Annotated in this window: 51 protein-coding genes and 1 pseudogene (2 of these 52 cut by a window edge); 19 read left to right on the top strand and 33 right to left on the bottom strand. The window is 39.2% G+C overall.

What is annotated here, in order from left to right; translation table 11 throughout:
- Both PVK62_RS02295 and PVK62_RS02290 read right to left on the bottom strand, forming a co-directional pair.
- Positions 1-101, bottom strand: the 5' portion of a protein-coding gene (locus tag PVK62_RS02295) for a transglycosylase SLT domain-containing protein (RefSeq protein WP_274443161.1). 1822 nt of this gene lie to the left of the window's left edge; the window shows 101 of its 1923 coding nt (coding positions 1-101); it begins with the start codon at positions 99-101; its stop codon lies off the left edge, out of view.
- Between the two features lie 80 nt (positions 102-181).
- Positions 182-727 (bottom strand): VRR-NUC domain-containing protein, encoded by a 546-nt coding sequence (locus PVK62_RS02290; RefSeq protein ID WP_274443263.1) that lies wholly within the window; start codon positions 725-727, stop codon positions 182-184.
- Between the two features lie 281 nt (positions 728-1008).
- On the opposite strand from PVK62_RS02290, the gene PVK62_RS02285 reads away from it, so the two are divergent.
- Positions 1009-2619: an NAD(P)/FAD-dependent oxidoreductase gene (locus PVK62_RS02285; RefSeq protein ID WP_274443162.1), complete on the top strand. Its 1611-nt coding sequence runs from the start codon at positions 1009-1011 to the stop codon at positions 2617-2619.
- 89 nt (positions 2620-2708) lie between these two features.
- On the opposite strand, the gene PVK62_RS02280 is transcribed toward PVK62_RS02285, so the two are convergent.
- The 7 genes from PVK62_RS02280 to PVK62_RS02250 all read right to left on the bottom strand — a co-directional run bounded on the left by PVK62_RS02280 (position 2709) and on the right by PVK62_RS02250 (position 6039).
- Positions 2709-2972, bottom strand: coding sequence for a hypothetical protein (locus PVK62_RS02280; RefSeq protein WP_274443163.1), 264 nt, complete (start codon positions 2970-2972; stop codon positions 2709-2711).
- A 148-nt stretch (positions 2973-3120) separates the two neighbouring features.
- Positions 3121-3468, bottom strand: coding sequence for a RidA family protein (locus PVK62_RS02275; RefSeq protein WP_122034711.1), 348 nt, complete (start codon positions 3466-3468; stop codon positions 3121-3123).
- 270 nt (positions 3469-3738) lie between these two features.
- The gene (locus PVK62_RS02270; RefSeq protein ID WP_274443165.1) at positions 3739-4092 is read right to left on the bottom strand and encodes a YkgJ family cysteine cluster protein; all 354 of its coding nucleotides are present in this window, start codon (positions 4090-4092) and stop codon (positions 3739-3741) included.
- Between the two features lie 5 nt (positions 4093-4097).
- Complete coding sequence (locus tag PVK62_RS02265) at positions 4098-4433, bottom strand: zinc ribbon domain-containing protein YjdM (protein ID WP_274443166.1); 336 nt, start codon at positions 4431-4433, stop codon at positions 4098-4100.
- Positions 4434-4543: 110 nt separating this feature from the next.
- The gene (locus PVK62_RS02260; RefSeq protein WP_274443168.1) at positions 4544-4675 is read right to left on the bottom strand and encodes a hypothetical protein; all 132 of its coding nucleotides are present in this window, start codon (positions 4673-4675) and stop codon (positions 4544-4546) included.
- Between the two features lie 39 nt (positions 4676-4714).
- Complete coding sequence (locus PVK62_RS02255; protein WP_274443169.1) at positions 4715-5188, bottom strand: GNAT family N-acetyltransferase; 474 nt, start codon at positions 5186-5188, stop codon at positions 4715-4717.
- Positions 5189-5277: 89 nt separating this feature from the next.
- On the bottom strand, positions 5278-6039 hold the full coding sequence (locus PVK62_RS02250; protein ID WP_274443170.1) for a ribonuclease H family protein: 762 nt from the start codon (positions 6037-6039) through the stop codon (positions 5278-5280).
- Between the two features lie 208 nt (positions 6040-6247).
- On the opposite strand from PVK62_RS02250, the gene PVK62_RS02245 reads away from it, so the two are divergent.
- The gene (locus PVK62_RS02245; protein WP_274443171.1) at positions 6248-8281 is read left to right on the top strand and encodes a tetratricopeptide repeat-containing diguanylate cyclase; all 2034 of its coding nucleotides are present in this window, start codon (positions 6248-6250) and stop codon (positions 8279-8281) included.
- A 33-nt stretch (positions 8282-8314) separates the two neighbouring features.
- Here the strand turns inward: PVK62_RS02245 and PVK62_RS02240 are convergent, their stop codons facing one another.
- The 9 genes from PVK62_RS02240 to PVK62_RS02200 all read right to left on the bottom strand — a co-directional run bounded on the left by PVK62_RS02240 (position 8315) and on the right by PVK62_RS02200 (position 17134).
- Entirely contained in the window at positions 8315-8671 is a 357-nt protein-coding gene (locus PVK62_RS02240) for a cupin domain-containing protein (protein WP_274443264.1), read from the bottom strand.
- Between the two features lie 170 nt (positions 8672-8841).
- Positions 8842-9864, bottom strand: a complete 1023-nt coding sequence (locus tag PVK62_RS02235; protein ID WP_274443172.1) for a formate dehydrogenase subunit gamma — start codon at positions 9862-9864, stop codon at positions 8842-8844.
- Positions 9865-9880: 16 nt separating this feature from the next.
- Entirely contained in the window at positions 9881-10489 is a 609-nt protein-coding gene (fdh3B, locus tag PVK62_RS02230) for a formate dehydrogenase FDH3 subunit beta (protein ID WP_274443173.1), read from the bottom strand.
- Between the two features lie 12 nt (positions 10490-10501).
- The gene (locus tag PVK62_RS02225) at positions 10502-13357 is read right to left on the bottom strand and encodes a formate dehydrogenase subunit alpha (RefSeq protein WP_274443174.1); all 2856 of its coding nucleotides are present in this window, start codon (positions 13355-13357) and stop codon (positions 10502-10504) included.
- Between the two features lie 12 nt (positions 13358-13369).
- On the bottom strand, positions 13370-13567 hold the full coding sequence (locus PVK62_RS02220; RefSeq protein WP_130044540.1) for a twin-arginine translocation signal domain-containing protein: 198 nt from the start codon (positions 13565-13567) through the stop codon (positions 13370-13372).
- Between the two features lie 79 nt (positions 13568-13646).
- Positions 13647-14246 carry a TorD/DmsD family molecular chaperone gene (locus PVK62_RS02215; RefSeq protein ID WP_274443175.1) on the bottom strand — a complete coding sequence of 200 codons (600 nt, stop codon included), beginning with the start codon at positions 14244-14246 and terminating at the stop codon, positions 13647-13649.
- A 5-nt stretch (positions 14247-14251) separates the two neighbouring features.
- Positions 14252-15928 (bottom strand): 4Fe-4S dicluster domain-containing protein, encoded by a 1677-nt coding sequence (locus PVK62_RS02210; protein ID WP_274443176.1) that lies wholly within the window; start codon positions 15926-15928, stop codon positions 14252-14254.
- Between the two features lie 203 nt (positions 15929-16131).
- Positions 16132-16692: a DUF3306 domain-containing protein gene (locus PVK62_RS02205; RefSeq protein ID WP_274443177.1), complete on the bottom strand. Its 561-nt coding sequence runs from the start codon at positions 16690-16692 to the stop codon at positions 16132-16134.
- Complete coding sequence (locus PVK62_RS02200; RefSeq protein WP_274443179.1) at positions 16673-17134, bottom strand: DUF3305 domain-containing protein; 462 nt, start codon at positions 17132-17134, stop codon at positions 16673-16675. The genes PVK62_RS02205 and PVK62_RS02200 overlap by 20 nt, the downstream gene beginning before the upstream one ends.
- A 183-nt stretch (positions 17135-17317) precedes the next feature.
- Here PVK62_RS02200 and PVK62_RS02195 point away from each other — a divergent pair, with 183 nt between their 5' ends.
- Entirely contained in the window at positions 17318-18157 is an 840-nt protein-coding gene (locus tag PVK62_RS02195; protein ID WP_274443180.1) for a formate dehydrogenase accessory sulfurtransferase FdhD, read from the top strand.
- 34 nt (positions 18158-18191) lie between these two features.
- Here the strand turns inward: PVK62_RS02195 and PVK62_RS02190 are convergent, their stop codons facing one another.
- From PVK62_RS02190 to PVK62_RS02160, 7 genes and pseudogenes are all read right to left on the bottom strand, one after another.
- Positions 18192-20249, bottom strand: coding sequence for an HD domain-containing phosphohydrolase (locus PVK62_RS02190; protein ID WP_274443181.1), 2058 nt, complete (start codon positions 20247-20249; stop codon positions 18192-18194).
- A 173-nt stretch (positions 20250-20422) separates the two neighbouring features.
- Positions 20423-21577: a membrane-bound lytic murein transglycosylase MltC gene (mltC, locus tag PVK62_RS02185; RefSeq protein WP_274443182.1), complete on the bottom strand. Its 1155-nt coding sequence runs from the start codon at positions 21575-21577 to the stop codon at positions 20423-20425.
- Positions 21578-21815: 238 nt separating this feature from the next.
- A pseudogene (locus PVK62_RS02180) lies at positions 21816-23708 on the bottom strand (methyl-accepting chemotaxis protein).
- 285 nt (positions 23709-23993) lie between these two features.
- The gene (locus tag PVK62_RS02175; RefSeq protein WP_443111752.1) at positions 23994-26828 is read right to left on the bottom strand and encodes an alkaline phosphatase family protein; all 2835 of its coding nucleotides are present in this window, start codon (positions 26826-26828) and stop codon (positions 23994-23996) included.
- 390 nt (positions 26829-27218) lie between these two features.
- Entirely contained in the window at positions 27219-27569 is a 351-nt protein-coding gene (locus tag PVK62_RS02170) for a hypothetical protein (RefSeq protein WP_274443184.1), read from the bottom strand.
- A 63-nt stretch (positions 27570-27632) separates the two neighbouring features.
- On the bottom strand, positions 27633-28163 hold the full coding sequence (locus PVK62_RS02165) for a GNAT family N-acetyltransferase (RefSeq protein ID WP_274443185.1): 531 nt from the start codon (positions 28161-28163) through the stop codon (positions 27633-27635).
- Between the two features lie 132 nt (positions 28164-28295).
- Entirely contained in the window at positions 28296-30548 is a 2253-nt protein-coding gene (locus PVK62_RS02160; protein ID WP_274443186.1) for a peptidase U32 family protein, read from the bottom strand.
- A 181-nt stretch (positions 30549-30729) separates the two neighbouring features.
- Here PVK62_RS02160 and PVK62_RS02155 point away from each other — a divergent pair, with 181 nt between their 5' ends.
- Positions 30730-31380, top strand: a complete 651-nt coding sequence (locus PVK62_RS02155) for a glutathione S-transferase (RefSeq protein ID WP_274443187.1) — start codon at positions 30730-30732, stop codon at positions 31378-31380.
- A gap of 30 nt (positions 31381-31410) precedes the next feature.
- Here the strand turns inward: PVK62_RS02155 and PVK62_RS02150 are convergent, their stop codons facing one another.
- From PVK62_RS02150 to PVK62_RS02135, 4 genes are read right to left on the bottom strand one after another with little or no spacing between them, the layout of a single operon-like run.
- Complete coding sequence (locus tag PVK62_RS02150; protein WP_274443188.1) at positions 31411-32256, bottom strand: sulfurtransferase; 846 nt, start codon at positions 32254-32256, stop codon at positions 31411-31413.
- Positions 32257-32280: 24 nt separating this feature from the next.
- Complete coding sequence (locus PVK62_RS02145; protein ID WP_274443189.1) at positions 32281-33069, bottom strand: SDR family oxidoreductase; 789 nt, start codon at positions 33067-33069, stop codon at positions 32281-32283.
- Between the two features lie 9 nt (positions 33070-33078).
- On the bottom strand, positions 33079-33498 hold the full coding sequence (locus tag PVK62_RS02140) for a GNAT family N-acetyltransferase (protein ID WP_274443190.1): 420 nt from the start codon (positions 33496-33498) through the stop codon (positions 33079-33081).
- Between the two features lie 55 nt (positions 33499-33553).
- Positions 33554-34000, bottom strand: a complete 447-nt coding sequence (locus PVK62_RS02135) for a GNAT family N-acetyltransferase (protein WP_274443191.1) — start codon at positions 33998-34000, stop codon at positions 33554-33556.
- Between the two features lie 185 nt (positions 34001-34185).
- Here PVK62_RS02135 and PVK62_RS02130 point away from each other — a divergent pair, with 185 nt between their 5' ends.
- The gene (locus PVK62_RS02130) at positions 34186-35886 is read left to right on the top strand and encodes a chitinase (protein ID WP_274443192.1); all 1701 of its coding nucleotides are present in this window, start codon (positions 34186-34188) and stop codon (positions 35884-35886) included.
- Between the two features lie 88 nt (positions 35887-35974).
- Here the strand turns inward: PVK62_RS02130 and PVK62_RS02125 are convergent, their stop codons facing one another.
- Entirely contained in the window at positions 35975-37531 is a 1557-nt protein-coding gene (locus PVK62_RS02125; protein ID WP_274443193.1) for a BCCT family transporter, read from the bottom strand.
- A gap of 329 nt (positions 37532-37860) precedes the next feature.
- Between PVK62_RS02125 and PVK62_RS02120 the strand changes: the two genes are divergently transcribed.
- Genes PVK62_RS02120 through PVK62_RS02110 form a run of 3 tightly spaced genes read left to right on the top strand, consistent with a single transcriptional unit; the run spans position 37861 to position 40319 of the window.
- Positions 37861-38250, top strand: a complete 390-nt coding sequence (locus PVK62_RS02120; protein WP_274443194.1) for a PepSY domain-containing protein — start codon at positions 37861-37863, stop codon at positions 38248-38250.
- 33 nt (positions 38251-38283) lie between these two features.
- Positions 38284-38940, top strand: coding sequence for a response regulator transcription factor (locus tag PVK62_RS02115; RefSeq protein WP_274443196.1), 657 nt, complete (start codon positions 38284-38286; stop codon positions 38938-38940).
- A gap of 17 nt (positions 38941-38957) precedes the next feature.
- A complete protein-coding gene (locus PVK62_RS02110; RefSeq protein WP_274443198.1) occupies positions 38958-40319 on the top strand; it encodes an ATP-binding protein in 1362 nt (453 codons plus the stop codon).
- Between the two features lie 307 nt (positions 40320-40626).
- On the opposite strand, the gene PVK62_RS02105 is transcribed toward PVK62_RS02110, so the two are convergent.
- Positions 40627-42669: a sensor histidine kinase gene (locus PVK62_RS02105; protein WP_274443200.1), complete on the bottom strand. Its 2043-nt coding sequence runs from the start codon at positions 42667-42669 to the stop codon at positions 40627-40629.
- Positions 42666-44084, bottom strand: a complete 1419-nt coding sequence (locus PVK62_RS02100) for a sigma-54-dependent transcriptional regulator (protein ID WP_274443201.1) — start codon at positions 44082-44084, stop codon at positions 42666-42668. Before PVK62_RS02100 ends, PVK62_RS02105 begins: the two co-directional genes overlap by 4 nt.
- 281 nt (positions 44085-44365) lie before the next feature.
- On the opposite strand from PVK62_RS02100, the gene PVK62_RS02095 reads away from it, so the two are divergent.
- The 11 genes from PVK62_RS02095 to PVK62_RS02045 all read left to right on the top strand — a co-directional run bounded on the left by PVK62_RS02095 (position 44366) and on the right by PVK62_RS02045 (position 57329).
- Positions 44366-45187, top strand: coding sequence for a substrate-binding domain-containing protein (locus tag PVK62_RS02095; protein WP_274443202.1), 822 nt, complete (start codon positions 44366-44368; stop codon positions 45185-45187).
- Between the two features lie 3 nt (positions 45188-45190).
- Positions 45191-45889, top strand: a complete 699-nt coding sequence (locus PVK62_RS02090) for an ABC transporter permease (RefSeq protein ID WP_274443204.1) — start codon at positions 45191-45193, stop codon at positions 45887-45889.
- Positions 45890-45901: 12 nt separating this feature from the next.
- Positions 45902-46609, top strand: coding sequence for an energy-coupling factor ABC transporter ATP-binding protein (locus tag PVK62_RS02085; protein WP_274443206.1), 708 nt, complete (start codon positions 45902-45904; stop codon positions 46607-46609).
- On the top strand, positions 46587-47171 hold the full coding sequence (gene mobA, locus PVK62_RS02080; protein ID WP_274443207.1) for a molybdenum cofactor guanylyltransferase MobA: 585 nt from the start codon (positions 46587-46589) through the stop codon (positions 47169-47171). The genes PVK62_RS02085 and mobA overlap by 23 nt, the downstream gene beginning before the upstream one ends.
- The gene (locus PVK62_RS02075) at positions 47168-48949 is read left to right on the top strand and encodes a bifunctional molybdopterin-guanine dinucleotide biosynthesis adaptor protein MobB/molybdopterin molybdotransferase MoeA (RefSeq protein ID WP_274443208.1); all 1782 of its coding nucleotides are present in this window, start codon (positions 47168-47170) and stop codon (positions 48947-48949) included. The genes mobA and PVK62_RS02075 overlap by 4 nt, the downstream gene beginning before the upstream one ends.
- 168 nt (positions 48950-49117) lie before the next feature.
- Entirely contained in the window at positions 49118-50650 is a 1533-nt protein-coding gene (locus PVK62_RS02070; protein WP_274443209.1) for a type I restriction-modification system subunit M, read from the top strand.
- Entirely contained in the window at positions 50640-51806 is a 1167-nt protein-coding gene (locus PVK62_RS02065) for a restriction endonuclease subunit S (protein WP_274443210.1), read from the top strand. The genes PVK62_RS02070 and PVK62_RS02065 overlap by 11 nt, the downstream gene beginning before the upstream one ends.
- Positions 51806-52858, top strand: a complete 1053-nt coding sequence (locus PVK62_RS02060; RefSeq protein ID WP_274443211.1) for a PDDEXK nuclease domain-containing protein — start codon at positions 51806-51808, stop codon at positions 52856-52858. The genes PVK62_RS02065 and PVK62_RS02060 overlap by 1 nt, the downstream gene beginning before the upstream one ends.
- Positions 52848-56126 carry a type I restriction endonuclease subunit R gene (locus PVK62_RS02055; protein WP_274443265.1) on the top strand — a complete coding sequence of 1093 codons (3279 nt, stop codon included), beginning with the start codon at positions 52848-52850 and terminating at the stop codon, positions 56124-56126. Before PVK62_RS02060 ends, PVK62_RS02055 begins: the two co-directional genes overlap by 11 nt.
- Positions 56126-56902, top strand: coding sequence for a M48 family metallopeptidase (locus PVK62_RS02050; protein ID WP_274443212.1), 777 nt, complete (start codon positions 56126-56128; stop codon positions 56900-56902). The genes PVK62_RS02055 and PVK62_RS02050 overlap by 1 nt, the downstream gene beginning before the upstream one ends.
- Positions 56903-56996: 94 nt before the next feature.
- Positions 56997-57329 carry a PBPRA1643 family SWIM/SEC-C metal-binding motif protein gene (locus tag PVK62_RS02045; RefSeq protein WP_274443213.1) on the top strand — a complete coding sequence of 111 codons (333 nt, stop codon included), beginning with the start codon at positions 56997-56999 and terminating at the stop codon, positions 57327-57329.
- A gap of 135 nt (positions 57330-57464) precedes the next feature.
- Here PVK62_RS02045 and nagK read toward each other — a convergent pair whose 3' ends face one another.
- Positions 57465-57671, bottom strand: partial view of an N-acetylglucosamine kinase gene (gene nagK, locus PVK62_RS02040; protein ID WP_274443214.1) — the final stretch only. It continues 705 nt past the right edge of the window; 207 of the gene's 912 nt are visible here — the last part of the coding sequence; its start codon lies beyond the right edge, outside the window — the gene reads right to left on this strand; its stop codon occupies positions 57465-57467.

Genomic DNA, 57671 nt, shown 5'->3' with positions numbered 1-57671 from the left:
TAAGCATAGCGATTTAGCCATAATTCAGATACAGCAACAGAGTTTGAGGAGCTAAACATCCCTATAAAAATAACAAACCAATTCACGTTAACTAACCGCATTGAAAATCCTTTTCCATAAATGCATTGGTCCATGTGGTTTATTTACATTACATGCTCTAGTACTTTGTGGCTAAAAAACATTAAACACCTAATGGATTTGGAAATTGAACAACTTTAATATCATAACTTTTCGGAGTGTAGCTACTGCCTTCTTCTGCAAGATAAGCCACCTCTACATCACATTCCAATACTGATTTAATGTTTGATAAACAAATTAGCTCAGCATCGGAAAGAAGTTCATTCTCTTTTTTTACCACTACAAACAATATAGAACCATCTGTTTTATATAAGAACAAATCAGGCTCTCCAGAGGTTATTCCTGTTCGTAACCCTTTAAAGAGAGATAGCTTATTTGGATTAATGTATTGAGCAAGTAAGATCCGACCTTCTGTATATAGTGGATTATCAAGCTCCCAATTACCCAGTGCATAAAATGGCGTACCTAACCACCCTTGTTTCATATATTGAGATAATCCAAAATACGCTCCAAAATACTCATTTGGTTGCTCATCAATCACCAGAGGAGTTAATAAACTCGAAGGTAACCACTCTTTCTTCCCTTTTATCCAATCATCAAGTAACCGTTGAGGATAGCTAAATACCGTTTCTTTAATCGTGTGGATCATCATAAATTCCTTGTATAGGTACAACAATAAACCTGAGCAGCATCAATACGATAGCGCAAGATAAATTACCATGAATTTAGGATACAATTTGTGATGCTATTTAAATATCTAGAATGAAACAACCGATTTTATTCCTCCCTTCGAGAAGAGTTTATGGCCCCTATGTATGGTGTGATATAAAATGAATACTTTTGCCGTTTTTAAGCGCTAATATTGATTACATTTTTGAGATAGATCACGTAAACTACGCGCTTATTTTCATGCCAACTATCAGGTGAATTATGATACGTATCAACCAAGTTAAATTACCGCTGGATCACAGTGAAGACGAACTGAAAAATGCCGTTTTAAACACACTGTCTATTACTGAAGAACAGCTGGTTGATATCCATGTATTTAAACGTGGCTATGACGCACGTAAAAAGAATCAAATTTTCTTAATCTACACACTAGATATTACCCTGCAAGACGTGAATGAAGAGCAGCTATTAAGCAACTTTGAAGACAACCATAACATTCGTGTTTCACCTGACACAGAATACAAATACGTTGCCACTGCCCCTGCTGATTTAACTGAGCGCCCTATTGTTATTGGTATGGGTCCATGTGGTTTATTTGTTGCTCTTATCTTAGCGCAAATGGGATTCAAACCAATCGTATTAGAACGTGGTAAATCAGTACACGAACGTGCAAAAGATACTTTCCGTTTTTGGCGTACCAGTGAATTAAATACAGAATCAAACGTTCAGTTTGGTGAAGGCGGTGCAGGCACTTTCTCTGATGGTAAGCTATATAGCCAAGTGAAAGATCCAGGTTTCCTAGGACTTAAAGTAAAAACAGAATTTGTTGCAGCCGGCGCTCCTGCTGAAATCATCTACGTAAGTAAACCTCATATCGGTACTTATAAGTTAGTGACGATGGTTTCACAAATGCGCAGTAAAATCATTGAACTAGGCGGTGATATTCGTTTTGAAACTCGCGTTGATGAAATCAACATCGAAGACGGACAAGTGACAGGTGTGACACTAAACGGTGGCGAAGTCATTAATAGTAAACATGTTGTTGCTGCGATTGGTCATAGTGCGCGTGATACGTTCCAAATGCTACACGACAAAGGTGTTCATATGGACGCTCAATCATTCTCAATTGGTTTCCGTGTTGAACACAAACAAGAGATGATTGACAAAGCTCGCTTTGGTAAAAATGCAGGCCACCCACTTCTAGGTGCCGCCGATTATAAACTCGTGCATCACTGTAAAAATGGTCGCTCTGTATACAGCTTCTGTATGTGTCCAGGTGGTGTTGTTGTTGCCGCTACGTCAGAAGAACATGCGGTAGTAACCAACGGCATGAGCCAATATTCACGTAGTGAGCGTAATGCAAACAGTGCAATCGTGGTTGGTATTTCTCCTGAAGACTTCAATAACGATCCTCTACAAGGTATCGCTCTACAACGTAAACTAGAACGCAATGCTTATGTTATGGGCGGCAGCAACTATGACGCACCTGCACAAATGGTTGGGGATTTCTTAGCCGCTGGTAAAGGTAAGCCGTTTGAAAACGTTGAGCCATCTTATAAGCCTAACGTTAAAATGACTGATCTTAGTGATGCATTACCAGATTTCGCAATTGAAGCAATTCGTGAAGCTCTGCCTGCATTTGCTAAGAAAATCCGTGGTTTTGACAGTAAGGACGCGATGCTAACAGGCGTTGAAACTCGCACCTCATCTCCAGTACAAATCAAACGTGGCCCAGACTTTCAAAGTATAAACACGAAAGGATTATATCCAGGTGGTGAAGGCGCAGGTTATGCGGGTGGTATTTTATCTGCAGGTATTGATGGAATTAAAATCGCTGAGGCGGTTGCTCTAGATATGCTAAAAAACGCGTAATTATCTCAATAAAAAAGCAGTATAGTAATATACTGCTTTTATTCTTCTCTATTATACTTCTGATTCTAATTACATTAAAAATACACGCATCACTTAGTACGAAACAGGCAATGCGATAATTTAGCACCCAACATAAAGAAAACACTCGCGACAATAAAAAACAAAACACAAGTTACGGTGTAACTAATAATTACGGGTAACCCGAGTCCAAAAGACAAAGAAAAAGCAATACCTTGAAATACTTGGTAAGGCCACTGATGTATTGGGAAATGAGAACCAATGGACATCGCAGTAATAAAACCAATTAAACCTAAAAATGAAATGATCATTCCCATAATGGTTGCTTTATTCATATAATTCACGCTTAACCTTAATCACACAAGGTCCCCTTCACAGCACAAAAAAATTGTGGCGACATTGATGTTAAGAGCATATCTAAATCCGTCATCCCTGACATCTTAACTCCTACTTATCTATCTTAAAATCGAATGAAACCGAACATTACTTAACGGCTGCTACGAATGCAATTTCAACTAAGTATGCAGGGTCTGCCAACTCAACTTTTAGACACGCTCGACTTGGTGCGCACCCTTCTGGTAACCAGTTGATCCACGCTTCGTTTAAAATACTTAGGTTTGCAAAATCCGTTACATAGATAGTCACAGACACAAGGCGTGACTTGTCACTATTCACACTTGCTAGCATCTCTTCAGCTTGAGCAAATACTTGTTCTACTTGACCTAACATATCTGCCGTTTCATCAAATGGCACTTCAACAAAGTGTGCCATCTTATTAAAAACAGTTACATCAGACCATTTAGCGCTTGGATTAATACGTTGGATATCCATTGTTCAATAACACTCAGTTATAAATTATCGAGCCGCATTTTGCTCAACATTTGATCTTTTGTCACCATAATTTTATAAAAATAATTACTCATGTGATCTTAGCTTGGGATAATTAAGGTGTCGTAATATAAAGTGGAACAATAATAAAATACTCCACAATCTACAAATACCGCGAGATATTATCAAAACAAAAAAAGCCCGTATAAATACAGGCTTAAATATTAGATTTATTTCTTTATTACTTATCAAGTGTTATCGAATAATTATCTATCAGACTAGCACTTGTCGAGTATTTTTAATGAAATAATGTATTCCTCGCTCAGTTTCTATATCAACCATTTCCTCTGGTCGACAGCCGTTTGGACACGCCATTCGTGGTGTCGTACCAAATAAGCGACAAATTAGTGGGCGCTCTTCATACACTGTGCAACCATTAGGCCCCAAATGAACACAGTTATATTCTTCTAAGGCAGCGTCATGCTCAGCATCTGTTTTTACAGGCAGACGGCGCATTTCTTCCGCAGACGCAGTGACTGGCCCACAACAATCGTGACACCCTTTTGTGCATTCAAATGATGGAATACGACGACGTAAGATTTCGATGACCTCTCCGTTATTATTCATAACCGTTAGGCCTTTTTGACAAACTGAGCGGTAACCATCATTTCACCAACGCCATCAACCTTGCAGTCTAATTGATGATCTTTTCCATCGACGATGCGTTTAACAATCGCTTTTGTACCCACTTTAATCACTAAAGAACTGCCTTTTACTTTTAGATCTTTCGCTACCGTAACTTTATCACCTTCTTCTAATAAGATCCCATTCGCGTCTTTTACGATGACTCTTGCCTCCATTAACACTTCTTCAGGGTTCCATTCATGAGCACATTCTGGGCAGATAAGGTTATTTTGATCTTGGTACACGAATTCTGAGTTACATACGGGACAAGGAGGAAGAGACATGTTCATTACTTCTTATTGATTAAACTTATCCCTATAGTAATAGGTCTATTTTATCATTGCGAGTAGATTCGAGTGTTTTAAATAAACGTACTCACATATATAAAATGCGCTTAGTCGTGGTTTTTACTATCTAAATGATCTTGATATTTTTTAGTAATCCATTGGTGTAAATGCAGTCCGGTGTTCTTTTTTACTAAGAATGCAATTAGTGCCAAAACACCTATTCCGATAACTGTACCCATGACACACTCCTTGTTAATTACTAAAAATCTATCCGTAATTTAGTTACCTTTCGTATGACTAAAACGCTGCCTTGTGACTAATCCCCATTTTTCATCAAGATACTTATCCTCAATATAAGAATTCACTGTATAGTCGCTAACTACATTCTGCCAAAATTTAACGGCATGATCAGCCCCTTCAACTTGCTTTATTTCCCAAGCGCCTCCAAGAAGCTCAAAAATTTCAATGATAAAATGCTTACCAATTTTGTTTTTTCGAAAACATGGTAATACATAAAAATCGCAAATTTCATATTCCTTTGCTGATTTTTCCATAATAGCAGTAAGAGCCGCTGGTCTATCATCTACATACAATAAGTAACCTGAAACATTGCCTTCAACTTTAGGGTATATGTCGAATAACCCATTTTCATCTGGCTTATCTTCAATAATCTTAGAAAATTCGGCGGCATAACCTTGATACAAGTTAGCGTATACATGTTTGTTATTATTATTCACTCTGACTATTTTCATAAAGAAGCCTTTATATAAATGTAGGAATTATGCATCCTTAGGGGACAAAGTACAGTAGACTGTGTTGTGTCTATTATTATGTACATTCCTTAACCTGCACGAAGCGCTAAAATTTTCGCTATGTCCGTCGTTTCTTGATAAAGAGTTAACGACTTATTTTTAGACTCAATAGCAATAATCGACATTCTATCTGCCAATTCATTACCTTCAATGCCAACGTGACCGTTAACATGATAAATCTCTATCTTACTCACGATCTCTTGGTACAAAGCATACATTGGTTTAATGATATCTAAGTTTTTGATTTCTCCACTTGCTTTCGTCCAGCCTTTCTTTGACCACCCTTCAGCCCATTGAGTTATACTTTGTATCGCATAAGTAGAATCACAATAGATAGCAACTGAATGTCCTTTCGCAATTTTATCTTTTGCCAACATAAAAGCCTGATGCAATCCATTTAGCTCAGCAGTATTGTTTGTACCTACTGTTTGATAAATGCCATACCACAATTCACTTATCTTATTATTTTCATAGACCGCAATACCTGCACCCGCTTCACCAGGGTTAGGAACACTTGCCCCATCCGTGAATATTTTAATATCAAATAACATATCCGTTATTTGTTTTTGAGTAAGAGGCGTCTTTTTTAACTTACTTGCCGTTTTCACCGCCTTAACAGCAGATGATTGAATACTCGATTTGTTACCAAAAGCTGATTCAGCCTCAACTAATGAAGGAAATGATTTATACTTCGCTCCAGCAAATTTATCAACTTGAGCTTTACATTGAGCCCATGTTGTAAATATTCCCGTTTCGCGACCTTTCCAGACTACGTAGTATTTTTGAGCCAATCTATTTCCCCTACTTAAAATATCCAATTAAGCCTAAATTTACCACTTAATACGATAAACCCAAAACCAATCTAGAATATCGAATCAAGTAAACCGTATTGATATGATCATTAGCACAATCACTATCTTACCCGTGAGAATGATTGCTATATTTATGCTGTAACTATTGATATTATTGATATAACTTTGGACGATAACTAATGATTGCATGAAACTAAGACTTTTTATTTCTTTACTGGCTTTGATAAGCTTAGTCATTCTATTTTTTGCAAAGCTATTATCTCTCAATACCGAGAGTGATTTATCAAAACAATCACCCCAAATTCAACAAGCTATTGGTTTTATTCTTAATGCGCAATCTGCACGACGCGGTGAACATATTGATTATTTAATATCATCCGTTTCACACCATAGCTCTCAAGTTCCGTCTTTTTATACTGAGTTTATTAAGGGCTATATTGATTCAGCCAATAATCAGTATGATGATGCAACAGAGCATTTCAACAGAGCAAAGCAATTCATTTACCCTGAACTTGCTTCTCATGTGTTATCTCGATTATTTTACGAGATAAGCCATATAGAACTAGAACAAAAACAATATGACCTATCTGAAAATACGTATCGTCACGCTGAAGAGTTATTTAATGATAATGATGATTATAGTAATGCTTTTATTTTAATTTCATTAGGACGAACTTACGATCTTGCTGATGTAGAAGGTGGAAGCACGCTGACTATTAAACAAGCTAATAAAGCATTAGAATTCGCACAGAACATAAAATATTCAGAAATAGAACGTGTTTATTACACACTTGGTCTTTCTTATTGGAACAATAATCAAACCATTACGGGGATCAATTTTAAATTAAAAGCGTTAAATATCTATTTAGAGAAAGAACAATACAGTGATATCGTCTTTTCATTGACAGACATTGGTATCGACTATCTTTTTTTAAAAAACTACAACGAAGCAATACGTCAGTTAAAACAAGCACTTCAATATCAATTAAAGATAAATAACACCAAACCTGAAGAGGCATATTACGTTGTATATAAATTGTACAATGCGTATATTCAACTTAATGATTTAGATAATGCTAAGTACTACTTAAATGAAGCTCAGCGATTCTTAGCATCATTACAAGATTCAATCGTTAAAGACAACTTTCAAACTAACCAACTTTTACTCGAAGCAGATTATCTTACTACTGTCGGTCGTTCAAAGGAAGCGCTAGCCCTTCTCAACCAAGCAACTGAACGACATAAAAATGGATTATCAAACGGTTTTTATCACTTTGATGTTGCTTTATACAATGCTTATGGGAAAGCTTATAACCGTTTAGAGCTATACGACAAATCTATTCAGCAACACCAACTTGCTCTAGATTCTATTAAAAAACGAGAATTATTTTATTTAGAAGATGACACCTACTTTTACTTATATGAAGCTTACCTAAAACAAAATAACCCTCTAGACGCTATTTATTACCTAGAAAAAAGCCATGCTATAAAAACAAAGCAACTAAATGATAACAATCAATCTCAAACTCAATTCCTATTACATTCATTTGATAATAAAAAGAAAGAAAGCAGAATTTTAGAGCTTGAAAAAAATGCCAATAAGATAATGTTCTTTTCTGGTTTTCTACTTTGTATTCTAGTTGTTATTGTTGTATTTATTCGTATCTTAATAGGAAAAAATAAAGAAATCAGCACACTAAATATTAAACTGCATAAACTCAGCATTACTGATGTATTAACGACGATACCAAACCGAAGAGCATTAGAATTGCATTTTTTAAACAATAAGCAGGATTTAACTGTTCGCTCTATCATGATGATAGACATTGATTATTTTAAAAATTACAACGATACCTATGGTCATAAAAAAGGTGATGAAGCATTAATCGCTGTCGCTAAAGCGTTAAAAGACAGCTGTAGAGAAAATGATTTTCTCGCTCGATGTGGCGGTGAGGAGTTTATTTTCGTGATGAACAATACCAATCAAGCGGAATCAATACAGATGGCTGAAAAGATTCAAGCCAACATTACCTCTTTATGTATTTCTCACGAAAACTCTGATGTATCTTCTTTTATCACCTTAAGTATTGGTATTACTACCTACTCTATTAATAAAGAAGATGACGCAAATAATGAGAAAGCGATCATCGAAGCAGATAAAGCGTTGTACTATTCTAAAAGCAATGGTAGAAACCAAAATAACCACTTTAATGCGATTTAAAGCCTGTAATTGCACAGGCTTTAAATTCATACATTATTTTGCAGGAGCAAAGTCTTCTGCTGCTTGACGATGCGCTGTGTAAATCGCTTCGCCGTCACTTTCAGCATCAAAGATTACAGTTACATCAGGAGAGAAAAGGATAACATCGCCTACTTCTGCAACGTACTTGTTACCTTCAACGTCACGAACTACGATTTTACCTTTTGTTACTACTTTGTATTCAACTGAATCGTAAAAATATTCAAACTCAACACCTGGAGACATAGTAAAGTGTCCCATCGTTAGTGCGTTTGTGTTATTTGTTACTGCCACTTCTGCCATGTCACTTTTTAGGCCCGGCTCATTTAATAATTGACTCAGATCATTCAGTTTAAAGCTGCCTGATTTAATTGTACAAAGAAGTCACCCTTTCATGCAAAACACCGCAATAAGCCCACTTTCAGGTAAAACACTATTACAAAAACAGAAGTAATGCATGTGATGACATTTAAATATAAAAAAGCCGAGCAAGTTACCCTGCTCGGCTTTTGAATTTATGACAATAAAAGTAATGAACTAACTTAATCTACTTTCTTATCTTGTGGTTGGTTTTCAGGAAGGTCTTTCACTTCGTGATACCATAAGTCATGGTGCTCTTTTGCCCATGTTTCATCAACATCACCCGTTACCATGCCATCTAGACCTGCTTCCATACCGAACAAGCCGATATAGATGTGGAAGATGAAACCACAGATCAGAATAAGTGCTGATAGCATATGCACAAGGTTAGATAGTTCCATGTCACGGCGTAGTTGGCCGAAAATTGGGAAATCTAATACAAAACCACTGAAAGCAACAACAGTACCAAATATAATTAATAACCAGTAAATTGCTTTTTCACCACCATTTGAAAAACCAGCTGATGGGTGCGAACCTTTGTGTTTACCTACCATGCCGCCCATTTTCATGAACCATTGAATGTCTGTCTTGTTGAAGATAGATTTTCTCCACCATTTCAAAAGTACACACATTAGTAGGATAAAGAAGATAGGCCCTATGTAGTTGTGGTATTGCTTCGCAGCATAAATAATCATGCCCCAGATTTCACTTGGTAAAATCGGTTTTAAAAAGTGTTTACCATAAACTAAACATAAACCACTAAATGCCAGCGTTAAAAATGTAAATGCCATGCTCCAGTGTAAGGCGCGATCCAGACGAGACCAGCGTTTTATCTTACGGCCTGTTTTTGGTTTACTTAGTTTTAATGGGCCTACAACGAAATACGCCAGTGTTACCATTACTAAACTACCAAAAATAGCAAGTGCACCTAATGGTGACATCCATTTTTCTTTTAGTACAAACCACGTTTCGCCTGCGGTACTAATAAGTACACCATGCTCAGGCGATTGAGACGTTGTATAGCCTTCTTGACCTGCCTTTACTTCACGCCAAAAATCAGCGCCTGCAAGTTGGGTCATTTCTTTCTCTGCACTCTTATTCGTTGCGCTTTCATTTGCCATACTAGGTGCAGCAAATGAAAGCGTTAATGCTGCCAATAATGGCAGCAATAACGAAAGAGAAAGACGTTTTAATTGTGTAAACATCACTCTCTCCACTGGATTAGCTCTTAGTCGCATCAAACGAAAGATCTTCACCATCTGTCCAACCAGCGGCTTCTGCACCACGTTCTACAACACGTTGACGGAAGATGTCAGATACTTTCTCTGCATCACCGGCAAGCAGCGCTTTAGTCGAACATAAAGAAGCACACATTGGTAATTTGCCTTCTGCAATACGGTTTGCGCCGTATTTTTCACGCTCTTCTTGTGACCCTGGTTCTACACCCGGACCACCAGCACAGAACGTACATTTGTCCATTTTTCCACGCTCAGCAAATGCACCCTGTTTAGGGAACTGCGGCGCACCAAATGGGCAAGCAAATAGGCAGTAGCCACAACCGATACAAAGATCTTTGTTGTGACGTACGATGCCATCTTCTGTGTGTTCAAAACAATCTGCAGGACAAACGGCCATACAAGGCGCATCGGTACAGTGCATACATGCAACAGAAATTGATGTTTCACCCGGCTCACCGTCATTTAGTGTTACTACACGACGACGTTGGATGCCCCACTCTAGTGCATCATCATTTTCGTTTTTACATGCTGTGACACAGCCGTTACATTCAATACAACGCTTGGTGTCACATAAGAATTTCATTCTAGCCATTTTATATCACCCCTACGCTTTCGTGATTTTACATAGTGTCACTTTGGTTTCCTGCATTTGTGTTACAGGATCATAACCATAAGTGGTTGCTGTGTTTGCTGCTTCGCCGATTACGTATGGATCAGTACCTTCTGGGTATTTACTACGTAAATCTTCACCTTGGAATTTACCGCCAAAGTGGAATGGTACGAACGCTAAGCCCGGTTTAACACGACGTGTTACCATTGCTTTAACATGAATTCGACCTTTCTCTGCGCCTTCAACCCAAACCATGTCACCATCTTTAAAGCCGATGTCGTTTGCGTCTTTCGGGTTAACTTCGACAAACATTTCCTGTTGAAGCTCTGCAAGCCATGGGTTAGAACGCGTTTCTTCACCGCCACCTTCGTACTCAACCAGACGACCAGACGTCAGAATAATTGGGTATTCTTTTGACTTATCTTGGTCTTGAATTGTTTTGTACAATGTTGGAATACGGAAGTTAGCCGCGCGGTCATCCCATGTTGGGTAATCAGCAACTAAATCACGACGTGGTGTGTATAACGGCTCACGGTGTTGTGGAACACGGTCAGGGAACGTCCATACAATCGCACGTGCTTTTGCATTACCAAATGGCATACAACCGTGTTTAACTGCAACACGTTGAATACCGCCAGATAGATCGGTTTTCCAGTTTTTGCCTTCTGCTGCTACTTTTTCAGCCGCAGTCAGATCGTCCCACCAACCAAGTTGCTTAAGCAGTTTGTCAGTGAACTCTGGGTGACCATCTTCAATTTCACAGCCTACTGGGTAGCTGTCTTCTGCTAGCAAGCTTTCGCCTTCAAATTCCACACCAAAACGAGTACGGAAGTTACCGCCACCTTGAGCAACAGGTTTAGACGTATCATAAAGGATATGCGTGCCTGGGTGCTTCATTTCTGGTGTACCCCAACAAGGCCAAGGAAGACCGTAGGTTTCACCATTCACTGGGCCACCTTCTGCTTCTAACGTTGTTTTGTGGAATGTGTGCCAGTTCATTGTGTGCGCTTTAATACGCTCTGGGCTTTGGCCTGTGTAACCAATCGTCCACATACCTTTGTTGAATTCACGGGTAACGTCTTCAATCACAGGTTGGTTGTTTTCATCAATTCTGATATTTTTGAACAGTTGATCTGAGTAACCTAACTTTTTAGTCAATAGGTACATGATCTCGTGATCAGGTTTTGATTCAAACAACGGCTGAATAACTTGCTCACGCCATTGGAATGAACGGTTTGATGCGGTTACAGAACCATGCGTTTCAAACTGCGTTGTGGCAGGAAGAAGGTATACGCCATCAGTACGATCGTTCATTACTGCTGCAACGGTTGGGTATGGATCGACGATAACCATCATATCCAGCTTACTCATTGCTTTTCTGATCTCAGTACCACGTGTTTGTGAGTTTACTGCGTGACCCCAGTAAAACATTGCACGGATATTGTCGTTTTGTTCGATGTTTGCTTTGTCTTCTAAAACACCATCAACCCAACGAGATACAGGAATACCAAAGTTATTCATTGGCGTTTTGCCATTGTATTTACCCTGATCGAAGCGGCCTTTCACCCACTCAAAATCAAGATCCCATACTTTAGTCCAGTGTTTCCATGCGCCTTCACCAACACCGTAATAGCCTGGAAGCGTATCTGAAAGAACACCTAAATCCGTTGCGCCTTGTACGTTATCGTGGCCACGGAAGATGTTTGCACCACCGCCTGATTTACCCATGTTACCAAGAGCAAGTTCTAGGATACAGTATGCACGAGTGTTGTTGTTACCCGTTGTATGTTGAGTACCACCCATACACCAAACAACACAACCTGGACGGTTTTCAGAAAGCAGTTTTGCTGTCTCAAACACTTCAGCTTCTGCAATGCCTGTTACGCGCTCTACTTCTGCTGGGTTCCATTTTGCTACTTCTGTGCGGATCTCATCCATACCAAACACACGTTGGTTAATGAACTCTGTATCTTCCCATTTGTTTGCAAATACATGCCACAGTACGCCCCAAATGAAGGCAACGTCTGAACCCGGACGCAATGAAACATAGTGATCTGCTTTTGCTGCTGTACGTGTACGACGTGGGTCGGCAACAACGATCTTACAACCATTCTTCTCTTTTGCGATCAGAATATGTTGCATTGCTACTGGGTGTGCTTCTGCAGGGTTTGAACCAATGAATAGCATAGATTTACAGTTATGCATGTCATTGAATGAGTTGGTCATTGCACCGTAACCCCATGTGTTTGCAACACCGGCTACTGTGGTTGAGTGACAAATACGCGCTTGGTGATCGACGTTGTTTGTACCCCATAATGACGCCATTTTACGGTACAAATACGCTTGTTCGTTGTTGTGCTTCGCAGAACCTAACCAGTACACTGAATCTGGGCCTGATTCTTTGCGGATCTCAAGTGCTTTGTTGCCGATCTCTTCGATCGCTTGATCCCAAGACAGTTTTACCCATTTGCCATTTTCTAGCTTCATTGGGTATTTTAGGCGACGTTCGCCATGACCGTGTTCACGCAGTGCTGCGCCTTTTGCACAGTGACCGCCTGCGTTAAATGGGTGATCGAATGCTGGCTCTTGACCAGTCCATACGCCATTTTGTACTTCAGCGTAGATACCACAACCGACAGAACAGTGAGAACAAATTGTACGTTTCACTTCTGTTGGTGCATCAACTGGCACTTCTTTCGCTTGTGCTTTTTTCATCATGCTTGGAACAAACATGCTTGCACTTGCTACTGCACCCGCAGCAATTGTTGAAGTACGCATGAACATACGACGTGTAATGCCCAGCTGGTTCTCTTGCTTTTGTACCGAATCGGAACGTTTAGTTAATTTCATTATTAAGCTCCGTTATAGGCTATCGTAATAGTCACGAATGTGTTGAGTTTCGCGATATCCATCGCCCTTCTTCTCAACGTCTTTTTTATCCGTTACTGTGTTTGCGCTTGCTGTTCCTGATACCGCTGCTGCTACTGTTCCTGCGGCAGCTGCAGTTGCAAGGCCCTTCAGTAACGTGCGGCGGTTTAGGTCCGTATTTTTATTGCTCATTCAATGCTCCTTTGCTTCCAATGTACTTGGAATGGGCGTCTGTTTTTATGGTTTTAATTCTGTTAAGTCACACCGACATTTATACTTCTGTGACTTCAATTGCGTTTGGATTTTTTGCAAAGCGCGTTTGTTCTACAATGAAAAACGCCTCAACTAGTTGTGTCACTGATTGGTAGAAATCCGCATTTTCAGCGTTATTAATTTGCTCACACAGCGCTACATACCAAGGTTGAATATGACGGTTAAAGAATCGTTGTTGCAAAACTTCTGCATCACCCGCTTCAATAAGCATCGCCATAACTTCACATAATGCTGAAATATGATCTTCAGGCTCTTTTACGTTATCTGCTCGCTCAAAACCTAATTGCATAAGGTCTTGACGAAGGGCAACTAACGGTTTTTCCATTAAAGCGCCCGCTATGTGCCATGAGCCAAACGGCATCACTTCACCACGGCCAACGCCAATGAATAGGTTTTGGTATTCGTCTGTTAGGGCTTCTTGATTTGATTCTTGAGCCGCTTTTGACATTGTAGACCATGCTTTGCTCATTGCATGATCATCGTTACTTTCTACTTCAAGCGTACTTAGCCAATCAATCACCATTTGATCTGGTGCAATACGAAATAAATGCGCTAATAAACCATAGATTTCTTGTCTTACTTGCTGTTGTTCATTCATGGTCATTACACCTTTAATTGTTTTTCTGGGTTTGCAGACAGATCAGTAAAGATGTCTTTCACTCGACAATCTTCACACATGTATAGACGACTAATAGAAGCTTCATCACTAAAGTGTGGGTTACCCTGTAACTTAACTCTTAGCATTTCAATCATTGATGCTGGGGCAAAAGGCGTTCCGCAAGTGATACAACACGCGGCATCTTCTTTATGCATGATTTGTGTTTCTTGACGCTGTGTTTGGATCCAGTTCATTTGCACTTTCATGCTCAATACTTTTTCTGGACAAGCGCTGACACAAAGACCGCATTGAACACAATCTTGCTCAATGAATTTTAATGTTGGTGATTCGGGATCACTATGAAGAGCACGAGTTGGACAAACCGCGACACACCCCATACATAAGGTACAGTCTTTCGTTTCACAGCTCACACTGCCATAAGGCGCATGAGAAGGCAGAGACTGAATTTCTGTTATTTCGATATTATTTGCAATCGCATCAGCAGCAAGGTGATCTAACGCGCCCATTAAGCGTGCGCGTTTATTACCCGTTAATGGTTGCTCAATGACTGCTAATGGTGTTTCGATAAGTGTCATTTCGTGTAACGCTTCCATGTAAACCACTTGGATGCGTTGAGGATCTAACCCTAGTTGAGATAAGAAAGCCTGTGCAATCTCGACTTCTTGCGTTAATACACGCTGAATGGTTTCTGGCATTCTACGGCTAGCAATGAAAAGGATTTGCGCAGCACCATTAACAAGTGCAGAGAACCACGTATCAATACCAACTGAAAGAAGCTCATCAAGCACCACTGGGATAACATGATCTGGCATGGTTTTTAGTGCCATGACATTGAAGTTTTCATGGCGATCACTACAGAAAGCGATAATGGGTGTTTCCCCCCCCTCTTTCTTGTAGTTTGCTAATAGACGAGTAGCAAAGTTTTGTGTTTTCTCCGCTTCTGGTAATGCATAGCTGATGGCTTCTGTCGGACAAGCCGTTGCACAGGTACCAACACCTTGACAAAGGTATGGGTTAATTTGAATGTGGTGGCCTGTTTGATCAGAGCCTTCACTGGTTAGTGCGCCAGCAGGACAAGCATCAACACAACGCTCACACCCTTTAACGCCACGTGAACTGTGTGCACATAACTCTGGATTTAAGCGAAAGTATTTTGGTTTATCAAAGGTACCAACAAGTGCTGGCAATTCATCAAGCACCTGAGCTAGCGTTGGATAACCACGACCGACTGGATAGTAACCAGGTACTGGCACTTGCTCTGACATTACGCTATTTAGTTTCATGTCTAACACAAGATCGAATGCAGTAGCACCAATGGTTGCTTTTGCTAAATTAACACGTTCACCATTTAGGGTACACTCAACATCAAATGCGCCTAAAAAGCCTTTGATGCTTAGATCTTTAGCGTGGTAAACCGTTCTTTCAGTCTCTTTATTGTGTGCATCGGATTCGGTTGATACCAGTGTGATGCTGTTCAGCTCTGAGAACTGCTCGGCAACATCAACAATAATGCTGGTAGGTCCAATGATGATCAAGTTTCCACGGCTTTCGTAGCTCACCGTTGGTGGGATTAAGTTGTTTAACTCAACGGTTTGCGCAATAGCGAACTGACGCGCTTTGGCATTCGTTGTTTCAGATTGTGCTAAAAATTGGGTTAACATTGCTTCACCTATTCTTGACCCCATTTGGGCCTATTCAGTTCTAAGACTGGTTTCTAGGTGCTATATCGCAATAACCGTACCAACTTAATGGGTAATTATTAGAAATATTAATTAGCTAAAATGCGGTATTTTTAGACTATTTGATAGGATGTGTTTTTTGTCGGGACATTTTGTCTCACCTTGGTTCAAAATGTCCCGATCGTTTAAATGGTCTTTTTTGTCTCACTTAACGCTTTTTTGCTGCCTGTAACGTATTGATATTCATTATCATTACTGTTTGTTGCTTCCTTTTTTTCGATTACTTCTTGTTGTTCTGATGCTTCTTGTAATAATGGTTCTGCCACTGAGGCTGGCTCACTCTCACCCTCTTCTTCCTCAACAGGCTCTACCATCCAATCTCGTAACTTGGCTGCAGTTTCACTATCCAGTTTTGGTGGTGTTGAGTAGTTTGGCTCATCTTCCATTGCAAATTCAGGGTTCAAAAACATCTTACGCAATGCGGCTTTTTTCAGGTTTTTATCTACCCCAATTGCCATAAATTGGCTGACATTACTGGTTCCTGTAATTTCACCTAGATCGGCCTCGGTAGGTAGATCTATCTCAGCCGTCACCTCTGCCTCTTCTAGAACTGATGCGGTTTCAATATCATCGACAGAAGCTTCAATAACAGGTATTGATAACGCTTGAATAGGCTCATCACTGACCTCTTCACCTTGTTTTACCTTCTGTTTTCTCAGTGCCCATCTACTTAGGAAGTTGCTCACTTGCGCGCCCCGCACCTTTACGTTTCTTTCTACGAACTTCTATCAGTTCACCGTTTTTGCCAATAAAAGCTTCTAGCCATGCTTGTACTGGTAGTGGCATTCCAATCGATAATACAACGTAATCACCATCCATGTATTGGCCTATCAAGCTTTGTGAAGCCGTAACCATTACAGGAATTAGTACGTCATTATCGTTTTCAAACGCAAAAAATAGCTTCGGATCTTGGGAGCTTAAATTAAAACGGTAATCGGTTCGTTCATCTAAGAATATTTCTAGATCACGTTCAAACAAGATGCCGTTACTTTGCGCTGCTTGTGTTTTTTTCTCATAAAGATGAATGTCACCAAGATGCCAAGATGGCGCACTCCAACGTCCTACTTGTTTGGTTTCTTCAATCACTTCAAACTGAAGTGGCCATTGGTTTTCTGTTTTTTGATCCACAACTCACCCTTCTTTTTATGAGGCTTTTTTATCTCTATTGACACTATAAAGCAATCCTTATACCAACAACGGTTTATTTCTAATTTAACCACAACTCATCCTGTGGTATAAAATTTGCGTGTCATTCATTTGTTACCTTAAATATTATTAATTACCTTAAATCTCATTAATTTGGAGCTTACTTTGAGCCAATCACCAAAAATAATAACTACTGGCGCTGTACCTAAACAAACTCTTACTGTGGATGTTTATGATGAATACGGTGAGAAGCTAACAAAAGAAGTCGCGTGTGAACAACCATTAACGGTTATGTTGAATTGGCAAGAAGTGGTGACTCTAATGACGTTAGGCGCACGCCCTGCTGAATTAGTCGTTGGTTATTTAAAGAATCAACATTTCATTAGTGATGTGACGTTATTAGAATCCATCATGATTGATTGGGAAACCAAAACAGCCGCGGTGAATACTAAAGAGACCACCGAGCACGTTAAAGAGAATTTAAAGAAAAAAACGGTCACTTCGGGCTGCGGTCAAGGCACCATGTATGGCAACGTTATGAAGCAACTTGAGAATTACCAAGTACCTCAAGTAACGATTAACCAATCAGATCTTTATGCATCATTAGAAGCGCTGACGTATCATAATGACACCTATAAAGCGGCGGGTGCCGTTCATGGCTGTGCGATTTGTGAAAATAACCAAGTGCTTTCTTTTGTGGAAGATGTAGGCCGTCATAATGCGGTTGATACTCTGGCGGGTGAATTATGGTTAAACCGTGGTACGGGCGACAATAAGCTGTTTTACACCACAGGTCGTTTAACCTCTGAAATGGTGATCAAAGTTGCTCAAATGGGCATTCCCGTTTTACTTTCTCGCTCAGGCGTAACGCAAATGGGCTTAGATTTGGCGCAGAAATTTGGCATTACGATTATTGCTCGTGCAAAAGGTAAACGCTTCCAGGTGTTTGCAGGACATGAGAAAATTAATTTTGATGTGAAAGGTGAAGCTGCGCTTAGGGACTAATATTTAGGGGCTAGGTTCTAGCCCCTGATTCTATCTACTGATTATTCTCAAAGATCGCTCTAAATTCTTCGTGATGATGTAAAAACAGATCAACAATCATAGGATCAAAAGATACCCCTCTTTCCTCTGCAATAATCTCTATTGCAACCTCATGGGTGAACCCTTCTTTGTAAACTCGTTTTTGTCTTAGCGCATCATACACATCAACAATACTAACGATTCTAGCTTCAATTGGAATATCTTTACCTGCAAGGTGTAAATACCCTTTTCCGTTCCATTTTTCATGATGGTAAAGTACGATATTTTTGGTGATTATACTTAATTCGGTATTCTTTATGATCTCATAGCCGATGTTAACATGTTGTTTCATCACATCGAATTCATCAGGATCAAGCTTCCCTGGTTTCTTTAAAATGTAATGAGGGATACCAATTTTTCCGATGTCATGCAGAGAAGCAATCATACGGATATCCTCAACAAACGCTTTTGGCATCTTCAAAAGGTTAGATAAATACTCAGAATAAATATTAATCCGTTTATTGTGCTCACTGGTCTCTTCATCACTGTACAAAGACGCCATCTCTAATGAACCAATCAAGGACTCGTTCATAGTTAAAAGTCGATGCTGTGTTTTTTTCGCAAGGAAAACTCGTACAAGTAAAAGAGCGATAATGAGTATGCAAACACTCAAAACACAGATCCATATCCATAAGTCATTTCTTTTGTACTTTTCATTTTTATTAATATAAATGTTTTTAATTAACCGTTCATTATCTGAACTTATCGATATAAGATTAATCGCGTCAAACAATGCCTTATATTCTTTTTTTACAGCCATATAGACAGACGCTTTTTCTGTTAATGTACCGGCTATTTTTAGATCGAACATATCATGATTAATTGTGTGATTAAGCAATAATCTTTGATCGCCAAAGGCGTAATCTACGATCCCATCATCGACGGCTTTGATAATTTCTTCAAAAGTATCAAAAAATACCATTTTTACATTTAGCGTATTATTTTTCACATAGTCGTAATAATAAGCATTTTTCAATATCCCTACGGTTGAGTAGTTAACATCTGCAATACGAGATATAAAATTACCCTCTAATTTATTAAAGACAGAAAGTTCAAAGGTATAATATGGCTTAGTTAATAAATAGTTATCGGTTATACACTTATTTTCAAAGGTAGAAAGTAAAATATCATAATCGTTACATTCACCAATAGTTGGCTCTGTAAAATTAACCACATCTTTAAATATTAATTTAATACTCTCGAAAAGTGTTGGTGCTATTCCATGGTATTCATTATGAACATAATAACTGGTTGGAAACTCATTAAATCCATAACCGACACTGATCTCCAGCCCTTTAAGCTTTTCACTCTTTTTAAATAAATAGATGAAATAATCTTCACGCGACTTTTTCACCATATCCTTTACTTCTATTGTTTTTAAATCAGTAAAATATTTAATTAAAATAGAATATAGATCTACGTATTCCTTAGAAATAGCAAATGAGGTATACAAATCTTCTAGTCGTGGCAAAGAAAGCGTTGGATAAGCTTTATCAGTAATCACCTGTGTATCTGCCACAAAAGCATCAATATCCCCAACCTCCAACGCTTCTGTTAATTCATTTAAGCTTTTATATTTTACAGGACTATAATGTATTGATTCTTCGTATTGATTAACAAAATTAGTTGTAGAATACCAATCATCAATAAGGCCAATTCTTTTATGATTTAAACTAACTAGGTCTTTAATATTTTCAGTATCTTTAAAGAAAACTTTCGTATTTACTCGATATAAAGTAGGTACAAAAAAGTAGTTTTCACGCCTCTCCTTTGTATTTGCAAAATCAAAATACAGACCAGGATCTAAATTATTAAACTTATCATGCAATACATCAATATCTTCAATTTGTACGGTAAAGTTTGTATTTAACTTTTTATTAATATCCGCAACTAAATAGCTGTATACCCCTTTTTGAACGCCATTTTCAATAAAGAAAAGTCTTGAATCATAATTATCATTATAAAATGTAAAGTTTTTATTATGCTTAAGCCACTCACTTTCTTCTTTAGTCAATTCAAGCGACCATGAAAGTGAAGAATATAAACACAGCAAACAAAAGAAAATCTGTTTCAATCTAGCGTTACCACCAACTAATTTGATTATATTTTTAATAGAATGAGAAGCTAACAAATTGTATTAAAAATGTGTAATACAATTTATTTACCCTCTCAATCAACATATTCTATCTACGCTTTCTCATTAAATTCTTTTTGAAATTTCAACACTTTTTCAAGGTATCGACGCGCTTCTGCTTTTGGATGTTTATTGGTTAACGCCCAGTATAACTGCTCCGGTTTTAAACTATTTATCTCACTGATAGCTTTAGTTTTGCTTGTATCAAACGTTGAAAATACACCACCAGAGCCCCCGTTATAAGCCGAGATCATGCTGTAATGCTTATTGGTCGGGTGTTTGATATCGCGTAAGTATCTATTTTTCAAGATATAAAAATAAGCTGTGCCTGTATCAATGTTATTCGCAGGATTGAACAAATACTCTTTTGTTGGGATACCAGATTTATTTTTAACTAGTTTAAATACATCTGCTCCTGCCGTTTTTGGGATCACCTGCATTAAACCATAAGCACCAGCATGACTTACTGCATAAGGGTTGAAGCTACTTTCGGTCTGGATAATGGCATAAATTAAATCGATTGAAATTCCGTAGTCTTTCGACGCTTTTTTGATCAAATCTGCATATTGAAATTCACGTTGCTCTAAATGGTCATCTACCATTGAGATCTCAACGTAATATGCCTTACCGTTTTTAATCGTTTTAGATTGCAGCTTATTTTCAATTAAATAATCAGCGTATTTCCCTGCTCGCCATGGCCATTCAATGTCTTTGTTTTCTTGATCTTTAATTTGACCCAATAAAAATGGGCGTCCACGCAGCGGAATTGATTTATCACTGAATAAATCAACATGCGATGGATCTGCCGGCATTAAAACTGTGCCTATAATGGCTTTTTTTAACGTTTCTTTTGGTTGATATTGAGAAATCGTAGATACGTAAATTTTACCTTTATCAAAATCAATATGTGCACGAGTACGATAGCCATCAAGATACTTTACGTAACGATGCTTACCGGCTTCAAGAAACTCTTTATTCCCCCACTTATTGTGTACTTGGTTAGCAAGATTTGCTAATTGCTCTTCCAGTGTTTGGGTTGGTTTTGATGTGCTTGGTTTTGAGGTGCTTGGTTGCCACATATTTGAATTTGATGAACCATTACTACAATCACAAGACTCAGAGCTAGATTGATTATAATTCCCATCAAAAATTGGAGTACAAGACACTGTTGCTAAGGAGATAACAAGAGCAAATAATACGTTTTTCATTTATGTCCTAATAGTATATTTATCTTTACTTTCAATACACTGGAATAATTAACACATTGAGTGTTGGCCGATCAAGGAGGCATATTCTACACCTTGTTTTACGTTTGGGAATAGCTAATGAACAATGTTTCTGAAATATTTTAGCCATTGTTCTTATTTCTTTATTTTTGGACGAAAATCACATTTTTTTGACACAAAAACCGTCAAAAAATGACGGTTTTTATTAAATTTTAAACGTTTAAAGCTTATAACGTTTGATCTCTTCTTCTAGTGAATCCGCTAGTGACTTTAATGCCTCTGCTTGTTGTGCTGCGGTTTCAGCTTCACTCGCCATTTGATTGGCAACCTCTTGTACACCTTCTGTGTTACGGCTAATTTCTGCAGTAACACTTGATTGCTCTTCTGCTGCCGAAGCGATCTGCGTCGCCATATCACTAATCATATTAATTTGAACTGCTATATTTTCAATACTTACACCAGCCTCATCAACATCTTTTACACTCGTTTGAGCCAAGTGGTGACTGTCCGACATGACCGATACCGCTTTTTGCGTGGTAGATTGCAGTGTTTCAATCATCGATTGGATTTCTTCTGTTGAGGTATGAGTGCGTTGAGATAACACACGAACCTCATCTGCAACAACAGCAAACCCACGCCCTTGTTCACCAGCTCGCGCGGCTTCTATTGCCGCATTCAATGCAAGTAAATTCGTTTGCTCTGCAATTGACCGAATAGTGGCTAGAATTAAGCTGATCTTCTGTGCGTGGCCATTAAGATCTTCAATGATATCCACTGCACTGTTTACTTCACGCGCAAGATTTCCAATTGATGCTTGGCTTTGGTTTGCTTGATTATTCACCTCTTGGGTTAAGTCTACCGCTTGCTCTGCAGATTTTGCTGTATTCTCTGCATTACCCGCTATCTCTTGAGTTGCACTTGCCATTTCTGTTACCGCAGTCGCGACCATGGTAATTTCATCTTGTTAATGACGAATGTTTTGGCTACGTTGAAATGCTGAATCTGCTGAGTCCGTAGCAGAACGATTAAGCTCTAATGTGATTTCACGTAAATTCGATGCCATTGTGTGAAGACGAGAAACAAACTGATTAAAGTTTTCAGCGAGTTTACCCACTTCATCATCAGATGTAACATTAATACGAACCGTTAAGTCCCCTTCACCATTTGCAATATCTGCTAAGGCTTCTGATACTGTACCTAATTCACGTAATTGGCGTGTGACTAACCAGCCCGTAAATAATGAAACAAACAATAAAATTAAGCCGCCAATAAGTATTAATTTAAATAGCATTGCATTTAACGGCGTTTCTAGTGTGTCTTGATCCATAACAAGAGCAATAGCCCAACTTGTATTAGGGACAGCCGTTACCATTACGGCTTTATTTACTCCATTTTGCTCAGTAAAAAAGAAGCCGTCAGAGGCAAGCTCACTATTTAAGTTTATTGCATCAAACCCTTGACCTAATTCTAAAATTGGCTTTAGTGTCATTTTTTCATTTGGATGAGCAACGACAATTTTATTGCTGACATCAAGAAGCATGGCGTAACCTTTTCCTAGGACAGGAATATCCAGTACATCATCGATTAAAGTAGATAAAGAGAGATCAGATGCTGTAACACCAATGATTTTTCCATTTTCACGTACAGGTTCAGTCAATGTGACTACTAATGCCTGCATGGTATGGCTAACATAAGGCTTTGTGGTAATCGCTTTATTGGCAGCCATTGTTTCTTTATACCACCCACGAGTTCGAGGATCATAACCCGCTTGATTTAGTGATGGATCTTGACGTTGCATTACCCCCTCTGCATCACCATAGTAACTCAGTCCAAAACCACCTGACGTAAAGGTTTGTTTTAAGTGTGCCACCATATCTAAATTTGGATCTCGTTCTATGGCTTCTTTCATTGCCGTAATAGCATCTTGACGACCTTTGAACCAATCTCCAATGCCTAAACTGTATGCTTTTGCAGTATTCCCACTCTCACTGCGAATACTATCCCACGCTTGAGTTTTCATCGTTTGATATGAAAAAGTACCCAACGAAATAATCGTTAAAACGATAAGAGCAACACTTGTTATTACAAGTTTTGTTTTTAATGTTAAATGCATAGTATGTCTACTTTTATAATTCTAAATAATATAAAGCAATGTAGGATTAGCAGTGGAGCCAACACCCCCTACATTGCATGACTCACTAATGAAACAAGCGAATAATTAATGAGACATATTAACAGTCTTATTATTTAATAAATGTGTCCTTTTTCACAAATAAAATCCAAAAGCATGTATAAAACTACTCTTATTTTTTGATAAAAAACACTTAACATTATGTATGAACCCCCCAACAATGCACTCTCAAGCCATCAAAAGAGAATGATTATTGTCTTCTTTTATTTACTTTTTTTGTATATCCAGCTCACTGAGCAAAGAAGGAAAACCCCATCCATTTTCATTCTTAATAACGATTTCTTGGGTAAGATATTCATATAATGTCGGAGCAAGTGAGCCATTCGCGTTACTCTTCAATTCCGACGCATCCGATCCTACGGGTGTTCCCCAGAATCCTAAAAAGGCATCTTTTTCTAAGTAATGCTCACCTGCATGCCTACCTGGCACTTTAGTATTAAACCCAACCCCAAATTTAGGGAATAAGTTTATCGTCCCTGCTCTGTCTTCTTCATACAATTTAGCTAATTGATTCACTGAATCTGGTCGCGCTGTGTAAGCGGTTAAGCTTCGCCATTCTTGCTCTGTACACCATGAACTGACATCATCGCTAACGGCAGAAACCATGCATCGTTGATATAACGCTTGATATGATGCTAATTCAGCTTCATTTGGCTGCGATTTATATGGATTAAGAATATCGAGTTCAAGTAACTGGGATGAACCAATAACAGGCTGATAAAGTAATCGCTCCCCTTTTTTAGTGATTAATTCATCAACTCTAACACCGTCTTTAAAACCAATAATTCGAGCTTTACATTCCTCTAGCGTGCAGTGTGTTTCTCTAACAACGAGATAATCTAACGACTCTTTTAAACGTGATGCGATTTCATTAACCACATTAATAGAGCCACCTTTTTTGGCATTAACAGGCGTCCACGTTGTTAGCTCTGTGTATGTAGGTTGCACTTTCCAACCTTCGGCTGAATTAAAGAAATCCATCATAAAGTTGCCACCTGCAGTAGAGGCAACCACCACATCAACCTCTTTATTACTTTCATAATTAAGCGCATTGGTAATTTTAGGGCCTTCACCTTCATCCGAAGAGATCTTCTTAACCACTAACGGATAACCAAGCTCTGTTTGAAGAGAATCGAACACCTGTTTTTCTGGATTAAGAGAATAATACACGGGTGATAAGCCGTGATCCCCAGCCATCCCCCAAAGTGTTCTAGCGTATACACCTGCATCTTTATATGTGTTAGTAAATTGCGTTAACCAATAATCTAATCGATTCAACTCCCCTGTCGGCATGAGTATTTCATCACTAAATGGGCCAGTAAAATGAGCAAAATGATCAGGCCATGGATTATAGATCAAGGCGTAATCTGGCATGCCTTTTTGTTCTAGTTTCGACAAGGATTCTAAATTCTGTTGGATCTTCCATTTTTGCGTTAATTTACTGTAGATATCCAAAACAAAGATATCATCATAAACACCAATATCGTCAATTAACTTTGCTCGCATCTTAACAATCGTTTTCTCTGCTTTGGCTCGTTGTGTTAACTCTCTCAAACAACGCTTTTCACCAAAGTCTCGTAAACTCTCACCGGCACCTAGATTCACTAAACCATCATAAGTGGTGTGTGCATTCCAATCGTATTGGGCATTACAATTTAACGTAACTAGGTAATCCAAGCGATCAAACATGGTTTGAACTTTGTTTGCATCCATTAGACGATCAAGCTGCAAAGCATCGTTGCCGAAAAAGTAATAAGCGCGATCTTCTTGTCGGTCAACAAAATGGAAATTCGGTATTCCAGTTCCACCTTTACCAGAGACCTTCGCACCCGTCTTTATTATCGGTAAATTACGAACACTAATGGTAGGCGTTGATGATATCCCTACATTAACAATACTTTTATCATGATTTTGATATAACTCAGTAAAAAATGGCAAATAAGATGAGTCGTTATACTCTTTCTCTGTCAGCCTTTTTAAGAATGATAATTGCTGTTCGTGCTCTGGCTGCGTGGTGATTTCATTCTGAGGCTTATAGGTTTCATGCTTAAGATGATCTTTATACACCTGTTTGATAAATGGTTTTTCAATCGGTGACATTAATCCTTCAAGCAGACCTTGTTGCAAACCATCCACCGTAACTTGAACTGCTAGTCGACGTTGCTGACGAGATTCTAAATAAGCAATAACCGTCGCAGGGTTGTCTTTAAAACTCTCTTGTAACCATTTATTGAGTACCTCTTGTCGCTGCTCTTGATAAACAAACTGGCGGTATGATTTCAAGACATTAAGACGAACAAAATCAATAAGAGTAATGGTTAATGCTTCTGCTTTATTATTCACAGAGCCTTTATGCTCAGGCTTACCCTCTTCAATGATTTGTTCTAACGCCCCACGCATTTCTCCCTCATCCATACTTGTGAGTGCTTTTGTCATTCCAGCAATGATGATTGGTTGAATTTTATCTATTATTTTTCTATCTTCAGGCGTATCAGAGAGATAAGTATAGCGCTCGGGTAATACCTCAAGATCCTTCCACTCACCAATTTGTACCAATTCATCATACACAATCACCATGTTCGCAATCAATTTGCGATCAATCTTTAACCCTTGGTGATGGCTATCTGCTAACTCTGGTTTCTCTTCTTTTTGAACACTATTAAGAGTAAACAAAGAATGACTAAATCCGTTAAGTGTCTCTTCATCGTATTGGGTTTTCAAATAGGCTTTAAAAGCATCTTCATTATCCATATCTCCGTATTTATCAACAAAGGTATAAAGAAAATGACCTAAAGGGATCGCGTATGAGGGATTAGAAAGCTTTGCAATGATGCTTTTTTTAACATCACCATCCAATGGAAGAGATAAAATGTAAGCATCTAATGTGATGCCTGCAATGGTAAAAATAGCGGCATCACGAACCGTTTCCGTTGTATATATTACAGATGAATGTATCTGATTTTTAAGTATTTCTGCTGAGTTAACAACTCCACCAACCACGGGAATTAAACCGACGTTGGCCGAACTGTTTACACTCAACATCGAAAGAGACAACACACTAAATGTAAATATTGACGAAAACGGTTTGTATTTCACTTTAACTTCCTTTTATAACAGTTTGGTTCAGTCATTAATTAGATAATTTTAGTATATAAAAAAATCAGTAACTTACTTAGGCTGCATTATATAGGGTTAAACCATTGGTTTCATTAGCGGGATCCTAAAATATGGATCGTTACACATTTGAATAAAGCGAAGGGTAAGAATAACAAAGGAAGTGCGATGAAATTTTCGCTGAAATGATTCATGGAAGCCCTCTACAAAGCTCATAATATGAATTTTATAGAATACTCCCATTGCAATTTAATTCTGGTTAGCCCATCAATCTTACGATGCCGCTATAACTATCCTGTAATTGACAGTTTTAATCTATTACAGTCCAAAACCTATTTTAGGTTGACGGCGAACAGAGCGAACCCCCCATGGTGCTAGATCTGACTTTGGTTGACCTTCAAAATCACCAAGACAAATGTAGCCCTTAGAAAGGTAACGGAACAAGAAGTCACCGCCATCTAATGATCCTGTTTTATCATCACCAAAAGGTAAATGAATACGCTCAACACGAAGATCCTGTGCTTTCTTAAATGCAGGGTAAGCCGTTGAGTTGATTTGGTATGCATCTAAATTTTTCAGTAACGCTTTATCTGACATCTTTGCTTTCATACGAGCAAAGATCATTATTAGACGTTTCTGTTTTTCAGAAGAGACGATGATCATTTCCATTATAGGAATTCCTTTGAAACAAGAAAGTATATAGCAAGCCCTGCTTTAGGGCTATATCTCACTTTATATCACTGTCGATAACTGCTTAATTACGCAGCGATATTCATAACAATCAATAATTTCACCGTCAACAATGGTAAACTCAGGTCTAAAACCCGCTTGTTTAAAACCATTTTTGGCTAACACTCTTTGGGATGCCAAATTATCCGTCGCTGCTGTAGCTATTAATTGGCTCAACGCTAATGTCTCTCTGGCAACATCAATCAATTCTTTAGTTGCATAAGTAGCGAACCCTTGAGAAACAAATTCTTCACCAATTCGATAACCAATAAAACCGGATTCTTTTTCTCGATTAATATTATAAAGATTGGCTCGACCACAAATAGTTCCTTGAGCATTCTTCAATATCATCGGATAAATTCTCTCTTCTTCATATTCAGATAGGTAAAAATCAATATGATCTTTGATCCCCTCTTCACTGAAGAAATCCTCATCTCGCGCTTCAATGAATGATTCAAACCATTCTCGATTTACCGATTCAAACTCCAGTAACGCTTCTGCATCTTCTGTTTTCAGTAGTTGTAGTGTCACCATAGCCAATTCCTCTCAGTGTTTATAATTATACTTCGCAATATCAAATCCATACTTATTATTGAATTATAGACAAAAAAAAGCCGTGATATGTGATCACGGCTTCTATCTTAAGATTATCAGTACAATTAGCGCTTATAGACCTACTTTATATTGGTCATGCGTATTAATTGGCACCATGGTAAACAGCTCTTCTTGTACTTGCTCATCGCCATTCAACAAACGCTCAAAATGTTTTACTAATTCAACTTTATCAGCTTGTACTTTAGAACCACCACCAATGTTAGTTAAATCAATAAAGAACTCATCAAATAAATCCGACATATCAGTCACAATATCCATATTTAAGAATTGCTCGTGATTATAAATACTTGGGTAGCCGCCTTTTTGCTTATCTACCGCAAAAGAAACCCCTCTTGTATTGGTTATTGTTGTCGCTTTTTCACACTTCAACATACAACCAGCTTCAATTGCACGCTTATTACAACCTACCGTTTGTTGGAAGAAGCACTGACGACTTGTCATCATTAACACCGGGTGGTAAATACTATAAAGTAGTTTAAAGTTCTCTGGACGACGAATATGCTTAATTTGTCCTTTATTGATCTCATTTGAGATAAAGGCACCCGAACAATTAAACTCTTCTTTCATTGTCACTAATGCGTGTGAGTTAGTGGTATTTAAGAATGGACCTGCAATCCATTCAATGCCCATCTCAAACGCTTTATACGCTATACCTGTATTGTTTGTTACGATACGCGTAGGCTTAACTTCTTCAAGAACTCGAACCGCTTCATTATAATCTTTACCAATCAATACCGCTGGGAACCATGGAATTAAACGAGGGTTTTCTAAGAAGATATTAATGTACTTAGTCTCATTTCTTCTAAAGCTTTCAGGTAATTTAAAATAAATATCTGCATCTGTTGCATCGCATACATTTAAGTCTTCGACATCTGCTATCAGCATTGATAGTTTAGGTTTCTCTTCTACTTTCGCGTACTTAGGTAATGCTGGTACATCAACAAACTTTAGCACTTCTTTAGACCCATTAAGTAAATAAGCCACGTTATCTTTAAGTTCAGTTAACTCTCTAAATGGAATAGCTAAATTATCCGCTAACTCAGAAAAATCATAACCGGTAAGTTCGTAATTAGCGTTAATTACGCCTTTGAACCTTTTTTCTAATTCTGACGAAGTAATCGATTTCTCGCCCGCTTCACTTAGCAGCGATTGCGATTTCACCTCAAACGTTTCTTGATCTTTATTGCTTGGTGTTATCGTTACAACTAATGGTTCACCAAGAACCGCTTTAAAAGCGATCGTGATAGAAATCTTATTGATATCTAAGAACTTGATTTTGTCTTCTAGCGTTGCTCCAAGTGCGTTTTTATCACTATAAAGCTCTTGTTTTACTTCTTGAATTTGTACTACATCAATCGCATTACTTTGTTGAACCGCATAATTCACACTATTATCGCGCGGGTTATCGATAAACATGTCTTTAGTTAAATTACCTTTCAAGAATGAGTTGGTAAAATCACGATTGAATACTTTATGTAGGTTTGAATCATCTTCATATAGCTCACCCGACTCAACAAACGTATTGATATTTTTACGCCAGTTTTCAATAACAGTATAAACGTAATGAGCACCTTTAATTCGGCCTTCCACTTTCAGTGAATCTACTTTAGCATCAACCAATTCAGGTAATTCAAAGTAAGCTGAGTTATCTTTTAAATTTAATGGGTATTTATTTCCAACATCAGTCTCTTCATATTCATCACGACATGCTTGACTACAGCGTCCACGGTTTGCAGAGTTACCGACACTGACTGATGTTGAATAACATTGACCAGAGAAAGCAATACATAATGAACCGTGAACAAATACTTCAACTAATACACCGTGTTCATGCGCTAGCTCTGTTATGGATTTAATCTCACCAATATTAAGCTCACGAGATAAATTAACGCGTGAAGCACCTAACTTAGACAAAAATTGAATTTGACCATCGTTATGTGTTGTTAATTGCGTTGAAGCGTGAATATCTAGTGTTGGAAAGTATTTTTTTACTAGATTAAACATACCAAGATCTTGAACAATAATGCCGTCAATAGTGGTATTTACTAGTTGATTAAGTAGCTTTGAAATTGATTTAATTTCATGCTCAAGAAGAACAATATTCAATGTTAAGAAAACTTCACAGCCATATTCATGAGCTAATCGTAATACACCATTTAGCTCATCAAATGAAAGATTGGCAGCGCGGTTACGTGCGTTAAATACATCTAAACCACAGTAAACGGCATTTGCTCCTGCTACGATGGCTGCTTTAATCGCTTCTACATCACCACCTGGGGCCAATAATTCAAGTTTTCTACTCATTATGAAATTGCTCGCTTCTTATTATATGTAATAATTTTTTGAGGGGGCATTCTACTCGCCTCACGCTTTTATTACCACTTATTCAGCTTTTATTGATCCAGATCATAAAGAAATAAAGGTGAAACCAAGGATTTATTCCATTAATATGATTTAAAACACGTTAGCTTTTGAGTATTTAATCATGACAACGCCCATTCTTTACTCCCTTCGACAGTGCCCTTATGCGATGCGTTCTCGTTTGGGTATTTTACATGCACAACAAACTGTGGTGCTGCGTGATATTGATATGAAGAATAAACCTGAAGAAATGCTATCGATTTCACCGAAAGGTACGGTTCCTGTATTGCAGCTAAGTGATGGTAAAGTAATCGACGAAAGTCTTGATGTGATGATTTGGGCACTAACTCAATCAGATCCTAATAACCTACTCTATTCACATGATAAGCAGAAACTCCCCCACATGCTTGAGTTTATCTATCGAAGTGATCATGAGTTTGTTGATGCATTGCGAAAATATCGCGCAGCCTCTCGCTATCACGATACGAATGAAGTTGAATGCAGAGAGCGATGTTGTGAATGGTTAATGGCTATCGAGCAAGCGTTATCTCTGCATGCTTATATTATGGGAGAAGCACCGAGCTTGGTGGATTACGCTATCTTACCCTTTATTCGTCAGTTTTCACGAGTTGATAAGAAGTGGTACGCTCAAGCTCCGCTCCCTTATTTAAGAGCATGGTTGGTGGATCATTATAATGATCCTACTTTTTCAAAAGCGATGTTTACACACCCAAAATGGCAGAAAGGAGCTGAGAATATTCTTTTTGGCGCTTAACGTGTCTCTCATTGATCACTCTTACTTAAATTACTCTATCGGTAATGCGTGATTACTGCCCCAATCCGCCCATGAACCATCGTATAAGACAACCGCTTTATAACCAATAGATACGGCTGCCAACATTAAGATGCACGCGGTAATACCTGATCCACAACTGAAGTAAATCTTCGTATCTACTGATGGTACTCTTTCTGCAAAAATAGCTCGTAATGTCTCTTCATCTTGATAGGTATAATCATCTAACAAAATAGAAAATGGGAGGTTTTTAGAGTTTGGAATATGGCCACTACGAACACCTTCACGTGGCTCTGGTGCTTTGCCTAGAAAACGCATTTCTCCACGCGCATCTAAAATTGCCACATTGGTATTTATTACGCTAACTACTTCGTCCGAGTCACACGCTAAACCTTTCACCGCTTTCGCCATCGCATTACCCAATATCGATGTTGTTGTGTATTCTGATGCCGTTTCTCTTCCCTCTTTTAGCCATTGAGGTAATCCGCCATCCAAAACATAAACATCTTCAAATCCCATTACCTTAAACGTCCACCACGCTCTAGGAGCAGAATAAATACCTTGGCTATCGTATATAACAACCATTGAATCAGAATTAATACCTAGCTTCTGTATTGCCTGAGTAAACTGCTCTTCATTAGGAAGTGCATGGATTTGAGAAGATGTATGATCACAAAAGTCGGCTTCTATATCCAATTTACGTGCCATAGGTAGACAAGAAAACGCCTCATAAACTAACGGCTCTTTACCGACGACATTCGCCATATAGGCATCCACAATAACGAGATTCTTATCTTCGATATGCTTAGCTAACCATGCTGTGGTTACAAGTGGATTGGTATCTAATAGGTTGCTCATTATTCTATCCTTAATTAATGTCGTTTAGATGTCATAAGAAATTTGCATCACATCCGGGTAAATGAACTCATAACCCAATGCCTGTTTAATTTTTTCATTACTAATAATTTTAAACGTTTGAGTGTCTGACTCGATAAAATCAGGTGTAATCACCCCTATTCGCTGAGTTGCTTGTGTATAAAACTCTCGTTTTGTTGGGTGCGTATCAGCACAGGCATTAAAAATAGTGTTCCATTTCTCTTGTTTTATGATCTGTGTTATTAACTCAACACAATCATCCTGATGGATCATATTTACAGGTGCGTCTGGGTTACTCACAGAACGGCCACTTTTAGCAAAAAATCGTCCTGGATTTCGTTGGTATCCCACTAAACCACTAAAGCGAATTACCGTTGTTGTAAATACCGATGATTGACAAAACAACGATTCAATTTGAAATAATACAGAAGATTCAGATGCCGCAATTTCTTCAGTCACCACACTATTGTTATCCGCGTATACCGAGGTTGAACTAACAAAAACCACATGTTTAATAGATGAAGACTCTAAGATACGGATCAAAGCACTAAAGCCTGCTTTATTCTTAGAAGGAATGGCAATAATTAAAATATCTGAGTCTAAAAATGGTGCCCATGATGACTCTGTTACCTCACCATCGATATCCTGTAGAAATGGAGCAACAGAGATACTTTCCAATAACTCTATTTTTTCTTTGCTGCGAACCGATCCTTTAACGGCAAAGCCATTATTAACCAAACATTTAGCTAACGGTAACCCTAACCAACCACAGCCTAATACACTTATAGATTTCATGGCTTTACCTCAAAATAACTTTAACTGACTTGCATCGGATAAAACCCATGCACTGTTGTGAGCTTCAAAGCCTATTTTTGGGTAATACCCTTCAGCCTTTGGTGCCGCGAGTAAGATTAATTTGCAATCAGGTGTCAGCTCTTCTTTGGTCACCAAAATAAGATACTTCCCAATACCTACTGACTGAATACTTTCGTCAACTGCTAAGTCGGATAAATAACAACAAAAGTTAAAATCAGTGACTGAGCGAGCAATACCAATGAGTTCGCCATCCCCCCATGCGGTCACAACTAGATTTGAGTTATCAAGCATGGCTTGTATTTTTGCAACATCATCAATGGGACGACGCACACCTAAAGAGGTTTTCTTTAATAGAGTAATAAACTGCTCTGCAGTAATAGGTTCATTGACTTTATAATCGATTTCCATGCTCTCTCCACCTTCATGCTAACTATTTTTTATTCTCAAAAGACACAATAACAAGTTACTCAACAATATCTAGGGCAAGAACGAGGCGATCTTCACCAATATCAAAATAGTCTTGCTCTTCTTTGACTAAGTAAAAACCATACGATTGATACAAAGCATACGCTCTCTTGTTGTTTGGACATACCGTTAAAAGTAATCGTTTATATCCTTTTGCATTTTCAATCGCTGTTTCTAGTAACTTTTTACCAAGCCCATAACCTTGTGCATTTTTTGATACTGCTAATGACAAAATCCATGAGTCTCCTTTTGTGACGCTTGATGGCACTTGTAAAAGATAACCTACAATCTCTTCACCTTTTTTGGCAACCAGCAATCCATTAGCCCAGCAATCAAAAGCCTGTCTAATAAAGAAAGATGGATACCCATGATTACCAAACGCTTCGGTTTCTATTTCATAGATCTTTTTTAAATCGATTTTTTCTGCTGTTTTGATGCTTACCATTAATACATTCCCCTGACTGCCTTATAAATCACACTCTTACTGTGCTTTTGTATATAATTTATACTCTTTGAAATAACTCGCATAGTTAAAACTGATTTATCTATCTAGATAACTAAACTTTATAAAAACTCCTATAGTTATTCCAACTTAATTTAATCTTTAAATTATCACAAGGAGCGTTAATAATGTTTAAACTTGCTTTATTACCAACACTACTCGCTTGTAGTTTTGCCGCTAACAGTACCACAATGAACCCTCAACCAGACCCTGAAAATCCAACAGGCTATATTGTTACTCAAGCTGAGATTGATGCCGCTGAAGCCGCAAAGACAGCAGATCCTATGTATGATGTTTGGGCAAAAGCTTTGGCAACTCAACCTAACTCCGTTGTTGATGCTATTAATACTGGCCTAGCAACAAACCCTGATAACGTAAAGCGTGTTGAACGTGTTTTTCCTGCATCTGAGTGGTTCTTTTTAACTCAAATGGCAGCGCCTGAATATTCTTATACTCGTTTCTTACAGGCAATTGGTAAATTCCCTGCTTTTTGTGGTGACTATACTGATGGTCGTGATGCTGATGCTATTTGTAAGAAATCTATCGTTACCGCATTTGCACACTTCTCTCAAGAAACTGGCGGTCATATCGCAATAGATAATACATGGGATAACCCACTAGGTCTTGAAGAGTGGCAACAAGCGTTAGTGCATGTTCGTGAAATGGGTTGGTCTGAAGGCCAAGAAGGTTATACCACTGGTTGTGGGCAAAATGATTGGCAAAACAAACGTTGGCCATGTGCGGCGGGTGAAGGCTATTTTGGCCGTGGTGCGAAACAATTGTCTTACCATTTTAACTACGGTGCTTTCTCTGAAGTCATGTACGATGGCGATGCAACTGTATTGCTAAATAATCCAGGTTTAGTTGCTGATTCTTGGTTAAACCTTGCTTCTGCCATTTGGTTCTTCTTAACACCTCAAGCTCCAAAACCTGCCATGCTTCATGTTATCGACCGTACTTGGACGCCATCTCAACGAGAGAGCGATGCAGGTATTGGTTATGGGTTCGGTACAACGATTAATGTAATAAACGGTGGTATCGAGTGTGGTGAACAAAATAAAGACAAAGGGCAACCTGTTAACCGCATTCGTTATTGGGAAGGACTATCGTCTCATTATCAAATCCCAGTTGAAGCAGATGAAGCAAATACGTGTTGGCAGCAAACACCTTACGGTAGTTTAAATCTAAATGGTGCGACCGATGTGCTTTACACTAACTGGGATGGTAACTGGAAATACTACCCTGATCGTCCAGAAGGCGCTTCTTTTGAATGTGAATTAGTCGGCTTCCAAACTGCATATTCTGCGCTTGTTCCTGGTGACTATGAAAAATGTGTCACTAACTTCTATGAGTCTCACGCTAACTGGCCTGTAACTCGTGTTGTTGAAACGCTTCCAACCGATCCATCAGAGCCAACCGACCCGACAGATCCAACAAACACGTGGGATGCAGGCAAGGTTTATAACACTGGCGATCAAGTGGTTGTAAATGGTGTCACTTACCAAGCTAAATGGTGGAACCAAGGTGATAACCCGGCAACGAGCACCACAGGTGTTTGGGAAGTGATCAGTGGTACTCCAACAACACCTGTAGAGCCTACACCGCCAACGCCTGTTGACCCGACTCCAGTAGAACCGACGCCACCAGCACCGGTAGAGCCAACGCCTCCTACAGAACCAACAGATCCATCATCTACATGGGATGCAACAGCCACTTATAATACGGGTGACCAAGTCACCGTTAATGGTGTTACGTATCAAGCTCAGTGGTGGACTCAAGGTAATAACCCTGAAACTTCTGGTGAATGGGGAGTTTGGAAGAGAGTATAGCGTTATCTAATTCAATAGATACTCTGAGCGTAAAAAGGCTTACCGCACCACTGCGATAAGCCTTTTTTCAAAACATAGTCTTTAAGTGTTAAGCCGTCACACTCTTAGTGCAGTCTACTGACGATTTGCTTTCTTGCTCAACTTTTTTCATTTTTAATACCGCAATAGGTGCTGAAATAAACGTAAAGCCAAGTAAGATAGACACCGGAACGGCCGTGATCACAATGAAAGATTGCAGAGCGTTTAATCCACCATCCCCTGCAATCAATAGTACGCCAGCAACAATACCCATCATTAATGCCCAAAACAGACGTTGGAAACGTGATGGTTTATCTGTTCCCTCAACAGCCATTGCAATTGAATACGCCATTGAATCACCCGTTGTTGCAACAAATGTCGTGGTCAGAAGTAAAAATGCAGGAATTAACAACCAGCTTAAAGGCAGTTGCTCTAATGACGCGAGTAATACCGCAGGTAATCCCGCTTCTTGTAATGGCCCAGAAATACTACCCGGAGTTTGTAGCTCAAGGAAGATACCTGTACCACCCAATGCAGAGAACCAGAAGTTTGTCGCGATAGGAGCAATAATTGCCACGGTAATCACAAGTTCACGAATACTGCGACCTTTAGAAATACGAGCAATAAAGATAGCCATCATTGGTGCAAAACCAATAAACCAACCCCAAAAGAACCATGTCCACCACGAATTCCATGATGGATCTGCAGTACTTAAACTCATTTCCGGTAGGTGTTGAATATAGTTACCAAATGCAAGACCAAACTCAGTAAAGATAAAGCTTGTTGGGCCTAGTACCAAAATGGCGACTAATAAAGTAACAGCACCAATAACATTCATTCGGCTTAACCACTGTAAGCCCTTTTCCATCCCCGTAAAGGCTGAAACTGAATAAATTGCCACAATCATAGATAAAAGACCGATTTGACTCATCAGTGAGCTTTCAAGGCCTGTCAGTATCGTTAAGCTATAACTAAGTTGTGTTGCTAAGAAACCAATCGGGCCAATTGTACCAGCAGCAACCGCAATAATTGAGCAAGCATCAATTATTGAGCCTAACCAATGATTTTCAAGTTTGTTACCTAAAATTGGGTATAACAGAGCGCGGGGACGTAATTTAGCACCACAATTATAATGTGCGTACATTAGTATAATTGTACTTAATGTGCCTAAAACAGCCCATGCTAAAAAACCCCAATGCAAGAAGCTTTGGCTTAACGCAGGCGCTACAGCAGCAAGAGTGCCCGTTTTAACATCAGAAAAAGTTGGAGAAGGAGTAATGAAATGAAAGATAGGTTCCGCGGCTGACCAAAAAACACCTCCGCCTGCAAGTAAGGTACACATGATCATTGCGACCCATTTGAACGTACCGAACGCTGGTTTTTCTTCACCACCCATCTTAATTTTGCCATAACTGCTCATCGCTATGATAAGAGCTAAAACAAATGTGATGATCATTAACCACTGCCACCATAGCCCAAACATGGTAGATGCTGACATAAATAAGGTTTGAATCGTTGCTGTAAATGTTGAGAGATCAACAAGAGCAAAGAGAAGGAATAAAAGAATAAATCCTATAGTAAGTGTTGGAACTAGTTTATCGCTATTTTCATTGCTATTTTTAAACATGGGTATCCCACTTGATGCGTGAGGGATGAGACTCTAGCAGCTTGAAAAACGTAAAACCAGTGAAATATTTTTAAAAAAGGCAAAAAAACAATTATATAATTATGATTTCCATCACAAAATTTAAAATTTAAAATTTAAAATCAACAACTTATAAATAGCATCATGAAATACTACAACAACCCAGAATAATTTACACATTTATCAAAATAACTCATTATGATTAGAGTACATTGAGCTTTCCTTATTGGATTTTCTTCAGTATAAAATTCATGTTCTATTCATCTTCGCTGTTTTATACTGCTCCTATATTAACTTAATTAGGAAGCATCATGCTAAAAAAATCAGCCGTATACCTTGCTGCCCTATTCACTTTTTTTCCATTATCACAACATGCTTTTGCTAATGAGCACCCTGATGGACATCAACTCATTCAAGATGTTCATCAAAGTGGCACTAAAATAGATATCGATGAAGATCAAGATGAAGTTTATGACGCGGTTCAAGCTGGTTTAGTAAAACCATTTTCTGAGCTTTACGCTATGGTTGCAAAAGACTTCCACGGCCGGATCATCAAAGTGGAACTGGATGAAGACGACGATGAATGGACCTACGAATTAAAGCTGGTACATGAAAACAATATAATCAAAGTCGAATATAATGCCGCAACCTTAGCAATCACAGAGATCAAAGGCCGCGATATTCGCGCCGCTCTTAAATAACAACAAAAAAGATAATCACTCAAGAGAATAATAATGAAAATTTTAGTTGTAGAAGATGACTTACGTTTAGGTGAACAAATTATAGAAACCTTAGAAGGTGCTGATTGGGTCCCTGAGTTATCTCAAGATGGTGTCGACGCTTTATACCGTGCAACCACTGAAGAGTGGGATGCGATTGTTCTCGATCTTGGCCTACCAAAGTTAAATGGGTTAACCGTATTAAAAAGCATTCGCGACGAAAACATTAATACCCCAGTGATTATCTTAAGTGCCCGTGACACACTATCTCAACGCGTCGAAGGCTTAAATGCTGGTGCTGATGATTATTTGACTAAACCTTTTGAAATGGTTGAATTAATCGCTCGTATTCGCGCTCAATTGCGTCGCGCTTCAGGTAATGCTTCTCCAATTCTAAAAATTGGTGATTTAAGTTTAGATACCCGCAGTTCAAAAGTACTTTGGCAAGACCAAGCCGTTAGCTTAACAGCATTAGAATACAAGGTTGTTGCCTACTTCATGCACAACCCTGATAAGGTTATTTCAAGAACCACGCTGGTAGAACATATTTATAAGCAAGATTTTGATCGTGACTCAAATACAGTGGAAGTGTTTATTGGCCGCATTCGTAAAAAAATAGCGCCACAAATTATTAAAACAGTCCGTGGTCTTGGTTATCAATTAAACCCTTAAAATATAAAAGGTCTACTGTGAATACATCACCGAGACAATTCAAAAATACCTTCAAAAAATTGAGTTTAAAAAGTCGCTTGCTTCTTGCTGCGGCTTTTTGGCTATCTGCTATGATATTGGCTGCTGGGATTGGTATCCCTAAATTAGTAAACGATTATCTAGTTCAAGATGTAAAAAGCCAGTTATCACTTTCTATGGATGAGATCACCGCAAATATTGAGGTGAATCGTAAAGGTAATCTCATCATGACATCTCCTCTATCCGATCCTCGCTTTAGTCAGCCTTATAGCGGTCTTTATTGGAGCGCCTCAACTAAAGGTGATGATCTTCGCTCGCGATCTTTGTGGGATAAAAAACTCAATATTGAAGAAGATCCGTTAGATACCAAAGCCACAATTAAAGGCGCAAATAATGAAAAATTAATTTATATTCAAAAACAAATTTATCTGCCAGAAATTAAAGCACCAATCACAATAACGATTGGCCTTAATGAAGACCCTTTAGAGCAAACACTGCATCAACTAACGGGACAAGTTTGGATTATCTTAGGCTTACTATTTAGTGGTGTTTTGTTTTTAATTGGTGTCCAAGTCAGTTGGTCACTTCGTCCTTTAGCTAAAATGCAATCTGAGCTTGTCATGCTACGTAAAGGGGAACAAAAGACCTTAAGTCAGCATTATCCTCAAGAAATCGCGCCATTGGTTTCGGAGCTCAACGCTCTATTGTTTCATTACCAAGAGTTACTTGAGCGTGCTCGTCATCATGCTGGTAATTTATCTCATTCATTAAAAACGCCTCTATCGATCCTTAAGAATGAATTAGAATATTTGAGTATTGAAGATAAAAATCGCCTGTCTATTCCTATTCGTCAACTTCAAGAACACATTGATTATCATCTTAGCCGTGCTCGCATGGCAGGCTCAATGAATATACTTTCTGTAGCAACCTCTCCTTCTGAACGAGTAGATGCTATCTCAATGGCATTTGATAAAATTTATGCCGAGCGTGAAGTAATATTAATTAGCGAACTTAATAGCGAAGACAAAATAGCTGTTGATAAGACAGACCTCGATGAAATGCTCGGTAACCTACTTGAAAATGGTTATAAATGGGCACATTCGATGATCCGTGTTCATTCTATTGAGATACCGAATAACCAAATTCAGATTATCATTGAAGATGATGGCTTAGGGATCCCTCAAGATCAGTTTGAACGAGTAATTAAACGTGGCATTCGTTTAGATGAATCAACCCCAGGAACCGGGCTTGGCTTAAATATTGTGACTGAAATGGCACATAGTTATCGTGGCTCTTTAACCTTAGATAAAAGTACCATCGGAGGATTAAAGGCGACACTTACCTTCCCTAAAGTTGATTAGTCTCAATTACAGACAGATCAGACTGATAATATAGTCATTATTGAGTAGGTTTTTTCATTAAAAAAAGATTAGAAGTATTTAGAAAAGAGTCGATAAAACAAGAAGTAAAGAGGAAGAAAAAGGAAAGCCACACGTCTCAGAATGTGGCTTAATTTAGTACTGTTCGGGGTCATAACCGGACGAGCTAACTATCTAATAACAGTGCCTAAATATCAACATTTTTCGATAACATTACGGTTAAAAAAAAACCAATCATTAAGCTATTCTACAAATTTGTGAGAAGGATAACATTTTTCATGTTTCTTTTTTATCCAACTAAATTATCAAATTGATGATGCTCTGATTTTATTGGTAAATAAACAATAAATGTCGATCCTTCCCCGAGTTGTGATCGCACTTTTATTTCTCCATCGGTTTGGCTTAATAAGCTCTGAGAAACAGAAAGACCGAGACCAGTACCGTCACGTTTGGTGGTATAAAATGGGTCAAAGATCCGATTTAATTGTTCTGATGACATGCCACAACCAAAATCTTCCACTTCAATAATAGCACCTCGTTCTTTACCTTCTTCACACCACGTACGACTGCGAATAATCAATTTACCTTTACTGTTCATCGCATGAATACCGTTCATTTGCAGATTCACTAAGACCTGCAATAAATGATGTCGATTAACCTCAACTCGTGGTGGTTGTTCAAAATCAAACTCGACTTCAATATCTCGCTTATGCGCGCCAGTCCTAACTAGCGTCACACTCTCTTCGATAATTGGATTAATATACTGCCAAGTGACTTGATCTTGAATTCCACCCTGCCTGCTGTATTGCAACAAACTGCGGGTGATATTACGAATTCGATCTATCTGCTCCATTATCGCATCTAGCTCTTCTGAAATAACCTCTGCGCCCTCTCCCAACTCATATTTAATCAACTCCGCGTTACCTAAAATTACTGCGGTTGGATTATTTATTTCATGGGCAATCCCTGCGGTCAACTCACCAAGAGAAGCCAGTTTTTCACTCATAATGAGCTTATCTTGCGCTTGTTTTAATAACTTAATGTATTGCTCTAGCTCAATGGTTTTTTCATGCAAACTAGCAGTACGAGATTCAACTTTAGATTCTAAGTCTTTTGATGCTCGTTGGATCTCTATATTTCGCTGTTGCAATTGATCTAGCATATTATCAAACTGTTGTGCCAGACTCGCAAGTTCGTGGCTATTATCTAACCCTAGCTCACCAATACGAACATCTTTACCCATTTGTACTGACTTCACCACATAGTGAATCTTTTCAATTGGTTGAAAAAGATCTCTTGCCCCACGATGCACAAAAATAGTGGATAGCAATAAAGTAATAAGTATGGTTACCCCTGCTTCCACTAAATTCTGTAAGTATTGCTTAAATAATGGCCACTCTAAGTAACCGGTGTATAGCATCCCTACCACATTGTCGTTCATGTCTTTTATCGGTTGATAAGCAGAGATATACCAATCGTTATATACATAAGCTCGGTTAACCCAACGCTCACCCTTTTCAATGACTCTCTCTTTTACGACAGTTGAAACACTTGTACCTATAGCTCGCCCCTGATTGAGTGATTTATTCGCAAAATCATTATGCAGTGGAACATTGGTACTAATACGTAAATCGTCTAGAAACAGAGTTACTGTCCCATAATTATCCGACGCTAAATCGCCCTCAGGGTAAATAAGATCTCTGATCCGATCGACTAAAAATATACTGTTATTTAGAATGATACCGCTATCAACTATCCACGCTAAGTCGCCGTTATCGCTAAAAATAGGAATTAACGTTCGACTTACTAATCCACGCTTTTCTATGCTGCCATCATTCTTATTAATCACTTGAACTTGCGCACTCAATTGAGGGCTAATGTTATACAGTTCAGCATTGCTCATTACCTGAAAAAAGGTACGTGGTATCCCTAATGATAATGCTTTAACTGATGATTCTGGTAAATGTTCAATATAGTTAGCAGGATGAACAACAATAAAATCAGAATTATATTTATCTGCTTGGTTTTTTGCCCAATATTGAAGCTCTGGATCATTATTTTTTAATCTTATTTGGAATTGATAAGACTCTACAAAACTGTGGAGTTCAACGCCTTGTTCTTGTTGTAAAAAATTAATACTGTTGTTTGCTACGGATAATTTGCTTCCAACATCATTGAGTGCACTTTGCCATGTATAATGTACCGACCAAAACGCTGTAATAATCACTAAAGCAAATAATGTGAGGAATAAAGGAACGGAGTTTAACCATAGTAAACGATATCTCACCATAGTTTTGATTCTGCGTTTCCATAAAAGAAGAGATAACATCATGCGATATCTTCACTCCACTCTTTAAATTTTCTCTCTAAGGTTTTACGAGCAACACCTAGTTGCCTTGCTGCTGCTGACTTGTTCCCATCATGCAATTCCACAACCGTAATTATGTGCTTTTTTTCAACTTCTTTTAATGTCCACTGATCGGGGTATTCATCCATTTCAGGCATACAAGTACATTCCGTTGCTTCTTGATTTAAAATCGGCTCTTGATTAGGTGATTGATGCAATGGCGTATCACCTTGTAAACTAGACCAGTGCTCTACTGGCGGTTTACCGAGTAAAATACAACGCTCAATCATATTTTTAAGCTCACGAATATTCCCAGGCCAATCATATTGAGCCATAGCAACGATATCTTCATGTGCCCAGTGAATTGGTTTTAACCCCATTTCTTTTGCTATCATGTGGGAAAAATGCTCTGTTAAACAGGCTAAGTCCGCTTTACGCTCACGCAAGGCTGGCAATGAAACGGTAAGGACATTTAAGCGATAGAAGAGATCTTTTCTAAAATTCCCCTTTTCAACTTCTTTTACTAAATTACGGTTAGTTGCAGCAACAATACGAACATCAACTGGGATCTCTTTTTCAGATCCTACCGGACGAATGGCTTTTTGCTCTAGAGCACGTAAAAGAGACGATTGCATCCCAATTGGCATTTCACCTATTTCATCTAAAAATAGTGTGCCGTTATTCGCAACTCTAAATAAGCCTTCACGCCCTTTCTTTGCACCAGTAAATGCGCCTGATACATGGCCAAAAAGTTCACTTTCAAGTAAATCAGGGGCAATCGCACCACAGTTAAGAGGGACAAACGGGCCGTTACGGTGACTTAATTGGTGTAAACCGCGAGCGACTAACTCTTTGCCTGTACCAGACTCACCTTCAATTAATACTGCAGCATTTGATGGTGCAAGTTGAGCAACCATTTGTTTTAACTCCATGGTTTTTTCAGCATTGCCGATCATTTCAATTGGGTTATATTTTTCCACTTCTCGTTGTAATGCAAAGTTAGTTCGCTCAACCAAACGGCGATCCATACAGCGCTTCACCGCTTGCAGCATATTTTCAAGATTAAACGGTTTTAAAATAAAATCAGCCGCACCTAAACGTAACGCTTGAATTGCAGTATCTAGCTCTGCATATCCCGTCATAAATATAACGTCATAGTTTCGAGAGTCACAAGCAATGCTCTCTTGCCATTCCAACCCCGTTTGACCTGGTAAATTGATATCAAGGATAATCAAATCAAGATGGTGAGACTGGCGAATAGCTTCGGCATCTTCAATGGTTCCAACAGTATGAACTTGTCCAAATTGTTTACTTAATGCTTTTTTTAGTATGGTTTGCATACCGACTTCATCATCAACAACAAGTACTGAAAATGCATTCCAATCTGATTTCGAGACCATAGAGCTTCCTAATTTATGCGCTTCAACGAGATATGTGGGTCAAAATGTCCTACTTATTCTACCTTTAATTCTACAAAATGTATGCCTTCATATGAGACATTTTGTCCTAGTCACATTTTTTGTAGGGCTTTTGTGTCAGAATACCTAGCAATCTGTTAAATATCATTAAGTTACAGATAATTCTATCAGTATTATTTCTGGCATAATGATTGCTTTGATCGCGATGAGTCTATTCATTTATTGCATTTGCAGTAATTTTAATAACACTACATGGATATAACATGAACAATAAAATCAGTACGTTTACAGTGATGGCTACACTGGCTCTTGGTTCTTTTTCTGCAACTAATGTATATGCAGATGACGCAAGCATTGTACGTCTAGCGACAACAACAAGTACTTACCACTCGGGTCTACTAGATTATATTTTACCTGAATTTAAAAAAGATTCTGGCTATGAAGTTCAAGTCTTAGCTGCGGGCACAGGCAAAGCGCTAAAAATGGGCGAAAACGGTGATGTTGATTTAGTAATGACTCACGCCCCTAAAGCGGAAGCAAACTTTGTTGAAAAAGGTTATGGCGTTGATCCAAAAGCATTAATGTATAATGATTTTGTTCTTGTTGGCCCTAAAGCCGATCCTGCTCATATTCACGGCATGAAAGACGTGACTGCGGCATTTGAGAAGATGGCTAAAACTGATTCAACATTCGTTTCTCGTGGCGATGATTCAGGTACAAACAAAAAAGAACTGATCTTATGGTCTCAAGCTAAGATTGAACCAAACTTTGGTGGCTACAAAGCCGTTGGCCAAGGTATGGGACCAACATTAAATATGTCCTCTGAGCTACAAGCTTACACATTAACAGACCGTGGTACTTGGTTAGCTTACCAAAACAAACTTGACCTTGAGATCATGGTTGAAGGTGATAAGCGTCTATTTAACCCTTACCAAGTGATTCTTATTAACCCTGAGCGTTACAACAACCTAAACACCAAGGGTGCTCAAGCATTCAGTGATTGGTTAGTCAGTGACAAAGGCCAAGCAATGATCGATAGCTTTACTCTTAATGGTAAAAAATTGTTCACAGCGGACGCTAAATAATCCATGACTATCTTAGCCACCTCTCACGAAGCCATTCAATTACTGTTTAGCGGTGATTCTGCGTTGTGGAGCATCGTTGGTGTTTCATTCTCTGTTTCATTGTTTGCAATGGCGGTTGTGTTATTACCAGCTCTCTTGTTGGCGTTTGCGCTTGCATATGGTTCATTTCCTGGGCGGTGGCTACTGCTCTCTATTATTAACACATTACAATCTGTACCTACTGTTGTGATTGGCTTATTGCTGTATATGGTTCTTTCTCGATCTGGACCTCTTGGCGATTGGCAGCTACTTTTTACTCAAGAGGCGATGATTGTTGGTCAAATGTTCATCTGTTTTCCTATCATGGTTGCCATGATGCACGGCGCATTTCAACACAGTGACCGCCGCGTATGGGAAACCGCATTTACCCTCGGCGCTTCATTACCACGTGCTTTTGGTAGTTTAATTTGGGAAACACGATTCCCTATCCTAGCCGCTGTTATTGCTGGGTTTTCTCGAATTATTACTGAAGTTGGCTGTTCGATGATGGTCGGCGGTAACATCTTTAATGCAACACGAAACATTCCAACTGCAATCGCTATGGAAAGCCAAAAAGGTGCGTTTGCTCAAGGGGTTGCCCTTGGTATGGTGCTATTAATTTTAGCTTTAGTGTTAAATTTTTTACTCTCTATCACTCGTGGTAAAGGGTATTTACGTACTTAGTAGGCATAAAAAATGACAATAAGAATTACTGCCGATAATCTATCGATGCGATTTAATGATCGTGTGCTTTTCCATATCCCACATTTATCATTAGGGCCAAAAGAGTCCGTCTATTTACGTGGCGCTAATGGCGTAGGTAAAACAACACTACTTAAGATTTTATCTGGATTACAAAACCCAACGACTGGCAAACTTAATCTTAACCAACCCCATTGGACTGCGCGCTTATTTGGTCGCTCAGGCAACAATCAAATTGTGTACCTTCATCAAAACCCATTCTTATTTGATGGCACCGTTTTCGATAATGTTATTTATGGCATGAAATACACCACCATGAATAAACTTGAAAAACGCAATATGGTGATCAATGCGCTACGCATGGTTGGTCTTGAAACGTTAGCTGACGAGCATATTTCTGTTTTATCTGGTGGTGAAAAACAACGTGTCGCGATGGCACGAGCTTGGGTGCTAAAACCTTCTATACTGCTAATGGACGAACCAAGTGCCAGTGTTGATCAAGAGTCCATCGATTTATTGGTTATTATGGCCAAAGATCTCCTTGAACGCGGCTCTAGCATTGTGATCACCAGTCACCAAACCAACGCATTAACTGAAATTTGTCATCGTCAATGGACCATTTCAAACGCAAAGCTGATAGAATCGACCCCATTAAAAGTGATTGTTAGCAAGGATAAGTATGCTCCAGCCAAAGCAAACTAGTTGGGTAATTTTAGCGGGTGGACAAGCTCGTCGTATGGGCGGTAAAGATAAAGGGTTTGTTCTATTTAAAGATAAACCGTTAATTGAGCACGCTTTAGATACATTAGCGCCTCAAACTGATCAGATAGCCATCAATGCTAACCGTAGTACTGAAGAGTACTCACGTTACGCTGTCACATTTGCAGATCAGTTTAGTGAATACCCAGGTCCATTGGCCGGAATGCATTCTGGTCTAATAAATATGAATTCTGACTGGGTTGGGTTTATTCCTTGTGACTCCCCTAACCTTCCAAGCAATTTAGTTTCATTGCTTTGCGGTGCAGTAAAAGAAGATACTGATATTGTCGTTGCTCACGATGGTGAGTATATGCAACCTGTCGTCACTTTAATGCACAAACGAATTATTCCTAAAATTGATGCCTTCTTAGCGCGCGGTGACAGAAAAATCATCCTATTATACAAAGAGTGTAATACCGTATTTGCTGATTTCTCTGACTACCCTAATGCTTTTATCAATTTGAATAGCCCTCAAGAACTTGAACAATTTGGAACCTTATTATGAGCTTAACGTCTGCGTCTATCCCTCTATTAGGTTTTGCTGCTTATAGCGGCACAGGTAAAACCACATTACTTGAAAAACTGCTCCCTAAACTGACTGATATGGGACTAAAAGTCGCAGTCATTAAACACGCTCATCATAATTTTGATATCGACCAAGAAGGTAAAGACAGCTACCGCTTACGTAAAGCGGGTGCGAGCCAAATGTTGATCAGCTCTCGTTTTCGTAATGCGTTGATCACTGAAACGCCTGATGAAGAAACTACCTGTCAACAACTCATCAATAAGTTAGATCAAACAGAACTTGATTTGATTCTTATTGAAGGCTTTAAACAACTGCCATACACCAAGATTGAATTGCATCGTGATGAGGTGGGTAAACCTTGGATCTTCCCAGAGGATAACAACATCATTGCAATTGCTTCTGATTCTAAAGCTGGATCTGAACTGCCTCAAATGGACATCAATGATACCGATGCTATCACTGCATTCATTGTTGATTACGTAAAACAGCATCAGCATAAACAACAAAGTGATTTATCTGCTAACTGCGATGAGTTATCTCCTGCATTCCTATCTGTTAGCCAAGGCAGGGCTAAGATTTTAGAGGCTATTGCACCTCTAAACTCACAACATAATGTCTCTTTAGTTGAATCAATTAATGCCTTAGCAGCTCAAGATATTTTATCGCCAATCAATGTTCCTCAACATAATAATTCAGCAATGGATGGCTATGTGATTTGTGGTGATGATTTAGAGCGTGAAAGCTACACTGTGGTTGCCGAGATCATGGCAGGTCACCGTTATGATCTCCCTCTTCAACACGGTGAAGCGGCAAAAATAATGACGGGAGCACCAGTGCCTGAAAATGGCAATACCGTGATCATGCGTGAACAAGCGACTCAGGAAGCGGACCAAGTACGTTTCGATGCGGGTAAGTCAGGCATTCGTAAAGGCCAAAACGTTCGTCTAGCTGGTGAAGATCTGGCTATAAACCAAACTTGTGTGGCTAAAGGCTCACGTATTACGGCACCAGAAGTCGGTATGCTTGCCTCTTTAGGTATTGCTTCTGTTCCTGTTATCGCTAAAACAAAAGTTGCGATTTTCTCGACAGGCGATGAAGTTCAAGCGCCGGGTGAAGCACAAAAAGCCAACTCTATTTACGACTCAAACCGTTTTACGTTAACCGCATTACTGCAAAAATTAGGCTGTGAAGTGATTGATTTTGGTATCATTGAAGACAGTGAAGCCGCTTTAGAGTCAACGCTTTCTCAAGCATCACAACAAGCAGATATGATTTTATCTTCTGGTGGTGTGTCAGTTGGTGATGCCGACTACATCAAAACGATTTTAGACAAACTGGGCAATATTAATTTCTGGCGTATCAATATGCGTCCGGGTCGCCCTCTTGCCTTTGGTCATATTGGTGATACTCCATTCTTCGGTTTACCGGGCAACCCTGTTGCAGTGATGGTGGCGTTTTTACAATTTGTTGAGCCTGCACTTCGCAAACTTCAAGGCGAAGATGACTGGAAACCTGAGACTTTTACAGCAATCGCTAAAGAATTTATCCGCTCTCGTACTGGCCGAACTGAATACAGCCGTGGTATTTACTCGATTAATCAAAATGGTCAAATGGAAGTAGTAACTACAGGCAAACAAGGCTCTGGTATCTTACGTTCAATGAGCGAAGCAAACTGCTTAATCGAAGTGCAACCTGAAGTCGAGTCGGTGGATATTGGCCAGAAAGTGACAATTATTCCGTTGGGTTCGAGAGTGTAAAGCATTCGATATAACAAACCACTTACCATTCTATGCCCCTACTCTTTAGGGGCTTTTTTTTACCTACAAACGCTATAAAAAAACACCATAACCACGTATTATATCCCCATATTTCATTCGCTTAATCACCAATATAAATAAGCGTTACACATAACAGCTAGGTAACCCATGCCACATACCCAAATCAACCAAGACGACATCAACAAAGCCGTATGGTCTGCTTGTGATACTTTCCGCGGCACCGTAGATCCATCTATCTACAAAGATTTCATCTTAACCATGCTGTTCTTAAAATACATTTCAGATGTTCACCAAGACAAAGTAGATGAACTAGCTAAAGAATATGGTGACGAGCCAGAGCTGATAGCGGCAATGATGGAAAGCCAATCATTCAAAATTCCAACTGGCTCTACGTTTTGGGACTTGTATGAATCACGCTTTGAAGCAGGTAACGGCTCACGTATTGATAAAGCGCTACACGCCATTGAAGAAGCCAACGGCACTAAATTAAAAGGCGTGTTCCAAGATATTAGCTTTAACACTGATAAATTGGGCGATGAGAAATCAAAAAATGACATTCTACGTCACCTATTAGAAGACTTTGGTAAAGAAGCATTAAGCCTACGCCCAAGCCGTGTTGGTTCGTTAGATGTCATTGGTAACGCTTACGAATACCTAATCAAACACTTTGCGGCTGGCAGTGGTAAATCAGCAGGTGAATTCTATACTCCACCAGAAGTATCAGATCTGCTTTCTATCATCTTAGAGCCACAACAAGGCGACACCATTTGTGATCCTGCGTGTGGCTCTGGCTCACTACTGATGAAATGTGGTAAGCAAATTCAAAAGAACTTTGGCGGCTCTAAGCAATACGCCCTATTTGGTCAAGAAGCGATTGGCTCAACATGGTCATTGGCAAAAATGAACATGTTCCTACACGGTGAAGACAACCACCGTATTGAATGGGGTGACACCATTCGTAACCCTAAACTTCAAGATAAAGAAGGCGGTCTACTGCACTTTGATGTCGTAACAGCCAACCCTCCTTTCTCTTTGGATAAATGGGGCCATGAAGATGCAGAAAGCGATCACTTTGGTCGTTTCCGTCGTGGTGTACCACCAAAAACCAAAGGTGACTATGCATTTATCTCACACATGATTGAGACGTTAAAACCTGCTACTCCAACAAGCAAGGGCGGCCGCATGGGTGTGGTTGTGCCTCATGGTGTGCTATTTCGTGCATCTTCAGAAGGTAAAATCCGTAAACAACTGATTGATGAAAACCTATTAGATACCGTTATCAGTCTGCCTGAAAAGCTGTTCTTTGGTACAGGTATTCCTGCGGCGATTTTGTTATTCAAAAAGCAGAAAGATGACAACAAAGTATTGTTTATTGATGCCTCTCGTGAGTTTAAATCGGGCAAGAACCAGAACGTATTAACGTCTGAAAATATTCAGAAGATTGTTGATACTTACAAAGCCCGTGAGACTACGGACAAGTACTCTTACCTAGCAACATTAGAAGAGATTGCCGAGAACGACTACAACCTTAATATTCCTCGTTATGTCGATACGTTTGAAGAAGAAGCGGAAATTGATTTGATGGCTGTGCGTAGTGAGCGTTTAGCGCTGCAAACTGAACTAGCTGATCTAGAAGCGGAAATGGCGGGCTACCTAGAGGAGTTGGGTTATGGTGCCTAATGGTTGGGAGAAAGGTATCGTTGATGATATAGCAAAAGTAACATCAGGTGGAACTCCAAGCAGAAAGAAAGATTTGTACTGGAATGGGCATATACCTTGGGTAACAACTTCTGAAGTTAAGTTCGGCATAATTACCGATACCGAGCAAAAAATAACACAAGAAGGACTAGATAACTCATCAGCCAAACTGTTTCCTGAAGATACAATTCTGATGGCGATGTATGGACAGGGAAAAACTCGAGGGCAAGTAGCTAAACTGGGCATTGAAGCATCAACGAATCAGGCGTGTGCAGCTTTGCTTTTGCACAAAGAGCATAATGTGGACTATTACTATCAATATTTAACTAGTCAGTATGAAAATATACGTGAGCTAGCAAATAGTGGCGGTCAGCAAAACCTTAGTGCGGGGATTATAAAAGATATTCATGTACCGATCCCCCCACTCCCAGAACAACGCAAAATCGCCCAAATCCTTTCTACATGGGATAAGGCGATTACGACCACTGAAAAGCTGATTGATGCCAGTAAGCAGCAGAAGAAAGCTTTAATGCAGCAGTTGTTGACGGGTAAAAAGCGTTTGGTTGACCCTGAAACGGGTAAAGCGTTTGAGGGGGAGTGGCTAGTTCAACCTTTAAAACACATTGGAAAACTACAAGCTGGTAAATTTGTAAAGGCTTCAGAAATTTCTAATGCAAAAGATGAAAGTCTATTCCCGTGCTACGGAGGGAATGGCTTACGTGGATTTACAGCATCATATACCCATGAGGGGCTTTATTCTCTGATTGGTAGGCAAGGTGCTCTCTGTGGAAATATAACGCTAGCTGAAGGTAAGTTTCATGCGACGGAGCATGCGGTTGTAGTAACACCACACCAAAATATTGATACCAAATGGCTCTACTACAAGCTAATAGAACTGGATTTGAACCAGTATGCGACAGGACAAGCTCAACCTGGATTGTCTGTTAAAAACCTCGATCCTATAGAAGTATTAGTAGCGCCAGTTAAAGAGCAACAAAAAATCGCATCAGTTCTCACTGCTGCCGATGAAGAAATCAAGTTGTTAGAAGCCAAACTTGCGCACTTCAAGCAAGAAAAAAAGGCATTGATGCAGCAGTTATTGACAGGAAAGAGAAGAGTACAAGTAGAGGCCGCCTAATGAAAAATCATCTTTCACAATTAAACACCGACTTGTTAAACAATATTCGTACTTTACTGGTTGAGGGACGAAAACAGGTCGCACAAACCGTCAACACCACCATGGTGCAAACCTATTGGCAAATAGGCCGTTTAATTGTGGAAGGTGAACAGCAAGGCGAGACACGAGCTGAATATGGTAAACAAGTGCTGAAAAGCCTTTCTGTGTCGTTAACAGAGGAGTTCGGTAAGGGCTTTTCAGTACGCAACCTAAGAAATATGCGCAGTTTTTATCAGGCATTTCCAAATCGGCAGACACTGTCTGCCGATTTGAGTTGGTCTCACTACAATAAACTGATTAGCATCGAAATCGAACATGCTCGCCTTTGGTATTTAAAAGAGGCAGCAGAACAGAACTGGAGTGTTCGTGCTCTTGAAAGGCAAATGGGAACGCTTTATTACGAACGATTACTTGCAACCCAAGCGGGTAAGCATGATCTACAGTCAGTGCTGGATGAAGCAGAGCAAAACACCAAACCACTAGCAGTAGATGTAAAAGATTATCTTCGCGATCCCTATATTCTCGATTTCCTTGGCTTACCAAGTGCAGGGTTGCAAGAAAGCGAACTAGAACAAGCCTTAATTGATAACTTGCAAAAGTTCTTACTGGAACTCGGTAAAGGCTTTGCGTTTGTCGAGCGTCAACAACGTATTAGTACCGATGATGGAGACTATTACATTGATTTAGTGTTCTACAACTTCCATCTAAAGTGCTTTCTGCTCATCGATTTAAAGATGCATAAGCTCACCCATCAAGACGTTGGGCAAATGGACATGTATGTTCGTATGTATGAAGAGAAAAAACGCCGCAGTGATGATAACCCTACCATCGGCTTAATTCTGTGTACTGAAAACAACCATACGGTGGCAAAATATTCGGTACTCAATGACAGTGAACACTTGTTTGCATCAAAATACATGATGGAACTACCAAGTGAAGAAGAGCTTCGTATACAGCTTGAAAAAGAACGACAGCTACTGCTTGCACGAGATAAAAACAACGATGACAACTAACCCCGTCCCTAACTTCAAAGAAGAACAAAGCGCAAAAATTCCTGCGCTCACGCTATTAACCAACCTTGGCTATGAGTTCATTCCACCAAGTGACTGCACGGTTATGCGAGGTAACTTATCAAGCGTCATCTTACCTAATGTATTGCGTGATGTGCTGCAACACAAAACCTATTCGTTTATGGGTAAAGAGCATCATTTATCAAAAAATGCGATTGATAAAATCATTCAAGAATTAGCCAACCCAGCCATGAATGAAGGCTTAAAAGCAGCCAATGAAAAGGTATATAACTCACTGACGTATGGTATCAGCGTCACTGAGTTTGTGGATGGCAAAAAAGCCAACCCAACCATTCAGATCATTGATTGGGAAAACCCTGACAACAACAAATACCACTTTACTGAAGAGCTTGAAGTCGAAAACACCCACGGCACCAAAAACTACATTCCTGATATGGTCTGCTTCGTAAATGGTTTACCTTTGGTCGTGATTGAAGCCAAGCGCCCAGACTCCTCAACGGTAGGAAAGCCCACCATTGAAGAAGGCGTATCTCAAACCATTCGTAATCAAAAACAAGATTGCATCCCTCACCTATTCGCTTATAGCCAATTGGTCATGTCGGTGAATGGACACGATGGACGCTACGCTACTTGCGGAACCCCAAGTAAATTTTGGGCGAAATGGAAAGAAGAAGAAATCACAGAGCACACTTTTTCTCGCTTAAAAAACACGCCATTATCACAAGAAAATTTCGACCGTATTTTTAACCATCGCCAGAATAAGGTGTGTGAAGAGTATCTATCGCTGATCTCAGGTGGTGATTTAATGGTGACTGATCAAGACCGTTTACTAATATCGCTACTGCGTCATGATCGTCTATTAGAAATGACTCGCCTTTATACCCTGTTTGATAAAAAAGTCGGCAAGATTGTTGCGCGTTATCAACAAGTGTTTGGCATTAAAGCTCTCGTTAAGCGTATCACCTCATTTGATGATCTGGGCGCACGTAATGGTGGCGTAATTTGGCATACCACAGGCTCTGGTAAATCGTTCACCATGGTGTTTTTATCAAAAGCGCTTATCTGGCTTAAAGAGTTAGCAAAATGTCGCGTGATTGTGGTTACTGACCGAGTGGATTTAGAAGACCAACTGGCTCGAACATTTGCCTCTGGTGGCGCATTATCAGACAAAGATAAAAAAGAGGCCATGGCGACCACAGGAAAACGCCTAGCCGAGCAAATTGGTAAAGGTAACGAACGTATTATCTTCTCTATCATCAATAAGTTTGGTACCGCGATTGAGCTACCAGAATGTTACAACAACAGCCCTGATATTATCGTATTAGTAGATGAAGGGCACCGCAGCCAAAACGGTGAAAACAACATTCGTATGCAACAAGCTCTACCCAAAGCCGCTTATATTGGCTTTACGGGAACCCCACTGCTGCAAGACGATAAAACAGAAAATAAATTCGGTAAGATCATCCACTCTTACACCATGCAGCAAGCGGTAGAAGACCAAACCGTTACCCCACTATTGTATGAAGAGCGCATTCCTGATCTCAGCACCAACGACAAAGCGATTGATGCGTGGTTTGACCGTATTACCGATAAATTATCAGAAAAACAGCGCACGGATTTAAAGAAAAAGTTTGCTCAAAAAGGGCAAATTTACCAAACCGAGGGACGTTTAGAGCTGATCGCCCATGATATTTCTGATCACTTCCAAAACTTTAAGCACCAAGGGTTAAAGGGACAATTGGCGTGTGACTCTAAAGCCTCTGCCATTCAATACAAAAAGCTATTGGATAAGATAGGTAAAGTGACATCGGTTGTTGCAATGTCTGCGCCTGACACTCGTGAAGGCCATGACACGGTTGATGGTGAAAGCACTGACACAGTACAAAATTGGTGGAAAGCCAATGTAACAGAAAAAGAATGGCGAGATGAAAAGGCCTACACCAAACACATTATTGATGAGTTTAGTAAAGACGACGGCCCTGATCTCATGATTGTGGTTGATAAGCTACTCACCGGCTTTGATGAGCCAAAAAACACCGTGCTTTACATTGATAAACCGCTTAAACAACATAACTTAATTCAAGCCATTGCGCGTGTGAACCGTTTGCACGCTAAAAAGCAATTTGGCTATTTGATTGATTATCGCGGCATTTTAAAAGAGCTTGATGCGTCGATAGCAAACTACCAAGAGCTAGAAGAGCGCATTAAAGGCGGTTTTGATATTGATGACCTAGAAGGTCTTTACCATCGCATGGATACCGAATACAAAAAATTACCAGGATTATATCGCGATATCTGGGCTATTTTTGATGGTGTATCAAACAAACAAGATGGCCCTGCATTGCGCCAAGCATTAGCACCAAAAATCGATACCATTGATGGGTTATTAACGGATACCAATCTTAAAAAACGTAACGATTTCTATGACGCATTAACCGCGTTCTCTAACTGTTTAAAAGTGGCACTGCAATCGGCAACCTACTTTGAAGATAAGAGTTTTGACGACAAACGAGATTTATACAAAAAGACCTTAAAATCCATGTCTGATCTGCGTAAACAAGTCCGTGAAGATGCAGAAGAAACGGTCGATTACGATGAATATGCAGAAAACATTCGCACCATGTTGGATAAACATATTGGTGGCGTAGAAATTCAAGAGTCCGAAGGTGCTTATCTGGTGGGTAATATGGGTAAACACGCCAAACCAGAAGAGATGAGTGACGATGAAGCACGTAACAAAAAAGACGTGATCACAGGCCGTATCACTAAGATGATTGAGCAAGATTTAGCGGATGATCCTTATGCCCAAGCGTATTTCTCTAAATTATTGAAACAGGCCATCGATAAAACCAAAGAGATGTTTGATGCCCCTATTAAGCAATATCTGTTATTTGCTGATTTTGAAGAGCAAGTGATCGAGCGTAACGTTGAAGGGTTACCAACAGACCGTTTCTCTGAGATTGATCCAAAAATCAAACGTCATGTGCAAGCGTACTTTGGTCTGTTCTTAAAACACGTAGAAGATACCAATTCCTTGAGCGAAGATGAACGCTTCAACTACGCTCTAAAAATTGATGAAATAGTTACCGCAGCCGTTGCTGAGTTTTCAATTAACCCACAAGAGATTGAAAACCAGATCCGCCGTCAACTATTGCCTGTTCTATTCAAAGCGATTGGGATGGATAAAACTAACCTAGTGATTGCGGACATTATCCAGATCACTCGTTTAGGCGTAGCAGGTCATCATTAATGGCATCGGTAAACGAAAAAGAGAGTAACAAAGAAGAGTACAGCTTTATCTATGGCGATGAAGCGGTCTCCTACTCTGTTATTAGAAAAACCATTAACGAGAACGCAAAGCGTAAAATTAGCATCAAGGTTCATCCTAGCTGCGAAGTAGTGATTAATGCCCCTGATGATGCAGAGCGAAGCGACATACATGATGCAGTGATGAAACGTGCCAGTTGGATTTACGACGCACTAAAAGAGTTTCGTGCCCATTTAGCGTATGTAGAAACCAAACAGTATGTAAGCGGTGAAATGCAATTTTATTTAGGCCGTCGCTATGTGCTTAAAGTGGTTGAAGATAACTCCGCGTTACCCAGCGTTAAAATGAGTCGAGGCAAACTGCTTGTTACCCTCACCCGTTTTAATGACGACAAACAGGCCCTAACCAAAGCGTTAGTCTCTGGCTGGTACGGCGTAAAAGCAGAGCGTATTTTTCATGAACGGTTAGCAGAGCTATTGCCACAAGCAACATGGGTTGATGGTATTCCAAGCTTTCGTGTGATGCCAATGCAAAAACAATGGGGAAGCTGCTCTACCAAAGGGAACTTGATGCTTAATCCTCACCTAATCAAAGCCCCTAAAGAGTGCATTGATTATGTAATACTGCATGAGCTTTGCCACATTGCAGAGCATAACCACAGCGAGCGCTTTTGGCGCTTATTAACCAGCGTGATGCCAAATTGGAAAGAAGTGAAAAGCAAGCTAGATGGTATGGCTGAATTGTATTTAAATGAGTAAATCAAGATTACTTTTTTTAAACCTTTATCACCGCTGCTGTTTATAGTATAAACATGCCTAAAATACTGTGTTCAAAAAATTATAAGGCTCCAAGATGTCTAAAATGTTCTTCAAAGGTCGTATCGAAACTCGTCAAAACCACGTTCTTTCTGGTTTTAACACCAAGCGTGACGTTAAGTTAGGTACTGAAGAAGCACCACTAACTTTAGTTGTTCAAACAGAAGAGCGTAAAGTTGAAATTGAAGCGCAGCTTACTGAGCACAACTTATTCGCAAACATCGAAGTGAATGCAAAGAAAGAAGAAAATATTCTTGAGCTTGAAGGCGTTTTAAACAAGCCAAAAACAACTCGCTTTGAAAAAACACCTAACCGTAACGAACCTTGTTCTTGTGGTAGCGGTAAAAAATACAAAAAATGCTGTGCTTAATCAGTAGTTAACTTTAACTACTTAACCTTAGTTAAGCGCACTACAAAAAAGAGCCTCTGTTTATCTGTTAGTAATAACAAATAACATGAGGCTCTTTTTATATCTGCATTTTCTATTTTACGTATTACCTAATTATCACTCTTTAATATTTAGGAACGCAGCACCACGAACCCCACCAGAATCACCGTGTTTCGCTTTAATAATACGAGGAACACGACCTACTGATAATAAGTGCTTTGGAAGACGTTTTGGTAACTCTTCATAAATCAATTCAAAGTTTGATAAACCACCGCCTAATGCAACCACGTGTGGGTCAAAACAGGTAAACAGGTTAGCAAAACA

This window comes from Aliivibrio sp. S3MY1, from assembly GCF_028765575.1.
Lineage (GTDB): Bacteria > Pseudomonadota > Gammaproteobacteria > Enterobacterales > Vibrionaceae > Aliivibrio.
Note: the sequence above shows the minus strand (reverse complement) of the source record. Positions and strands in the feature narration are given on the sequence as shown.

Excerpts from the sequence above, each read along its gene's own strand:
- PVK62_RS02290 (WP_274443263.1), bottom strand. The coding sequence starts at position 727 with ATGATCCACACGATTAAAGAAACGGTATTTAGCTATCCTCAACGGTTA.
- PVK62_RS02285 (WP_274443162.1), top strand. The coding sequence starts at position 1,009 with ATGATACGTATCAACCAAGTTAAATTACCGCTGGATCACAGTGAAGAC.
- PVK62_RS02280 (WP_274443163.1), bottom strand. The coding sequence starts at position 2,972 with ATGAATAAAGCAACCATTATGGGAATGATCATTTCATTTTTAGGTTTA.
- PVK62_RS02275 (WP_122034711.1), bottom strand. The coding sequence starts at position 3,468 with ATGGATATCCAACGTATTAATCCAAGCGCTAAATGGTCTGATGTAACT.
- PVK62_RS02270 (WP_274443165.1), bottom strand. The coding sequence starts at position 4,092 with ATGAATAATAACGGAGAGGTCATCGAAATCTTACGTCGTCGTATTCCA.
- PVK62_RS02265 (WP_274443166.1), bottom strand. The coding sequence starts at position 4,433 with ATGTCTCTTCCTCCTTGTCCCGTATGTAACTCAGAATTCGTGTACCAA.
- PVK62_RS02260 (WP_274443168.1), bottom strand. The coding sequence starts at position 4,675 with ATGGGTACAGTTATCGGAATAGGTGTTTTGGCACTAATTGCATTCTTA.
- PVK62_RS02255 (WP_274443169.1), bottom strand. The coding sequence starts at position 5,188 with ATGAAAATAGTCAGAGTGAATAATAATAACAAACATGTATACGCTAAC.
- PVK62_RS02245 (WP_274443171.1), top strand. The coding sequence starts at position 6,248 with ATGAAACTAAGACTTTTTATTTCTTTACTGGCTTTGATAAGCTTAGTC.
- PVK62_RS02235 (WP_274443172.1), bottom strand. The coding sequence starts at position 9,864 with ATGTTTACACAATTAAAACGTCTTTCTCTTTCGTTATTGCTGCCATTA.
- fdh3B (WP_274443173.1), bottom strand. The coding sequence starts at position 10,489 with ATGGCTAGAATGAAATTCTTATGTGACACCAAGCGTTGTATTGAATGT.
- PVK62_RS02225 (WP_274443174.1), bottom strand. The coding sequence starts at position 13,357 with ATGAAATTAACTAAACGTTCCGATTCGGTACAAAAGCAAGAGAACCAG.
- PVK62_RS02220 (WP_130044540.1), bottom strand. The coding sequence starts at position 13,567 with ATGAGCAATAAAAATACGGACCTAAACCGCCGCACGTTACTGAAGGGC.
- PVK62_RS02215 (WP_274443175.1), bottom strand. The coding sequence starts at position 14,246 with ATGAATGAACAACAGCAAGTAAGACAAGAAATCTATGGTTTATTAGCG.
- PVK62_RS02210 (WP_274443176.1), bottom strand. The coding sequence starts at position 15,928 with ATGTTAACCCAATTTTTAGCACAATCTGAAACAACGAATGCCAAAGCG.
- mltC (WP_274443182.1), bottom strand. The coding sequence starts at position 21,577 with ATGAAAAACGTATTATTTGCTCTTGTTATCTCCTTAGCAACAGTGTCT.
- PVK62_RS02175 (WP_443111752.1), bottom strand. The coding sequence starts at position 26,828 with ATGTTGAGTGTAAACAGTTCGGCCAACGTCGGTTTAATTCCCGTGGTT.
- PVK62_RS02170 (WP_274443184.1), bottom strand. The coding sequence starts at position 27,569 with ATGGAAATGATCATCGTCTCTTCTGAAAAACAGAAACGTCTAATAATG.
- PVK62_RS02165 (WP_274443185.1), bottom strand. The coding sequence starts at position 28,163 with ATGGTGACACTACAACTACTGAAAACAGAAGATGCAGAAGCGTTACTG.
- PVK62_RS02160 (WP_274443186.1), bottom strand. The coding sequence starts at position 30,548 with ATGAGTAGAAAACTTGAATTATTGGCCCCAGGTGGTGATGTAGAAGCG.
- PVK62_RS02155 (WP_274443187.1), top strand. The coding sequence starts at position 30,730 with ATGACAACGCCCATTCTTTACTCCCTTCGACAGTGCCCTTATGCGATG.
- PVK62_RS02150 (WP_274443188.1), bottom strand. The coding sequence starts at position 32,256 with ATGAGCAACCTATTAGATACCAATCCACTTGTAACCACAGCATGGTTA.
- PVK62_RS02145 (WP_274443189.1), bottom strand. The coding sequence starts at position 33,069 with ATGAAATCTATAAGTGTATTAGGCTGTGGTTGGTTAGGGTTACCGTTA.
- PVK62_RS02140 (WP_274443190.1), bottom strand. The coding sequence starts at position 33,498 with ATGGAAATCGATTATAAAGTCAATGAACCTATTACTGCAGAGCAGTTT.
- PVK62_RS02135 (WP_274443191.1), bottom strand. The coding sequence starts at position 34,000 with ATGGTAAGCATCAAAACAGCAGAAAAAATCGATTTAAAAAAGATCTAT.
- PVK62_RS02130 (WP_274443192.1), top strand. The coding sequence starts at position 34,186 with ATGTTTAAACTTGCTTTATTACCAACACTACTCGCTTGTAGTTTTGCC.
- PVK62_RS02125 (WP_274443193.1), bottom strand. The coding sequence starts at position 37,531 with ATGTTTAAAAATAGCAATGAAAATAGCGATAAACTAGTTCCAACACTT.
- PVK62_RS02120 (WP_274443194.1), top strand. The coding sequence starts at position 37,861 with ATGCTAAAAAAATCAGCCGTATACCTTGCTGCCCTATTCACTTTTTTT.
- PVK62_RS02115 (WP_274443196.1), top strand. The coding sequence starts at position 38,284 with ATGAAAATTTTAGTTGTAGAAGATGACTTACGTTTAGGTGAACAAATT.
- PVK62_RS02105 (WP_274443200.1), bottom strand. The coding sequence starts at position 42,669 with ATGATGTTATCTCTTCTTTTATGGAAACGCAGAATCAAAACTATGGTG.
- PVK62_RS02100 (WP_274443201.1), bottom strand. The coding sequence starts at position 44,084 with ATGGTCTCGAAATCAGATTGGAATGCATTTTCAGTACTTGTTGTTGAT.
- PVK62_RS02095 (WP_274443202.1), top strand. The coding sequence starts at position 44,366 with ATGAACAATAAAATCAGTACGTTTACAGTGATGGCTACACTGGCTCTT.
- PVK62_RS02090 (WP_274443204.1), top strand. The coding sequence starts at position 45,191 with ATGACTATCTTAGCCACCTCTCACGAAGCCATTCAATTACTGTTTAGC.
- PVK62_RS02085 (WP_274443206.1), top strand. The coding sequence starts at position 45,902 with ATGACAATAAGAATTACTGCCGATAATCTATCGATGCGATTTAATGAT.
- mobA (WP_274443207.1), top strand. The coding sequence starts at position 46,587 with ATGCTCCAGCCAAAGCAAACTAGTTGGGTAATTTTAGCGGGTGGACAA.
- PVK62_RS02075 (WP_274443208.1), top strand. The coding sequence starts at position 47,168 with ATGAGCTTAACGTCTGCGTCTATCCCTCTATTAGGTTTTGCTGCTTAT.
- PVK62_RS02070 (WP_274443209.1), top strand. The coding sequence starts at position 49,118 with ATGCCACATACCCAAATCAACCAAGACGACATCAACAAAGCCGTATGG.
- PVK62_RS02065 (WP_274443210.1), top strand. The coding sequence starts at position 50,640 with ATGGTGCCTAATGGTTGGGAGAAAGGTATCGTTGATGATATAGCAAAA.
- PVK62_RS02060 (WP_274443211.1), top strand. The coding sequence starts at position 51,806 with ATGAAAAATCATCTTTCACAATTAAACACCGACTTGTTAAACAATATT.
- PVK62_RS02055 (WP_274443265.1), top strand. The coding sequence starts at position 52,848 with ATGACAACTAACCCCGTCCCTAACTTCAAAGAAGAACAAAGCGCAAAA.
- PVK62_RS02050 (WP_274443212.1), top strand. The coding sequence starts at position 56,126 with ATGGCATCGGTAAACGAAAAAGAGAGTAACAAAGAAGAGTACAGCTTT.
- PVK62_RS02045 (WP_274443213.1), top strand. The coding sequence starts at position 56,997 with ATGTCTAAAATGTTCTTCAAAGGTCGTATCGAAACTCGTCAAAACCAC.